The organism is Mesorhizobium sp. CA15 (assembly GCF_020165215.1).
Classification (GTDB): domain Bacteria; phylum Pseudomonadota; class Alphaproteobacteria; order Rhizobiales; family Rhizobiaceae; genus Mesorhizobium.
Window position 1 is genome coordinate 1 of the sequence record NZ_JAIUHQ010000027.1, and the last position, 50,382, is coordinate 50,382.

Consider the following 50,382-nt stretch of genomic DNA (forward strand, 5'->3'; position numbering starts at 1 on the left):
TGACTGGAGGTCAGAAAATGAACATCAAGAGCCTTCTTCTCGGCTCAGCTGCGGCCCTGATCGCAGTTTCGGGCGCCCGCGCCGCCGACGCGGTGACCGTCGCCGAGCCGGAACCGGCTGAATACGTCAAGATCTGCGACGTCTACGGCTCGGGCTACTTCTACATCCCCGGCACCGAAACCTGCCTGCGCATCGGCGGCTACGTCCGCTACGACATCGGCGTCGGCGACGTCGGCTCGTTCGACGGCGCGCGGTCTTTCGACCATGAGGATGGCGACGACCAAGCCACATTCTACAAGAACGCCCGCTTCACGCTGAAGACCTGGACCGGCCAGGAGACCGAGCTCGGCACTTTGAAGACCTACACCGAGACCCGCTTCAACTTCGGCAACCGTAACAACTACGGCCAGGTCAGTGTTACTGGTCCTACCACTGCCCCCGTTACGACCCTGCTCGGCAACCCCGCCGCCAACAAGGCCGTCTCGCTGAACTTCGCCTGGATCCAGCTCGGTGGCCTCCGCGTCGGTAAGGACGAATCGGCCTTCAACACGTTCATCGGCTACGCCGGCAACGTCATCCAGGATACGCTCGTCCCGTACGGCGACTTCGACACCAACGTCGTCCAGTACTACTTCGACGCCGGCAACGGCTTCTCCGCCGTCCTCTCGCTTGAAGAAGGTTCGGGCGTTGTCGGCACCATCGACAGCTATGTTCCGCATGTTGTCGGCGGTCTGAAGTGGACGCAGGGCTGGGGCGCCATCAGCGGCGTCGTCGCCTATGACAGCAACTACGAAGAAGTGGCTGGCAAGGTTCGCTTGGACGTGAATGCGACCGACGCCCTGTCGCTGTTCATCATGGCTGGCTACGGCACCGACGACAATCTCACGGACGGGACCTGGGCAATTCCGGCCGGTGGCCGCGGCTTCTACAAGCAGTGGAGCGGCAACTGGGCAGTGTGGGGCGGCGGCACCTACAAGTTCAACGAGAAGACCTCGTTCAACCTCCAGGTGTCTGCTGACGATGGCAAGAACGTCGGCGTCGCTGCGAACGTCGCCTACGACATCGTTCCCGGCTTCACGGTCACCGCCGAAGTTGACTACCTCCACCTTGGCGACGACTCCGTCTCCAACTGGACCAACGCCAACAAGGAAAACAGCGTCGGCGGCATGCTCCGCTTCCAGCGCTCCTTCTAAGGGCCGGACTGCAACAACTGAAATCCGGCCCGGGCGTCAAATGCCCGGGCCGTTTTGTTTTCGCGATTGGTCGAAGCAAACGAAAGGATGGGGGTGAAACGGTAAGCTGATCGGGTCTGTGGAGCGACTTTGTGGGATCCGCCACTGGCGGATGGGGTCGGCTGCAAGATTCGAAAACTCTTGAAAGGACATCTCCGAACGGTTAGGGCTGAAAGCTTAACCACAGGGGGTGTGGCTAAAATGTCGAACGAAGCGATTCAAGAGGGGGAACCCTCTGGTCATTTTGCGGTATTTTCTTCTCAGAATTCGAAGTTTAGGTATACCTACAACAAGATCCGGGAAGTAAAATCGCACAGGATCGGGGAACTCTTTGCAGCATACCGGGATATACTCTGGGATGATGGGCGGCATAAATACAATGTCAGCTCGTTCATCGGTGAAATAGACGAGATCCTTCTCGGAGAACGTTTCAGCACCTTCGACCAGAACACCTTGGACAATCTTATCGGTACCTTGCGCCAGCGCGGGAACAGCAACGCAACCATCAATCGCAAGATGGCTGCACTCAGCAAGCTGCTGCGCAAGGCTCATAAGATGGGAGATATCCACAGCCTGCCCGAGTTCCGCCGCCAGAAGGAGCGGGCGGGACGGATTCGTTTCCTCGAAAGGGACGAAGAGACAAGGCTGTTCGCTGCCATCAAGAGCCGCAGCGAGGATGCTTACAGACTTTCCGTTTTCCTGGTCGACACCGGCTGCCGTCTAGGCGAGGCGCTCGGCCTGATCTGGAACGACATCCAGGAGCACCGCGTCTCATTTTGGATCACGAAATCCGGCCGCAGCCGCACCATCCCGATGACCGAACGGGTCAAGGAGGTGATCAAGCTGCCGCCGACCACCGAGGGTCGCCGGCCGAAGGGTCCGTTCACCAAGCTCAGCCAGGCGCAGTACCGCGCCATCTGGAACGAAGCGAAAGCGGAAGTCGGTCTTGGCGCCGATGAACAGGTGGTACCGCATATCCTGCGCCACACCTGCGCTTCGCGCCTTGTCCAGGGCGGTATCGACATAAGGCGCGTGCAGATGTGGCTCGGCCACCAGACGCTGTCGATGACCATGCGTTACGCGCACCTCGCCACCAACGATCTCGATGGCTGCGTCGTCGTTCTCGAGAAGCCACGCGGCGACCAGGCGCCGAGCGCCGCGGAGAACTCCGTCTTTGCCTCCCCCTTGACCGCGCCATCACCTGGCAAAGCCGCTCGCAAGGAGAGCGGACTGGAGCCGGCAAAGGCGCGGCGCAAGAGCTCCAAAGGCAAGTAGGCGCGCGCCGCGTGCCGGAGAATCTATATTTTATCGACAAGCCCGAGATTGAGTTAGTCTCGGGCTTTTACTTTATTTTGATTTGCGCTCTGCCCGATCGAGGAAATCCGCAATCTCCCGCGGCAGAGTGCCGGTTTCCAGAAAGGGCGCGTGTCCCTGACCTTCGACGGTGATCGTCTCCATGCCGGGATGACGCCTTCCCATCTCCTCGACGGTCGCAGCGGATAATAGCTTTGAATTGCCGCCGCGAATGACAAGCAGCGGCACAGCGGCGAGCGTGTCGAATTGCGGCCACAGATCCGGTAGCGGCTTGCTGAAGTCGGCGCCGGCCAGGGTGTCGACCAGGGCCGGATCGAAATCCGCCACCCAGCCGGTCGCCGTCTCGCGGCAGATTGCCCGGACCATCCGCGCCCAGTCGGCGTCGGTCAGCCCCGGGAAATCGGCGCCATGCACGCTGCGCTGAGCATCCACCGCCTCGGCGAATGTCTTCGGTCTCGGCGCCGGGTCGAGATAGGAGCGGATATGGGCGAGGCCCGCTGCCTCGATTACCGGGCCGATGTCGTTGAGCACGATGGCTTTCAGCACGGCGGGCTTCAATGCGCCGAGCACATGGATGATCAGGCCGCCCCGCGACGTGCCGACGAAGGCGGCCTGCTCGATGCCGAGCGCCGACAATCCGGCAAGGACATCGCCGGCTTCGACGCCGACATTATAATGGCTGATATCGGGGTCGTGGTCGGATTGGCCGCGACCGCGATAGTCAAAGGCGAGGACTTTTCGCGGCCTTTCCGCCTTGCTTGAGAGGTGGAGTGCCAGTTCGTGGAAATCGCGGGCGTTACGGGTGAGTCCGGGCAGGCAGACGACCGGCCAGCTGCCGGCATTCGCTTCGCCATAAGTCTGGGCGTGGAGTTTCAGGCCGTCTGGCGCGGCGTAGAAGAAGTCGGAGAAACCTTCGTCGCTCGCCATCGCAATGCCGCTCCTCGCTAGGGGTGATCGACAGCTACAGGCGAGGGCAGGGATCGTCAAATGGGAGTTCTTCCTTCTCCCCTTGTGGGAGAAGGTGTCGCCGAAGGCGACGGATGAGGGGTGTTCCAGCGGAGTGAGACGCCGGCGATTGCGCCTTTAGACGAGCGCGTTGGCCAAGCTGGAGCACCCCTCATCCGTCTCGGCGCTACCGCGCCGATCCACCTTCTCCCACAAGGGGAGAAGGAAGAGACGCCCCCTCAGCTTCGTCCGTTCACGAGATCCCCCACGATGTCGTATTTCCCCGAAATACGCATCTTGTAGACCTCGTAATTCTCCATCACACGCTGCACGTAACTCCTTGTTTCCGTGAAGGGAATCCGCTCGATCCAGTCGACGACGGCGTCCACGTCCTTGCCGCGCGGGTCGCCGTATTTCGCCACCCATTGGGCGGCGCGGTTCGGGCCGGCATTGTAGCCGGCGAAGGTCAGCACATAGGAGCCGCCGAAACGGTCGAGCTGCTCGCCGAGGAAGGCCGAGCCCAGCGTCGCGTTATAGCCGGCATCCGTCGTCAGCCGCGCCTGCGAGAAATTCATGCCGGCCTTTTTTGCCAACTGCTTGGCGGTGCCCGGCATCAACTGCAGCAGGCCGCGCGCGCCGGCGCTGGAAACGGCGCCGATATTGAACTCGCTTTCCTGGCGGGCAATGGCGTAGGCAAGTGCCTTGCCGGATCCCGAAACATTGGCCGAATCGGGAATGACACCCAGCGGATGCGACAGCGCGCCGACATCGATGCCGCGCTGGGCGGCGATCTTGCCGACCTTCAGCGCCATGAAATGGTTGCCCTGCTTTTCGGCCAGCACCGCAAGCAGCGCCAGCTCGCCCGGGCTGGTCAGCTGCCCGGCAAGATCGCGGTAGAGCGTTTCGGCGTAGCGGTCATAGCCTGCCTCCTGCAGCCGCTTGATCGCGCTCACCGCCTCGCGGCCGTCAAAGCTCTGGCGGTCGGCGGCGCTCGGTTTCGGATAGGAGATGTTGAGGGTCCTGAGGCCCACACGCTCGCCCGCGAGCTGGCCGTAGAAGGTCGTGCCGTAGCTGGCCGCGCGCGTGAAATAATCCTTGGCGTTGCCCGGGCCGCCGACTTCCGCCGCGCGGCCGAGCCAGTAATAGGCGCGCGACAGGGACACCGGTCCCTGGGCGAGCTCGGTGATGCGCTTGAAGTGAGTGGCCGCGGTCGCCGGATCGTTGAGGCCGCGCAGCGCGTACCAGCCGGCGTGGAATTCGGCCTCGGCGGCATTTGCCGGGCTTTCGGCCGCATGCATGGAGACAATCTTGTAGGCGGTCTTCATGTCGCCCCGGTCGACCAGCTCGCGCGAGAGCACGCGTCGTTCGACCCACCAGGCATCGGGGTCGACCAGCGAATCGCGGTTTGTCGGCGCTTTCATCACGGCAGCAGCGGCTTCGGCGAATTTCTGCTGCTTGCGCAGATACTCCGCCTCGGCGAAGAAATAGCCGGCGGAGCGCGGCACTGCGGGCACTGCCTTCAACAGCTTGGCGGCGTTCTTGTCGCCCTTGTCGGCCGCCGCCCAGGCATCCGCCAGCGGCTGTGCGCCAGCGAGGCCGGCGACCCGCAGCGCCGACGACGGCCGGTCGGCATAAAACATGCGCTCCATGCGGTAGCGATGGTCGGCCGCCGGGATCAGCGTGCCGAACTCCTTGATGACAGCCCCCTCATCCTTCGCTTCCAGTTTTTCTGTGCGCCAAAAGGGTACCAGCACAGACCGCGCCGCGGCCTGGTTGCCAAGCGCCACTTGCGAGCGGGCGAGGATGATGACGCCCTCAGGCGTCAGCGGCTGGCTGCGGCCGAAGGCCTGCACCACCACTTGCGGCGGCGGATTCTCGCGATAGAGCGCGCGCTCGCTGTTCTTGCGCAGCGCGATCGTGCCCGGCCATCCAGGCAGCATCTTGGCCGCGTCGGCAATCTCGCCGCTCGGCACCTGGTCGCCGCCGTAAAGCGCGATCGCCCAGGCGAGGATGTGCCGGTCGAGCGAGGTGGCGGGCAGCGTGTCGCGCGCATTGCGCGCGCCGACGATGTTGTTGGCGGCAAGCGCATCGAGCCCGCTCTTCAGTTGCGCTATGTCGAGGGCGGTCGGCGTCTGGCCCGGCGCCTGTGGCGCATCTGGCGCCGGAATCGAGGCCGTCGCGCGCGCGTCGACGCTGCCACCGATCGCCATGGTAGGCGTCAGCGCGACGATCGCGCCCAACAGCGCGAAAAGATGGGGCCGCCTCGTCGGCATTTTATGATCCTAGCACATCGCCAGCAGGCGCGGGCATTGAGAACCCGATGCGAAGCCTAGACTTAGGTCGTGAAGGGCTCGTAAACAAAAGGTTATCGAGGCCGTTCGAATGGCGCTTGCTGGTATCCCGATTCTGAAATTCGCATGACCTTGATATCGGGCGCGGCGCGAATTTCAGAATCGCAGGACACCAGCCAACTGTCGAATCTAGTGTCGTTTTGGTTTTCGATGTTCGCCCCGAGCCTGATATCAACGTCTGGCAAACATCGAAAACCACGACACTGGCATTACGCCGATGCTTGCCGCTGAACCATGTCGAGACTATGGTGCGCGGCTTCGCTTTCGGGTAGAAGGCGCGCAACTGACCGATCTGATGAAACACCGATGCATGTCGCCCACAAGCGGAAACCGGTTTTGGGACGACGACATGCATAAACCGACGAAGTTCCAAGGAGTTTGGACGACATGCTGAGAGGCTCGCTGACTGCGCTCGTGACACCGTTCGAAAAGAGCGGGCGCTTCGACGAGAAAGCCTTTCGCTCGTTTGTCGAATGGCAGATCGCCGAGGGCACCAAGGGCCTCGTTCCCGTCGGCACCACCGGCGAATCGCCGACGCTGTCGCATGAGGAGCACCGCCATGTCGTCAAGGTCGCCATCGAGGTAGCCAAGGGCAGGGTGCCGGTGGTGGCCGGCGCGGGCTCCAACAACACCGAGGAAGCGGTCGGCCTGGTGAAGTATGCCGAACAGGCCGGCGCCGATGCCGCCCTTGTGGTCACGCCTTACTACAACAAGCCGACGCAGCGCGGCCTCTATGAGCATTTCGCGGCCGTCGCCAGGGCGACCAAGCTGCCGATCATCATCTACAACATCCCGCCGCGTTCGGTGATCGACATGACGCCGGAGACGATGGGCAGGCTGCGCCACGACTTCAAGAACATTGCTGGCGTCAAGGACGCGACCGGCAAGGTCGAGCGCGTCTCCGAGCAGCGCATGACCTGCGGCAAGGATTTCATCCAGCTTTCCGGCGAGGATGCCTCCGCGCTCGGCTTTAACGCTCATGGCGGCGTCGGCTGTATTTCGGTCACCTCGAATGTCGCGCCGCGCCTTTGCTCCGAGTTCCAGGAAGCGACGCTTTCCGGCGACAGCGCCAAGGCACTCGAGCTGCAGGATCGGCTTCTGCCGTTGCACAAGGCGATCTTCATCGAGCCTGGCGTATCCGGCGCCAAATACGCGCTTTCGAAGCTGGGCAAGGTCGAGAACGTGGTCCGTTCGCCGCTGGTGACGGTCGAGTCCTCGACCGCCGAGAAGCTCGACGCGGCGCTCAAGCACGCCGGCTTGATTAATTAGCGAGCCCGTTTGGAAACTCTACTCCTGCGGCCATCTGAAGGCGCCACCTGCGCTTCCGGTGCTCACGTACTATATGTACGCTCCGCTCCGGTTCCGCGCATGGCCCCGAAAGCATCCGCTTTCGGAAAGGACCATGCGCAAAGTCGGGCTGCAGAGCGTCCTTTGCGCGTTTAGAAAACGCGCGGCGCTCTGTTGACACCTTCACCTGACTCGCAGGAGCGAGTTTCGAAACGGACTCTGGACGTCATGAATCAAGTCAAGAAAGCCGATCCCAACAACAAGACCGTTGCGGAAAACCGCAAGGCGCGCTTTTCCTACGAGGTGCTCGACACGATCGAGACCGGCTTGGTGCTGACCGGCACCGAGGTCAAGTCGCTGCGCCAGGGCCAGGCCAACATCCAGGAAAGCTACGCCTCGGCCGAGGGCGGCGAGATCTGGCTGATCAATTCCTATCTGCCGGAATATCTGCAGGCCAACCGCTTCAACCACGAGCCGCGCCGGCGCCGCAAATTGCTGGTCTCCAAGCGCGAGATGGCGAAACTCTCGCAAAGCGTCGAGCGCGAAGGCATGACGCTGGTGCCGCTGAAAATCTATTTCAACGACCGCGGCCGCGCCAAGCTGCTTCTCGCCGTTGCGCGAGGCAAGAAGCTGCATGACAAGCGCGAGACCGAGAAACAGCGCGACTGGTCGCGCGAGAAGGGCCGGCTGCTGAAGGAGCGCGGCTGAGCCTCCAGGGCTGGCAGCGCCGGCCGCCTGAAAAAAGCCACCGGCCGGTTCTCCGGTCAGGCGCGCACGAGCCTTTGCGGCAGGGGATGGTCTTGGGGAAGCGGATTGTTTTCTGGGGCCTTGCCGTCGCGGTTGTCGCCAGTGCCGTCGTGGCGGGCGCCTTCTTCTGGTTCCGCGGCTTTTCCCCGGATCGCGAGGAATTCCCGATCCGGGGCATCGACGTCTCGCATCATCAGGGAAAGATCGACTGGCCCCGCGTCGCCGCCGACGATGTCGCCTTCGCCATCATCAAGGCGACCGAAGGCGGCACCCATGTCGATACCCTGTTCGCGACCAATCTGCGCGAGGCCCGCGCGGCCGGCCTGGCGGTCGGCGCCTATCACTTCTTCACCTTCTGCCGGCCAGGCGCCGACCAGGCGAAGAACTTCATCTCGGTGGTGCCGCGCAGCGAGCCGCTTTTGCCGCCGGTGGTCGACATCGAGTTTGGCGGCAATTGCCCGCAGCGCCCGTCGCCCGAGCAGTTGAACGCCGAGCTTGCCGCTTTCCTCGGCCCGGTCGAGACGGCATTCGGCAAGCAGGCGATTTTCTATCTGACCGACGAGGCGGCAGACGCCTATTCCGGCAGCATTCTTAGCCGCCGGCGCTGGTTGCGTTCTCTGGCGACGAGACCGCGCGAGAACGACTGGATCTACTGGCAGTATCACAATATGGGCCGCGTCGACGGCATCGAAGGCGATGTCGATCTCAACGTCCTGAAGGGCGGCCGCGAGACGCTGGCGAAGTTGTTTGCGCCGACGCCTTGAATTGCCGGCCCTTGAATCGCTTGCCGTACCGCTGAAGGCTTACGATCCTCCCGGCGCCGGTGCATTAAGGCGTCTATTGGCAATCCGCCCTCCGATCGCTGACAAGCCCATCCCGGCGGCCATGGTGGCAATGGCTGCGAACTGGATCGTCATCGGCGTTTCGCCGAGTACCGCCATGCCGACAGCCACGGTGGCGATGGGTATGCCGGGCAGAAACAGCGATGCCGTCTGCGGCCCCAACTGCCCGACGACATAGGTATAGAGGAACATGGCTGCCGCGCCGGCCAGAATCCCCTGGATCACGATCTGGCTGATGACTTCCGTGGCGGCCGCGGCATGGATATGGCTTGGTGCGACGAAGTAGAGAATCGGCAGCGGCAGGCAGGACAGGAGCACTACCGCGGCCGTGGCCGTAACGGGATCGGCACGCCAGCGCCTGACAAGAACGGCATAGGCCGAAAACATCAGGCCCGATCCGATGAAAAGCATATCGCCGAAGAGAACGCCGCCGGTGCCGCCGCGCGCCGGCGCGATGAACAGCGACAGGCCGGCGACAATCGCGAGGACACCGATGGTCCGTTGCCGCGAAGCGCCGTCATTGAAGACGATGCGTGACAGCAGGAACGAAAAGAAGACGATCGACGCTGGACAAAGCGCGGCCGCATGGGCGGCAGGGGCATAGGTCAGGCTCCAATTGATAATCAGCGGATAAGGCAATCCGGCCAGCGCCGCCAATGCCAGGGCCCGTCGCCAACCGAGCGCCCTCATGCTTACAAAGCCGCCGCGCCAGACGATCGGCAGAAAGACCGCCCCCGCGCCGCCAAAGCGCAAGGCGGCCAGATCCGTCGCCGTCAGATGCTCCCTGAGGCTGAAGCGGGCGGCGACGAATTGGATGGCGTAGATGCCGATCATAATGAGGCCCGCGATGATCGCCAGCCTGGGGTTTCCTGAGTCTCGCGCGTCCGCCATGTTCCGCCGCCGTCGTGACATCGCCATCGAAGATCATCTCCGCACAAAGCGATGAAAGCGCAGGCTATTGCCGAAAAGCCCGTGGCAAAATACGCTCTTTTCTCGAAATTTGAGTGAAACTCGCAGATTAGAGGCAGGTCTAGCGTGAATGCTGAAGCAAGCGACCTCGACGGCGTCGACCGCAATCTCCTGCGATTGCTGCAAGAAGATGGGCGTCGCACCACACTTGATCTGGCGTCGCGTGTCGGCCTCTCGCCGACCGGCACCAGCCTACGGGTGAAGCGGCTGTTTCGGGAAGGCTACATCACCGCGGTCAGGGCCGTGCTCAATCCGGCAAAGATCGGACGCGGTACGCTCGTCTTCATCGAGGTGCGTCTCGATCACACGGCGCCGCATATTTTCGAGCGCTTCGCCGAGGCGGTGACCAAGGCGCCCGAGGTTCTCGAGTGCCACATGGTGGTCGGCGGCTTCGACTATTTGGTAAAGGCACGCATCTCGGAAATGGCCGCCTATCAGGATTTCCTGACGCGGGTCATTCTCGCGCTGCCGGGAGTGAAGGAAACGCACACTTATACCTCCATCGGCGACGTGAAGCCGGATGCGCTGCTGCCGGTATGAGTGGGCGTCAGACCGACAGGAAGCCGCGTGAATCTAGCTCTTCAGGAACGCCGCAATCTCCTTAAACACGCTGACGAACATCTCCTGCGTCAGCACGCCCGTATTGGTGTTGTAGCGTGAGCAGTGGTAGCTGGAAAACAGCGCGATGCGGCCGGCTTGCTGCCTCCCGCCATGGCGGAACGGAAAGGCCGCGACGCGCTCGCCCAGCGCCCGCACCGTCGACTGATGCGCGATCGAACCCAGCGTCAGGATGGCGCGCAGGTTGGGAAAGCGCGCGATGGTCGGCTTGAGAAAAGTCCGGCAGGTGGCGATCTCGGCGCCCACCGGCTTGTTCTCCGGCGGCACGCAGCGCACCGCATTGGTGATGGCCGTGCCGACGAGTTGCAAGCCGTCATCCGGCCTTGCCTTGAACTCGCCACGCGCAAAACCGTGCGCGATCAATGTGCCATAGAGCAGGTCGCCGGCATAGTCGCCGGTGAAGGGGCGCCCCGTGCGGTTGGCTCCGCGCAGGCCGGGCGCCAGCCCGACGATCAGGAGGCGGACTGAATCTTCACCCTCCGGCGGCAGGAAGGTCGGCACTGGCGCGTTGAACCAGCCGGGCTCACGCTCGCGCCAGGCGGCGATGAACTCATGCAGCCGCGGGCAAAGCGGGCAGTCACGGCTGGGTTCGGGGGAGAGCACGGCGGTCAAGGCCGCCGCCGTCAATAATCTTCCTCGTCGACTTCGGCGGGTTCCGGCCGGCGCGCCGGCCGCTCGGACGGATCGCGGCCGACTTCGCTCTTCAGCGTCATCAGGTCGATGAAATGATCGGCCTGACGGCGCAGATCGTCGGAGATCATCGGCGGCTGCGAGGCCATGGTCGAGATGATCGACACCTTGCGCCCGCGCCGCTGCAGCGCTTCGACCAGCGTGCGGAAGTCGCCGTCGCCGGAGAAGATGACATAGTGGTCGACGACATCGGCGAGCTCCAGCGCATCGACGGTCAGCTCGATGTCCATGTTGCCCTTGATCTTGCGGCGGCCGGTCGAGTCGGTGAATTCCTTGGCGGGCTTCGTCACCACCTTGAAGCCGTTATAGTCGAGCCAGTCGATCAGCGGCCGGATCGATGAATATTCCTGATCCTCGACCAGGGCGGTGTAATAGTAGGCGCGCAGCAGGTAGCCGCGCTTCTGGAAGCTCGACAGGAGCTTGCGGTAGTCGATGTCGAAGCCCAGCGCGCGGGAGGTGGCATAGAGATTGGCGCCGTCGATGAAAAGAGCGATCTTTTCACGGGGATCGAACATTGAAAAACATTCCTTTCGAAAATTTTTGTCGTCTAAAAGCGTTTGACGAATAGGTCCGGCAAATGGACCTTTGTACCGTCACCTCCGAGATAACGCGCAATTTGTGGATATCCAAGGGCATGGCCCTATGTTGCAAGCAATTGTGATCGCCACTATGTGGGTAGCTTCACGGCGTGGCGATGATGAGCCGAGCAACGGCCCGTCAAGCCGACGCTGGCGCCATAAAGCTTGTATTTCGGCCGCGCCCGCGTTATGGAGCGCGCCAGCTTTCCATCAAATCCATCGCATGAAAGGGGCAGTCCATGGCCCGCGTAACCGTTGAAGATTGCATCGACAAGGTCGACAACCGTTTTGAACTCGTGCTGCTCGCCGGCCATCGCGCCCGCCAGATCAGCCAGGGCGCGCAGATCACCGTTCCGCGCGACAATGACAAGAACCCGGTCATCGCGCTGCGCGAGATCGCCGACGAGACGCTGTCTCCCGACGACCTCAAGGAAGACCTGATCCACTCGCTGCAGAAGCATGTCGAGGTCGACGAGCCGGAAGCCGAGGGCGAGGCGATCGCCGACCAGACCGGTGCGACAGCCGTTGCCGCCGACGCCGACGACGCCGAGGAGAACGTCACTTTCGACCGCATGAGCGAGGAAGACCTGCTCGCCGGCATCGAAGGTCTGGTGCCGCCGGAAAAGAGCGACGACTACTAAGTGCTTTTGTCCGGGTTGGATCAACCATCCAGGACTTCCGTATCTTAGGTTTCGTGGCTATCTATGAGATGCGTCGCACGTCGGTGCGGCGCATCAATCATTTCAGCACCGCGAGATCCCGCCCATGATGCGTCAGTATGAGCTTGTCGAGCGCGTCCAGCGCTACAAGCCTGACGTCAACGAGGCGCTGCTCAACAAGGCCTACGTCTATGCTATGCAGAAGCATGGCCACCAGAAGCGCGCCTCGGGCGATCCCTATTTCTCGCATCCGCTCGAAGTCGCGGCCATCCTCACCGACATGCATATGGACGAGGCGACCATCGCCGTTGCCCTGCTGCATGACACGATCGAGGATACGACCGCGACCCGCGCCGAGATCGACGAGCTCTTCGGCCCCGAGATGGGCAAGCTGGTCGAGGGGCTCACCAAGCTGAAGAAGCTCGATCTGGTCTCGAAAAAGGCCGAGCAGGCGGAGAACCTGCGCAAGCTCCTGCTCGCGATCTCCGAGGACGTCCGCGTTCTGCTCGTCAAGCTCGCCGACCGCCTGCACAACATGCGCACCCTCGACCATATGCCGGAAGCCAAACGCCTGCGCATCGCCGAGGAGACGATGGAGATCTATGCGCCGCTGGCGGGGCGCATGGGCATGCAGGGCATGCGCGAGGAGCTGGAGGAAATAGCCTTCCGCTACATCAATCCGGAGGCTTACCGCGCTGTTACCGCAAGGCTTGCCGAGATTTTCGAGCGCAACAGGGGCGTCCTGCAGGAGATCGAGACGGCGCTGTCGGGCCTGTTCGAAAAACACGACATCAAGGCGAGCGTGAAGAGCCGGCAGAAGAAGCCGTGGTCGGTGTTCCGCAAGATGGAGGCCAAGGCGCTCTCCTTCGAGCAGCTCTCCGACATCTTCGGTTTTCGCGTCGTGGTCGATTCGGTCGACGACTGCTACCGCGCGCTTGGCGCCATCCACACCACCTGGTCGATGGTGCCAGGCCGTTTCAAGGATTACATCTCGACGCCCAAGCAGAACGACTACCGTTCGATCCACACCACCATCGTCGGCCCGTCGCGCCAGCGCGTCGAATTGCAGATCCGCACCAGGGAGATGAACAAGATCGCCGAATATGGCGTCGCCGCGCATTCGATCTACAAGGATACCGGCGGCAAGATGAACGGCGCGGGCCATGCGATCTCCAGGGAGACCAACGCCTATGCCTGGCTGCGGCGCACCATCGAGCAACTGGCCGAAGGCGACAATCCGGAGGATTTCCTCGAGAACACCAAGCTGGAGCTGTTCCAGGACCAGGTGTTCTGCTTCACGCCCAAGGGCATGCTGATCGCGCTGCCGCGCGGGGCTACTCCCATCGACTTCGCCTATGCCGTCCACACCGATGTCGGCGACACCTGCGTCGGCGCCAAGGTCAACGGCCGCATCATGCCGTTGATGACCGAGCTCAAGAACGGCGACGAGGTCGAGATCATCCGCTCCAAGGCGCAGGTGCCGCCCGCCGCCTGGGAATCGGTCGTGGTCACCGGCAAGGCGCGCGCCGCCATCCGCCGCGCCACCAAGAATGCGATCCGCAAGCAATATTCCGGCCTCGGAGCCCGCATCCTGGAACGAGCCTTCGAGCGCGCCGGCAAGACATTCACCAAGGAGAGCCTGAAGCCGGTGCTGCACCGGCTGGCGCGCAAGGACATCGAGGACGTGCTGGCCTCGGTCGGCCGCGGCGAGCTGAGCTCCACCGATGTCATGAAAGCGGTCTTCCCCGACTATAAGGACGAGCGTGTCACCGTCGCGGCGCCCAAGCAGCGCGAGGAGGGCTGGTCGAAGATCCGCAACGCCGCCGGCATGCTCTTCCAGATGCCCGGCACCCGCGCCGCCAAGAAGGACAAGGACCAGCAGCGCGACGGCGCGGTGCCGATCCGCGGTGTGCGCGGCGACCTGCCGGTGCGTTTCGCGCCGGAGGGCGCTGTACCCGGCGATCGCATCGTCGGCATCATCCAGCCCGGCACCGGCATCACCATCTATCCGATCCAGTCGCCGGCTTTGCAGGCCTTCGACGACCAGCCCGAGCGTTGGATCGACGTGCGCTGGGACATCGACGAGCGCACCAAGGAACGTTTTCCGGCGCGCATCTCGGTCACCGCCATCAATGCGCCCGGTTCGTTGGCCGACATCGCCCAGGTCGTCGCATCCAACGATGCCAACATCCACACGCTGTCGATGATACGCACCGCACCCGATTTCACCGAGATGCTGATCGATCTCGAAGTCTGGGATCTCAAGCACCTCAACCGGCTGCTGTCGCAGCTCAAGGACAATTCGAGCGTCAGCGATGCGCGGCGTGTGAATGGGTGAATAGTGAATAGTGAATAGTGAACTAGAAGGTGCTCTTACTGCCATTCACCATTCACCATTCGCCAAGGGGACCGAACAATGAACACCGACGAAGTGCTGGGCATTTTCCGCGAGGCCGGCGCCGTCCTCGAAGGGCATTTCATCCTGACGTCCGGTCTGCGCAGTCCGGTCTTCCTGCAGAAGGCCCGCGTGTTCATGCATGCCGACAAGACCGAGCGCCTGTGCAAGGCGCTGGCCGAGAAGATCCGCAAGGCGGTGCCGGGCGGGATAGACTACGTCGTTGGCCCGGCCATCGGCGGCCTGATCCCGGCCTATGAGACCTCGCGCCATCTCGGCGTCCCGGCGATCTGGGTCGAGCGGGAAGGGGGCGAATTCAGGTTGCGCCGCTTCGAGATTGCCAAGGGCTCGCGCGTCGTCATCGTCGAAGACATCGTCACCACCGGCCTGTCGATCCGCGAGACCATCGACTGCCTGCGCGAGCTCGGCGCCGACGTCGCGGCGGCTGCCTGCATCATCGACCGTTCGGCCGGCAAGACCGATGTCGGCGTGCCGCTGATCGCGCTTGCCGAATATGAAGTGCCGGCCTATCCCGCCGACCGCCTGCCGCCGGAACTTGCCGCGATTCCAGCCGTTAAGCCGGGAAGCCGCAACATCTGACATCGCAATGTATGAAAACAGGCACTTGAGCGCGTCGCTTGAATCTCTTTGCCGGAGACGCGCGCCGAGGCGACAATGATCGCCGGGATCGACCATTTCGTGCTGACGGTCCGCTCGCTGGAAGCGACCTGCGATTTCTACCGGCGGGTGCTCGGCATGCGGCGGCTCGACGAACCGAACCGGCCGACCGCGCTTCTGTTCGGCTCGCAGAAGATCAACCTGCACGAAGTCGGTCGCACCTTCGAGCCGAAGGCGAAGGCGCCGACGCCGGGTTCCGGCGATTTCTGCCTCGTGGCGGCAGTGCCGCTTGCCGAGGTCCAGGCCAGCCTCGAGGCCAATGGCGTGGCGATCGAAGTCGGTCCGGTCGAACGCACCGGCGCGCGCGGCAAGATGATGTCGGTCTATTTCCGCGATCCGGACGGCAATCTGGTCGAGGTCAGCGAGTATCAACCCGGCTGAGATCGAGCCGCATGGCGCAGCGCTGGCCCGTAGGCATGCCGTGCCTGGCCTCGTCGTCGAGCAGGCTTGCCAGCCGTTCGTCAATCTCGGCGTCTTCCCGGATGCGAAATCCGGCCTTGCGATAGAAGGGCGCGTTCCAGGCGACGGCGCGAAACGTGGTCAGCGTCACCGCGGCCAGTCCGCGCCGCCCGGCGTCCGCGACCACCTGTTCGAGCAGCGCGCGGCCGATGCCTTGGCCCTGCCGGTCGAGGCGCACGTCCAACTCCCATATATGTAGCGCATCGCCTTCGATCCCGGCGCTCAGGAAGCCGACCGGCCGGTCCTTCTCGTCTGCGGCAATCCAGCATGCGCCGGCGGCGATCAGCGCGCGATGCCGCTCGACGCTGATATTGTCGCCGTCGGCGAGCCACGCCAGTTCCGCAATGGCGCGGAACGCCAGCCCGGCGGACTGTTCGATCCGCGGCAGCGCCCCGGCGTCCTCGGCCCGCGCCGGTCTAATGGTGATCATCGGCTCCGCATCCGGGTTGTTTTCCTCAGTTTCGCCAGAATGACGCTGTTGTTACAGCCTGCGGCAGACCATCGCGGCGGCGTTCGTTGTTGCGCGGCCTGGTCGTCGCTATATCAAAGCTTGTTGCCTTTCTGCGCCCTCGAAGCGCAAGATGTGTTTGCGCGACCCGGCGGGTAGGGGCAGCGCGTATTGGACCGGGAACTGGAACAGAGTGCTTTTTCGACGCCGAGAGCCTGATGGCTTCCTGGAACAGGTGCGTACTTATCTTTGGCCGCGCCGCTCGTTCTCGCGTTCCGTGCAGTATTTCTCCAAACGCATCCTGCGGCTGAAGGCGACGCCGCATTCCGTCGCCGCCGGTGTCGCCGCGGGCGTTTTCGCCTCCTTCTTCCCGCTTGGCTTCCACTTCATCGTCGCCGCCGTGCTGTGCTGGATCATCGCCGGCAATCTGGTCGCGGCAGCGCTCGGCGCGGTGTTCTTCGGCAATCCGCTGACCTTCCCGCTTTTGTGGGGCGCGTCCTGGGAGATCGGCAAGCTGCTCCTGCATGAGCATCTGCCGAAGCACGGCCCGCCCGAGCATCTGGGCGAAATGATGCACAAGCTTTCCTTCGCCAAGCTCTGGCACCCCATTCTGGAGCCGATGCTGATCGGCGCGGTGCCGCTCGGCCTGGTCTTCGGGCTCCTGTTCTACGCCATCACCCGCTGGGGCATGACGGTGTTTCGCGAGCAGCGCCGGAAGCGCATGGTCGAGCGTGCCGAGAAGAAAGCGCGGCAGGGCCGACCGGAAGTGCCAGCGGAATGATCATCGGCATCGGCAGCGACCTGATCGACATCAGACGTATCGAGAAATCGCTGGAGCGGCACGGCCAGCGCTTCGTCCAGCGCATCTATACCGAGGTCGAGCAGGCCAAGTCGGAGGCGCGTGCCGCCCGCGCAGCTTCCTATGCCAAGCGCTTCGCCGCCAAGGAGGCCTGCGCCAAGGCGTTGGGTACCGGCATGGCCGAGGGCGTGTTCTGGCGCGACATGGGCGTGGTCAACCTGCCGAGCGGCGCGCCGACCATGGCGCTGACCGGCGGCGCCGCGGCCAGGCTGGAGAAAATCCTCCCGAAAGGCCACCGCGCCCTCATCCATCTCACCATCACCGACGATTTCCCGCTTGCTCAAGCCTTTGTGATCATCGAGGCAGTGCCCGCCGAACAAGCGCCACATTGATTCCATCTGACCACGAGCGGCATGACGTTGCCCAGCGCCCGCCGAGACTCTATACCAACATCGCACAATCGAGGACGACATGAGCGTGGCTGAAAAATCGCAGAAGAAATCCGGCGGGCTTGGTGAGACCTTTTCCGTCATCATCCAGGCTCTGCTGCTCGCGCTCGTCATCCGCACGCTGCTCTTCCAGCCTTTCTCCATTCCGTCCGGCTCGATGCGGCCGACGCTGCTCGAAGGCGACTATCTCTTCGTCACCAAATGGGCCTATGGCTATTCGCGTTACTCGTTGCCCTTCGGTCCCGATCTCTTCTCGGGCCGCATCTGGGGTTCCGAGCCCAAGCGCGGCGACGTGGTGGTGTTCAAGTTCCCGCCGGATCCGTCGGTCGATTACATCAAGCGCGTCGTCGGCCTGCCCGGCGACAAGATTCAGGTGAAGGACGGCCAGCTTTTCATCAATGACGTCGGCGTGCCGCGCGTGAAGACCGGCCAGATCGACAATCCCGATGTCACCGAAGAAAACCGGCCGATCGATGTCTACCGCGAAACGCTGCCGAACGGCGTCAGTTACGACACGCTCGACATCAATTCCGATTCGATCGGCGACAACACGCGCGAATTCGTCGTGCCGCCCGGGCACTATTTCATGATGGGCGACAATCGCGACAATTCCTCCGACAGCCGCTTCGCCGTCGGCTTTGTGCCGGCCGAGAACCTTGTCGGTCGCGCCAACCTCATCTTCTTCTCGATCGCCGGCAAGGCGAGCCCGCTCGAGATATGGAAGTGGCCGTCGTTGATGCGCGCCGGGCGCCTGTTCCATTTCGTCCACTAGAGCGATGGCGGCCAGAAAGCGTTTGACCGCCGATGCCCTTGCCGAAGCGCTTGTCGAGCGCACCGGCCATGTCTTCGCCGACCGCCAGCGCCTGCAGCGGGCGCTGACGCATGCCAGCGCCCGTTCGACCCATGCCGGCGTCGACTATGAGCGGTTCGAATTCCTGGGTGACCGTGTTCTCGGCCTCGTCGTGGCCGACATGCTGCTCGCCTCCTTTCCCGATGCCGCCGAAGGCGAGCTTTCGCTGCGCCTCAACGCGCTGGTCAATGCCGAGGCGCTGTCGGAAATCTCCGAACAGATCGGGCTGCCGGAACTGGTGCGCGCCGGTTCCGATGTGCGCAATCTCGAGGGCCGCAAGCGCACCAATCTGCGCGCCGATGCGCTGGAATCGCTGATCGCCGTGCTCTATCTCGACGGCGGGATGGACGCGGCGCGCGCGTTCATCCACCGCTACTGGCAGCCGCGCTCGCAGGCGATGGGCGCTGCCCGCCGCGATGCCAAGACCGAATTGCAGGAATGGGCGCATCAGGCCGCCGCCGGCGCCGTGCCCGCCTACCATATCGACGGCCGTGACGGACCGGACCACGACCCGGTGTTCACGGTCAGCGTAAAAGTCGGCTCTTTCGCGCCCGCCGTCGGCAGCGGCCGCTCCAAGCGCGAGGCCGAGCAGGCCGCGGCGGCTACTCTTTTGCTGCGCGAAGGCGTATGGAGCGCGGCATGACAGAAACGGAAACCACTCAAGTCCCCGCGACGCGCTCCGGTTTCGTAGCGCTGATCGGCGCGCCAAATGCCGGCAAGTCGACGCTGGTCAACCAGCTCGTCGGCGCCAAGGTGTCGATCGTCACCCACAAGGTGCAGACCACCCGCGCCATCGTGCGCGGCATTGCCACGCATGACAACGCGCAGATCGTCTTCGTCGACACGCCGGGCATCTTCAAGCCGAAGCGGCGGCTGGACACGGCGATGGTGACCACCGCCTGGGGCGGCGCCAAGGATGCCGATGTCGTCGTGCTGCTGATTGACGCCGAGCGCGGCATCAAGGGCGATGCCGATGCCATCCTCGACCGGCTGAAGGACGTCAGGCAGCCGATGCTTCTGGTTCTCAACAAGGTCGACCGCGTCAAGCCGGAAACGCTTCTCGCCCTGGCCGCGACCGCGAACGAACGCGTGCCGTTCAAGCGCACTTTCATGATCTCCGCGCTGACCGGCTCCGGCTGCAAGGACCTGCTCGATTATCTCGCCGAGACGCTTCCGGCCGGTCCCTGGTACTATCCGGAGGACCAGATCTCCGACCTGCCGATGCGCCAGCTCGCGGCCGAGATCACGCGCGAAAAACTTTATCTGAGACTGCATCAGGAACTTCCCTATTCCTCGCATATCGAGACCGAGAAATGGGAAGAGAAGAAGGACGGCTCGGTGCGCATCGAGCAGGTCATCTATGTCGAGCGCGACAGCCAGAAGAAGATCGTGCTTGGCCACAAGGGCGAGACGATCCGCGCCATCGGGCAAGCCGCGCGGATGGAGATCGCTGGCATTCTGGAGCAGAAGGTGCACCTCTTCCTGTTCGTGAAGGTGCGCGAGAATTGGGGCGACGACCCCGAGCGCTACCGCGAGATGGGGCTGGAGTTTCCCCATTGATGCTTGCCGCGTAGAAGGACCCGGCAACGGGCCAGCGACATTGCATAATCCAAAGATAACCATCGATACCGATCTCGTCCGCCGGCTGGTCGATGCACAGTTTCCGCAATGGCGGCATCTCCTAGTCAGCCCGGTCGCGTTCGGCGGCTGGGACAATCGCACCTTCCACCTCGGCGACGAGATGACGGTCAGGCTGCCGAGCGCGGCCGCCTATTCGCTGCAGGTCGAGAAGGAGCATCGCTGGCTGCCGAAACTCGCCCCACATCTGCCGCTACCCATTCCAATGCCTCTCGCCATGGGCGAGCCGGCCCAAGGCTACCCCTGGCATTGGTCGGTCTATCGCTGGATCGACGGCGAGACGGCACGGAGCGCACGCATTGCCGATCTCCCCGCGTTTGCCGTGGCGCTCGCCGATTTCCTTGTCGCTTTGAGGAGCATCGACCCGACGGACGGGCCCGCGCCCGGCCAGCACAATTTCCACCGTGGCGGGCCGCTCACGGTCTATGACGGCGAGGCAAGGCAGGCCATTGCCGCGCTTGAAGGCCGGATCGACACCCAACCCGCAACCGCCGTGTGGGAGGCAGCGCTCGCCGCCACCTGGCATGGCTCGCCGGTCTGGTTCCACGGCGATGTCGCCTCGGGCAATCTTCTGGTCGAGGACGGCAGCTTGAGCGCCGTCATCGATTTCGGCACCTCCGGCGTCGGCGACCCGTCCTGCGATCTTGCTATAAGCTGGACATTCTTCGAAGGCGAAAGCCGCGAGGCGTTTCGCACCCGCATCGACGTCGACGACGCCACCTGGGCGCGCGCCCGCGGCTGGGCGCTATGGAAGGCGCTGATCACCGTCGCCGGGCACGACGCCAACCAGGCCGAGGCCGAAAGGCAGCGCAACGTGATCGACGAGGTGCTTGCCGATTACGAACGCTGCTGAAGTGTCCACAACTCTTCGGGTCATGCTCAAGGATTCTCGCCACCCAGGGCGGCCTTGCCGCGGCGCTCCATTTCGGCCGGCGATAGGTCTTCCTTCCATGTCAGCAGCACCCAGACATGGCCGAACGGGTCGCGCACGCTGGCTGAGTTCGCGCCGTAAAACATGTCCGTTGGAGGCTGGACTTGCTCGCAACCTGCAGCCATCGCGCGAGCCAGAACCGCTGCATTGTCATCCACCATCAGATGCAGGCCCGCCGTGCATGCTCCGAGATGCCGTGGCTCATCATAGATCCGGCTGGTGGGATCGCCGAGCATCACCGTTGCATTGCAGATGGTGAGCTCGCTATGGACGATCCGCCCATCCGGTGCCGTGATGCGCAACACTTCTTCGGCACCGAACGCCTTGGCATAGAAGGCCACGGCCTTGGCCGCGCCTTGGACATAGATGTGCGGAACGACTGCGTTCAAGTAACGAAGAGGCCTTATCGTCATCGCTGGGCTCGTTGGTGCTCTCTGCCGCAACTGTTCGTACGGTTGGCGTTTTGCGCGACAGCGGCGCCATCATCATAAACACAGGCCGTCCTCTCCGGTTCCGGACATAGCGGTAGGACAAGAATGCTCGGTGGTCCGAAACGGCGGCCTGCCCTGTTGCGGGCGCCGCAATCCGTTGGCGCCTATGCTGTTGTGGCAACCACAAGCCGTGCCGCCGGCCGGCGCACGAAGCTCTCCGTGCCGTAATACGCAACAATCGCGACCGTGATCATCGCCCAGATCGCTACAGCGATCCATTGCTGCTGCACATAGTCGCCTTCGACGAACACCTTGCCGAGGAAGCGCACGCTGTTCTGGTGCGTGACATGCATCAGGATGGCAAGCAGCACACTGCCGGTGTTCTGATAGAGCCAGGTGAATACGATAGCGGCCAGCACGACATTGATCGTGCCGTAGAGGCTGAGGTCGCCGACTAGGCCGAGCGGGAAATGCCAGACGGCCCATATCACGCCAAGGATCAGGCTGCTGGCGAGCGCCGAGCGGCAGGCAAGCAGGCGCGGTGCCGCAAAGCCGCGCCAGCCGGGTTCCTCGCCCAGTGGACCGCTGAAAACGGCGTAGAGCGCGATCATCGGCAGCATTTCGGAGACGGCGGGGATATTGCCCCAGGCGGGCTGCACCGAGCCGAACAGCGGATTGATCAGGATCGAGGCAAGCTGCGCCCCGAACGGCAGGCCGAACGCCGCCAGATACCAGATCGGGCGGACGCGCCATTTCACCATCGAGGTCAGGATCGCCTTGACCGCGCTCCAGCCACCGACAAGTGCCGCCACGATGAAGCCGGAAACGGCCGGTCCGAAAGTAAACCAGGGAATGCTCTCGCCATGCGACAGATAGAAGGGGATGAACGCCAGCCACGTCAAGCCTAGCGCCAGCGCAAAGAAGAAGGTCAACCGGTGTCTCCACACCAGGTTCAGGAAGGAGCTCATGTCGGATCTCGCATCGGGCAATGGTTGCGAAAGTCGCCTGCCCGCGAGGTCGACATTTCGGGAAAAGGCCGGCCGTTACGTTCGGCGGTCTGCGCTGGCCACCCGGTCAACGCGTCTGCATTTGACATTCGCGCGGCCCGAGAATCCCGAATGCTTTCTGAGAAAATTCCGATATTTGGAGCTGGCAGCATCCTCGCCGCTTTAGCCGTGTCAACCTTGATTTCGCCACCCAACAGGTGAAAAGCTCCCGCCATGGAATGGCGCGACGAGGGAATCGTTCTCGGTACTCGCAAGCATGGCGAAACCAGCGCCATCCTCGAGGTGATGACGCGTGCCCATGGCCGCCATCTCGGCCTAGTGCGGGGAGGGCGCTCGCGCAAGCAGCAGCCGGTGCTGCAGCCCGGCAACCGCGTCGATCTTCTGTGGCGGGCGCGGCTCGACGAGCATCTCGGCATCTTCCAGGCCGAAGCGATCGAGATGAACGCCGCGCGGCTGATGGACAGCGCCGTCGCCGTCTACGGCCTGCAGACCATGGCCGCGCATCTGAGGCTCCTGCCCGAGCGCGACGCCCATGGCGGCCTTTATGAGGCGCTCGCCGTGATGATTTCGCACCTGGACGATGCCGACGCGGCGGGAGAGCTGGTGGCGCGGTTCGAGCTGCTTATCCTCGATGAACTGGGCTTCGGCCTCGATCTCAGCCAATGCGCGGCGACCGGCACCAGGCAGGATCTCGCCTATGTCTCGCCGAAATCCGGACGCGCCGTGTCGCGCGAAGCCGGCGCGCCTTGGCACGACAAGATGCTGGCGCTGCCCGCCTTCCTGCAGCGCGGCTCCGGCCTGCGCGCCGATGCGGCAGCCCTGGAGGACGCGTTCCGGCTGAGCGGCTTCTTCTTCACCCGTCACGTCTACGAGCCGCGCGGCCTCGAGCCGCCCGACGCCCGCGCCGGCTTCCTCGCGGCGCTGCGCCGGCATCATGCCGCGGTGAGGGCGATTGCGGGCGAGGCAGGATAGCGAGGCAGCCGCCTATTCGGCGCTGCGTCGTTCCAGGAAATCGTCGAGCATGGGGCGCTGGCCCTTGAGAATCTTGACGCCGGCTTCGGGCAGCGAAAACCAGCCGGCCTTGTCGACTTCAGGAAACGCTTTCATGGTCCCCGATTTTGGCGGCCACTCCATCGTGAACATATTGCTCCTGACGGCATCCGCATCGATGTCCGCCTCGACGCTCCATGCGATGATGATCTTCCCGCCCGGCTGCTTGTAGCTGCCGAGCGGCCGGAAATCGCCGTCGACGGTGACGCCGAGCTCTTCTTCGGCTTCCCGCTTGGCGGCCTCGAGCTCATCCTCGTTATCGCCGATCAGTCCTTTCGGGATGGTCCACGCGCCTTCATCTTTTCTTGCCCAGAACGGCCCGCCCGGGTGGACGAGCAGGAATTCGAACACACCGGCGGTGCGCCTGTGGATCAGCAGGCCAGCGCTTTTTTGCGGCATCCATCACCTCGCGGCATTTTCTTCGCCCGCGCGAGAATAGCATGAGTATTCCGCGGCAGAGGTCACGTAATCTCGCCGGCAATGCCGACGCCTCGGCAGCCCGACATTGGATAAACCGGCAAGTTGCTGGCAATCGGCGACGAAACATGCTCGATCTTGCCAGTGCATGCCGCGCAAAAATGCGCAGTGGTTTTGGGAGAACGACATGCACCAAAACAGCGCATATGGCCTGAAGGTGCGCAGCGGTTTTGGGAGAACGACATGCACCAAAACAATGACTAAAGGCGCGTCGCCTGACTCCGTTTCGGCGCGAGGCGCCTTTAGCCGGCAAGACGCTGATTTGCACCAGCCGTCTCATTGCCGCATTCTTTGGCCACGACCGGTCTGGTTTTGAGGGAAACCGCCATGTTTTTCAGCCTGATCGCCATTGCCGCTGTCATAGCTCTTTTCGTCATCGTGTCACGACAGCAGAACCGCATTGCGCTGGTCGAGCGCGAGCTCGGTATCCTGCGCGGCCTTGTGCAGCCTGGAGCTTCGCTGTCGGCGCCTAACGCGGCGGACGCCGCGCAGGACGGTCTTGCCGAGAAGGCCAAGGCAGCCGCGGCGCCTGCCGCGCCGTTGGCGGAGGGCGCGACCGTGGCCGAGGAGGTCGTCGCGACGCCCGAGACCGCCGAAGGCGAGGCCGTGGCCGGACCCTGGACGAAGGGCAAGGCGGCCCTGGTGCAATCCGCCGCACCGGCGCAACCCGCCACCGTAGCCGAGACGCCCGCGGCCGGATCTCCCGAGGCCCCCAAGGCGGCGCGCCAAACCGATGTCGAAACAGCGCTGGGCACTCGCTGGGCAGTCTGGGTCGGCGGCATCGCGCTGGCGCTGGGCGGCCTGTTCCTGATCCGCTACACCATCGAGGCCGGCATTTTCGGCCCTGGCGTGCGCCTCGCCGCGGCCGGCATCCTCGGCCTGGTGCTGATTGCCGGCGCCGAATTCATCCGTCGCACCGGCTTCAGGGTGCCGGTGCAGGGCGCCGCCGGCGCCTACATCCCCGCGATTCTGACCGGGGCGGGCGCCTTCATCCTGTTCGGCACGGTCTACGCGGCGCACGCCATCTATGGCTTCATCGGTCCGGCGACGGCTTTCGCGCTGCTTGGTGTCATCGGCGTCGCGACCATTGGCGCTTCGCTCCTGCATGGCCTGGCGTTGGCCGGCATCGGCCTCGTCGGCGCCATGGTCACGCCGGCGCTGGTCGCCTCGGAAGCACCCAATCCCTGGGCCTTGTTCGTCTATCTCGCGATCGTGCTTGCCGCCACGGCGGCAATCGCCCGCATCCGCGACTGGAGGGCGCTGGTGGCCGCGGCCTTTGCCGGCGCCGGCGTCTGGACCATTCTCTATATGGTCGACGCGCCGGAGGTGAACCTCGCCGCCGTCCTGTTCATCAGCCTGGCGACGCTCGCCGTGCTGGCTTTCGTCTGGCTCGGCCTTTTTTTGGTTACTGGCCGCGACGATACGGCGCGCGGCTTCGACTGGCCTTCGATCGTGCCCGGCTTCTTCATCGCCTTGAGCGCGCTCGGCCTGTCCGTCGATCCGGCCTTTGCCAGCGCCGGCGATGCCTTGCACGGGGCGATCCTGCTGGCCGCACTGGTCGCGGTGGCGCTCTACCGGCCGCGCGCGCTTCCGCTCGTCTTTGCCGCCGGCATCGCGACCGTGATGATCTATCTGGGTATCATCCCGCCCGCCACGATCGGCGCGAATGCGCTCGACGTCGGGCTCGACGCTCAGCTTTTGGCGTCGTCCGACGTGCTGACTTTCCGCATCGGCGTCGCGCTCGGCATGATCTTCCTCGCCGCCGGTTTCTGGGCGGCACGCCGCTTCGCCGCCGCCGCTCCATTGCGCGCAGCCTGCTGGGCGGCCTGGGGCGTCATTGCGCCGCTGGTGGTGCTTCTGGCGCTGTGGCTGACCTTCGGCGATATCGACCGCGATCTCGGCTATGCTCTGCCGGCCCTGTTGCTGGCGCTCGCCTTCGCCGCCGGCGGCGAATGGATCGCGCGCGCCGAGGAGCCGCCGCTGGCCGGCGGCCCGGCCGTGTCATTCGCGCTCGGCGGCGCCGGCGTCGCAGGCCTGCTGATGCTGCACATGGCCTTCGGCTCCGGCTGGACGACCCTGCTGCTCGGCGCCGCCGCTGTCGTCCCGGCGCTGGCAACGCGCTGGCGCACCTACCCCGTGCTGGGCTGGATCGCAGTGGGCGCGGCGGTCGCCGTGCTCGGCCGCGTCGCCTTCGATCCGACCATCGTCGGCGCGGCGTCTCTCGCCAGGACGCCGGTCTTGAACTGGCTGCTGCCGGGCTATGGCGTGCCGGCGCTCGCCTTCGGTTTCGCCGCCTGGCAGCTCGCCCGCACTACCAATGGCCGGCCGCGCCTTGCCATGGAGGCGGCGTCGGCCCTGTTCGCGCTGCTTACCATTGCCATGCTGGTGCGCCATGCCATGCATGGCGGCGTCATCGACACCGGCACCGTCACTCTTGCCGAACAGGCGATCTACACGCTGATCGCGCTCGGCGCCGGCGCCATACTGGTCGCCATCGACATGCGTTCGCCGAGCTCGGTCCTGCGTTATGGCTCGATGGCCGCCGGCGTGGTTTCGGCCGGCCTGATCGCCGTCCAGCATTTCGTCGTGCTGAACCCGCTGCTGACGGACGAGTCGACCGGCACGGTTCCCGTCTTCAACCTTTTGTTTCTCGCCTATCTGCTGCCGGCGGTCGCCGCCGGGGCGCTGGCACTCTATGTCCGCGACAAGCGCCCGCGATGGTATGCGGCAATGCTCGCGCTGATCGCCGCGCTGCTTGCCTTCGCCTATGCCACGCTCTCGGTGCGCCGCCTGTTCAAGGGCGAGTTCATCGCCCTGTGGAGCGGGCTCGGCCAGCTCGAGACCTATACCTACTCCGCGCTCTGGCTGGTCATCGGCGTGGCGCTGCTTGCCGCCGGCGTCCGGCTGAAATCGCAGGTATTGCGCATCGCGTCGGCGGCGCTGATCGCGGTCGCGGTGCTGAAAGTCTTCCTCTTCGACATGTCGGAACTCGAAGGCGTGCTGCGCGCGCTGTCCTTCATCGGTCTGGGTGCCGTGCTGATCGGGATAGGGCTGTTCTATCAGCGGTTGCTGACAAGGGCGGCGAGGGAAGCGTAGTGATTGGACTTGTTTGGATATTCAAAATGGAATATATAAATATCCAATAGGAGATATTCATGCCGCTCTACATTCGCGACGACGAGGTCGATGCGCTGGCCGCAAAGTTGCAGCGCGAGACCAATGCGACCAGCAAGACCGAGGCCGTGCGGACCGCGCTTTTGCACGAACTGGAACGCCATCGCGCCAAGGTGCCGCTGCGCGACCGGATCGTCAGGCTTCAGGCGGAGGCGAAGAAGATCGGTCTGCCCAATCCCGATTTCGACATGAAGAAATTCACCGATGAGATGTGGGAAGATTGATGTTTGTCGACGCTTCGGTGCTTGTCGCCATTCTCAACCAGGAACCAGGCTGGGAAGAATTGTTCAAACAACTCTCCGGAACTGTCGACTTCTACGTCTCCGCGATGGTCCGCTTTGAGGCGACACAGGCACTGGCGCGAGCCGGCGCGGGTTCCCGCAAGCCGACCGCTGAAGCGCTCCTGAAGGCTCGCGATCTGGTAGACCAGCTGATTTTGGAAATTGGTGGAGAAAATGTGCCGATCGGCGACGAAATCGGCTCGCGCGCTATCGATGCAAGCGCGCGCTATGGCAAGGCCGTTGGTCATCAAGCCGATCTGAACCTGGGTGATTGTTTTGCCTATGCCTGCGCCAAGGTGCTCGATATTCCGCTGCTCTACAAAGGCAATGATTTCCTGCTGACGGATTTGAAATAACTGGCTTTCTCTCCAATTGGCGGGAATAAACCGCCCTCTGCCGGCGTTATTCATGTGCTTGGGTAACCGCAGCGGTTGGGCCGCTTCGCGCTGACTGCTTGCACCGCGCCGCAAAGGCGCGTTCTATCCGGATGGAAAGCGACCTCGAAACAAGCGGTCATGGACGACAAGAAGGCAGCGATCCTGAGCGAGATACCGCGGCTGCGGCGCTATGCGCGCTCGCTGCTGCGCGAGCGCGATTCCGCCGACGACCTGGTCCAGGATTGCCTGGAGCGGGCGCTCGTGCGGCTCGACAACTGGCAGACTGGAGAGAGCCCCCGGAGGTGGCTGTTTACGATCATGCATCACTTGTTCATCGACCAGATGCGCAAGGTCAACCGGCGCGGCGAGGCGGCGATGCTGCCTCTCGAAGCCGGTGAGGCCCAAGCCGCGCCCGCCGATCAGGTCGAGACCATCGCCTCGCGCGAGATCATGGATGCCTTGCAGGCGATCAGCCCCGATCGCCGCGCGGCATTGGTGATGGTCGCCATCGAGGGCTTTTCCTATGCCGAGGCCGCCAACATCCTTGGCGTGCCGGCCGGCACGCTGATGTCGCGCATCGCGCGCGGCCGCGAGGAATTGCGAGGATTGCTCGACGACACATCGCGCCGCCGCTCGATAAGGATCGTCGAGAAATGACCCGCAGCGATTTTTCCGAACGCGATATCCATATGGCCCTCGATGGCGAGCTGCCGGGCGAGGAGCGCATGGCCTACGACTCCTGGCTCGAGGCCAATCCCGAGATGAAGGCAAAGTCCGCGCGCTACATCGCCGACCGCGCCGCCATGCGCGCCGCCCTGGCCGGCGTGATGGACGAGCCGGTGCCAGCGAGGCTGCGGCAGGTCGTGCTTGGCGAGGCGCCTGCAAAAGCATCGCCCTGGCGCTCGCGCTGGTGGCTCTCGGCCGCAGCCGCCGTTGTGCTCGCTGTGGGCGGCCTCGGCGGCTATGTCGCCGGCATTGACAGCGTCAGCCGCGGCGACGACGGCGACGACCAGCTCGCCGAGCAGGCGATCGCCGCTCATGTCCTGTACGCCGCCGAGAAGCGCCATGCCGTCGAGGTCCCGGCAAGCGACAAGGACCATCTCCAGACCTGGCTGTCGAACCGAGTCGGGCTGAAGCTGGTTGCGCCCGACCTGGCGGCCGAGGGCTTCCAACTGGTCGGTGGGCGGCTGCTGCCGGCTGGCGGCCAGGGCAAGGCGGCGATGCTGCTCTACGAGGACGCCAAGGGCGAACGAATCTCGCTCTTTGTCACCGCCGAATCGTCGGCGACGTCCAAGGGCACCTATACTGCCGAGGGGGGTGGACCGGAGGCGGTCTACTGGCTGGATAAAGGCTATGCTTGCGCCGTCGTCGGCTCGTTGCCGCCGGAGCGCCTGTCGGACGTTGCAAAGAGCGCCTACGGCCAGCTGCTGGCCGGCATATCGAGCTGAATCGGCTGCGTTTTTTCGTCGGCCGGCAGTTCCTTTGAACGGCAATTCTGTTCAAACGCTTGGCCCTTTGCCGCCGCCGCGGAAACTGTCACAATTCAGCCCTAATCAAGGAGCGATAGCGCTTGATGAATACTGGCGCTTCGGCCAGTATTCGCGACGCATCCACCGGGGCCGTTTCTTAAACAATCGAGGTTTTCCTTAGCCCGCATGCCTGCCGAGATCCGCAAGGCCCGCGCGTCAGACGTCGATGACCTCGCCGCCATCGAGAAGGCTGTTTTTCCGGGCGACAGGCTCTCGCGCCGCTCCTTCCGCCAGTTCATCGAACGCGACACCGCCGAGATGCTGGTGGCCGAGAACGAGGGCCGCGTCGCCGGCTATGCGGTGGTGCTGTTTCGCAAGGGCAGCGGCGTCGCGCGGCTTTATTCCATCGCCGTCGGACCCTTCTTTGGCCGCCTCGGCATCGGCCGACTTCTGCTGGCGGCCGCCGAGGAAGCGGCCTTCGAGCATGACCGGCTGTTGCTGCGCCTCGAAGTGCGCGAGGACAATCAGCGCGCCATCCGTATCTACGAAGAGGCCGGCTATCGGAAATTGGGCCGCGAGCCCGACTATTACGAGGATGGCGCGACCGCGCTGCGCTATGAAAAGACGCTGCGCGGCGACACGCCGACCGCGACTAAGGTGCCGTTCTACCAGCAGACCTGCGAGTTCACCTGCGGCCCTTGCTGCCTGATGATGGCGATGGCCAATTTCGATCCTGGCTTCGTGCCAGACCCGGTCATGGAGATTCGCCTGTGGCGCGAGGCCACCACAGTCTTCATGATGTCCGGCCCTGGCGGCTGCGAGCCTTTCGGCCTGGCGGTCGCCGGCTATGAGAGCGGACTTGCGGCCGAGATATTCGTCTCCTTTTATGGCGCGTTGTTCCTCCAGTCGGTGAGGAGCGAGGACAAGCGCCGGGTGATGGAGCTTGCCCAGGTCGATTTCCGCCGTCGCGCCGAACTCTACGGCATCCCTGTCAATTACCGTCCGTTCGGCATCGGCGACATCCGTGACGCCCTTGCCGAGGGCAAGCTGGTTGTGGTCCTGATCAGCGGCTTCCTGATGTTCGGCAAGAAGGTGCCGCATTGGGTGCTGGCCATCGGCGACGATGGCGACCATATCCTGATCCACGATCCTTGGGTCGAGGATGAAAGGCAGGAAACGATCCTCGATGCCGCGAACATTCCGGTGCCCTACGACATCTTCATGAATATGGCGCAGTTTGGCCGCGACGGTTTGCGCGCCGCCATCACTCTGGGAAAACGCTGAGACAATGACCTGGGTTATCCTGACAGGCAGGCAGAACGATCTCGATCAGGTGGCCACACCCCACAAGATCATCACCAACCGCGACTATCTCGCGCATCCGGCGCTGTTCCGCGGCCAGCGGCCGAAGGTGATCAACCTGTCGAACAATTACGGCTACCAGAGCCGCGGCTACTACGCCTCGCTTCTCGCGGGCTCGCGCGGCCACAGGGTGATCCCGACCGTCGAGACCATGATCGACCTTTCGGAGCGCAAGCTCTACGAGCACGCGCTGCCGGAGCTCGAGCTCGCCCTGAACAAATGCCGCAAGGATCTCGGCGGGATTTTTCCGGCCAAGGTAGCGATCTTCTTCGGCATCGGTCCGTCGAAAGTATGGGATCGTTTCGCCAAGCTGTTGTTCGACTGGTTCCGCGCGCCGGCGCTCGAGGTCCACATCAAGGACAGCGCCGAATGGGCCTCGATCCGCAAGATCGGCTTCCTGCCGCTTGCCCGCATGTCCGAGGATGAGGAAGAGTTCTTCCTGCAGTGCCTGGACACCTACACCAACCGCGAATGGCGCGACACCAAGGGCCGCACGCCGGCGCGCTACACGTTCGCGACGCTGGTCGATCCGCATGAGGAACTGCCGCCGTCGGAGATTTCCTCGCTGCGCTATTGGGCGAGAATCGCCGAGAAGATGGGCGTCGAGGTCGAGCCGATCACCAGGAAGGACCTCGCCAAACTCGCCAATTACGACGCGCTGTTTATCCGCGAGACCACGGCGATCTCCAACCACACCTACCGCTTCGCGCGCCGCGCCCAGCAGGAAGGCATGCCGGTGATCGACGATCCGCTGTCGATGATCCGCTGCACCAACAAGGTCTATCTCAACGAGCTGATGACCTACAACAAGGTGCCGGTGCCGCCGACGGTGATGATTGCCGGCACGTCCGACTTCGAGGTGGCGGCGCAGACGCTCGGCTTCCCCCTGGTGCTGAAGATCCCGGATTCGTCTTTCTCGCGCGGCGTCAAAAAATGCGAGAACATGGCCGAGCTGACCAAGCTCGCGACCGAATGGCTGGACGATTCCGATCTCTTGATCGCGCAGAAATTCATCCCGACCGAATATGACTGGCGCGTCGGCGTGCTCGGCGGCCAGCCGCTGTTTGCCGTGCATTATCTGATGGCGAAAAAGCACTGGCAGATCGTCAACCACAAAGCCAGCGGCAAGCCCGACCAGGGCGGCATCAAGACGTTCACGCTGAAGCAGACGCCGCCGCATGTCGTCGAGACGGCGGTGCGGGCGGCAAAATGCATCGGCGACGGGCTCTACGGCGTCGACCTCAAGGAGACCAAGGACGGCGTCTTCGTCATCGAGGTCAACGACAATCCCAACCTCGACCATGGCTGGGAGGATTCGGGCGAGAAGGACGAGCTCTGGGTGCGGCTGACGCAGTGGTTCCTGGAGCGCCTGGAAAGGCCGGAGAAGTAGCGGCGGGAGAAGAGGAACTGAAGAACTGAAGAACTGAAGAACTGAAGAATGGAGTGTCTGGCGGAACCATCTGTCCTTGCGTCATCAGCCCATCATTTCTTAATCTCCTCAGTTCCTCAGTTCAATCAAACCGAGGGAAACAAATGCTATTCCTAGTGATCGAGGACTTTCATGGCGCGGACCGCAAGGAGATCTATCGCCGCTTTCGCGACAAGGGCCGGCTGAAGCCTGACGAGCTCGTTGTCCACCACTCCTGGATCGCGGCCGATATGAGCCGCTGCTTCCTGCTGGTGGAGGCCGACGACGTCACGATCCTGCAGCGCTGGGCCATCGAGTGGAACGACCTCGTCGAGTTCGAGATCATTCCAGTGGCGACGAGCAAGGACATGGTTGCGGCGCTGGCCGGGCATCTCTAAGCGAATATCCTGGCCCGCCGTTTCTTCAATTTGCACAGAACTGCCTAACTGCGTCTTAAGCCCGGCTTGCTATTCCGCCTATATTGTGGATTGCCCAGAGGCTCTAAAAAGATGATCAGGCTGTTTCAATCGGGCAATTGCGGCCAAATTCTTTACCTCGTTCTTTTGGTCTTCTTGATCGGGTTTGATTTTGCCAAGGACCCTATCCAGCATTTTCTGGTCGGGACCAAAGAGAACATTCAAAGGCAGATCTATGCGGCTGACGGCAACAGTATGGCCCTGAGCCAAAAGTCCTTTGTCGAGGAACTGAGGACGCCGGACTATGGGATGCACGATAAGCCGAAATCCGCCGAGCAACTTGCTTCCGGCATGGTCGCCAGAGGGCTCGCTATGGAGGCAAAGAGCTCCGCCATCGGCACGGTCTATATCTCCATCCTTGTGGCGATGGGCTTTGCCACCATCGTCGCGATCATTTGGATGGTATTCGCCCGCGTGCGCGACATTGGTTGGCCGGCCGCGGTAGGGTTCGGCGTTCTTGCGCCGAAGCTTGCAATTTCAGTTCTTCCCGGCAGTCTTCCGCCGCCGGCCTTTGACATCCTACAATACAGCTTCATTGCCGCGATAATAGTGCTTGGGTTCGTGCCGGGTGGATTTGCCCACGGACCGCGTGCCGAACCGGCTCGGCAGGCAATCATACCCGAGCCGGCGCGTCGTGCCCCTGGCCAATTCGGTCAAAGACGGCGCTGAGCTGTGGCGCCAAGCGCCGGCGATCCGACCGCGCGCACGCATTCCCCAATCAGCCATTCGCGGAACGCCGCCACGATATCGCGTCTGGCGCCGCGTTCCGGGATCGTCGGGCAGTAGGGCTGGCGCAACTCCAGCGATCTGGCAACGGGCCGGACCAGCCGGCCGGCTTCCAGCGCCTGGGCGCAGTAGACGCCTTGCGCCAGCGCCATGCCCAGCCCTGAAATGGCGAGATCGAGCACTGCCCGCGACGAATTCGCGGAGAGACCGCTCTGCATTGCGTGGTCCGCTTCGCTTCCCGTCGCCTCGAACCAGTTGCGCCAGGATGGGAAAGATGCGCCGGTCGGTTCCCCAGTCGGTCCGCGCAAGGAGGGAAGGGCGGCCATAACAATCCGAAAGATAAGATTACCTTACCTATTTCGCAGAAATCCTCGTTTTTCGAGAGGTTTGTTTCTGGGTATCGTGATCTCATGAACGCAATCGACCACGACGCAGCCATCGACCATCGCTCCGTGATAGCCTCGCTGACGAATGAGGAGCGCAGCCGGCTGACCGGCAAATCGGATGGGCCGGCCCTTGTTCAGTTCGCGCTCCATCTCGGCGCGATCATCCTCCTTGGCGCGCTGATCGCGGCCAAGGTGCGTTTCTGGCCGGTCCTGATGCTGCCGCAGGGCATCCTGATCGTCTTCCTGTTCACGCTGTTGCATGAAACGGTGCACAGGACGGCGTTCGAAACGCAGTGGTTGAACGATACCGTCGCGCGCTTTTGCAGTCTGGCGCTCGCGCTGCCGGCCGACTGGTTCCGCTACTTCCATTTCGCCCATCACCGCTTCACCCAGGATCCCGAAAACGATCCGGAGCTCGCTTTCCCGAAGCCCGAGACGATGCGGCAATACATCGTCCACGTCTCCGGCCTGCCGGTGTGGTGGGGGCATTTCAAGACGCTCTACACCAATGCGATGGGGCGCTGCCGCGACACCTACGTGCCGCCAAAGGGCTTGCCAAAAGTGAAGGCCGAGGCGCGGACGATGACCGCCTTCTATGTCGTCCTGCTGGCGCTTGCGGTCTGGTTCAGTGCCTCGGTGCTGCTCTATGTCTGGATCGTGCCGGCGCTGCTCGGCCAGCCGTTCCTCAGGCTCTATCTGCTGGCCGAGCACGGCCGCTGTCCCTTTGTCGCCAACATGCTGGAAAACACCCGCACGACGCTGACCAACTGGTTCGTGCGCAAGCTCGCCTGGAACATGCCTTATCATGCCGAGCACCACGCCTATCCCGGCGTGCCGTTCCACCAGCTGCCGGAATTTCACCGTCTGATCGAGCGGCACCTCAAGGTGGTCGAGCCAGGCTATGTCTCTTTCCACGAGAAATACATAGAGGCACTGCGCTAGCGCGTGTCGATATTCAGGTGGTGCCGGCCTGCAAATGCCAGCTTCCTGCGCTTCCGGTGCTCACGTCCTTCAGTGCGCTCCGCTCCGGTTCTCGGAATCCGTCATTCTCGGCACGGCCTGACCTGAATCTCAACACGTGCAAGTAGGAGAAGTCAGCCTGATTGGCGCAGCTGCGCCTGCGAGCGCAGCAGCCTGCCAATGTCGGACGCCTTGGCCGGCACGCCGATCAGAAAGCCTTGCGCCTCGCCGCAACCGGCTTTGCGAAGCATATCGAGCTGCGCTTCGGTCTCGACCCCTTCGGCGGTGACGGTGATGCCGAGCTCGGCGCCGAGCCTGATCACCGTGCGCACGATCGCCGCCGTGTCGCGCTTGTCGAGATCGCGGATGAAGGAGCGGTCGATCTTGATCTTGTCGACGGGGAAGCGCCGAAGGTAGCCAAGCGAGGAATAGCCGGTGCCGAAATCGTCGAGCGCGATGCGCACGCCGAGACCGCGCAACTGGCTCAGCGTCTTCAGCACCGCGTCGCTTTCGTCCATCATCACCGTCTCGGTGATTTCGAGCTCCAGGCGGTTGGCCGGCAGGCCGGAAAAGGCAAGCGCCGAGATCACGCTGCGAGCGAACCCGCCGCTCTTGATCTGCGCGGCCGAGACATTGACGGCCATGCGCATGTCCGGCGGCCAGTTCGCCGCCACGTTGCAAGCCTTGCGCAACGCCCAATCGCCGAGCTGCACGATCAGTCCGGTTTCCTCGGCGGCGGCGATGAAGTTTTCCGGCGATACCAGGCCGCGCGACCGCGAGCGCCAGCGCATCAGGGCTTCCGCGCCGACAATTTTGCCGGAGCCGATGTCGAGGATTGGCTGGAAGTCGAGTTCGAATTCGCGCCTGGACAGCGCTGCCTCGAGATCGGCCTCGAGCGCCCGGCGCTCCCGCATCAGCGCATCCATGCCCTGCTCGAAGAAGCGGTAGACGTTGCGCCCTTCGCTCTTGCCCCGGTAGAGTGCCATGTCGGCGTTGGTGAGCAGCGTGTCGGCGTCGTGTCCGTCGCCGGGATAGAGCGCGATGCCGAGGCTCACGCCAACATGCATCTCTCGCCCCTTGTCGCGATAAGGCTTGCCGACGATCTCGACAATGCGCTTGGCGAGCTTTTCGGCGTCGGCGACGCTCTTGATGCCCGACTGGATGATGGCGAATTCGTCGCCGCCGAAGCGCGCCACCACGTCCTTGCTGCTGCGCACGGCCTGCTGTAGCCGCTTGGCGACGCATTTCAGCAGCCAGTCGCCGGCCGGGTGGCCGAACGTGTCGTTAACGGCCTTGAAGCGGTCGAGGTCGAGCGACAGGATTGCCAGCGGCTTTGCCTCGCCAAGCGCCTGGTCCAGCTTTTCGCGAAACATCGACCGGTTGGGCAGGTTGGTCAGCGTGTCGTGATGCGCAAGATGCGTCATACGCTCTTCGGTGCGCCGGCGCTCGGTGACGTCGTCGAAGGTCACCACCCAGCCGCCGCCGCTCATCGGCTGACGGACAACCAGAAATGTCCTGCCGTCGGCAAGATACCGGTAAGTCGAATGCATCTGCCCCGCCCGCAGGCAAGCTTCGGTCTTGGCGACTTCGCTGTCGACATCGATCTTTGTGTAGATGCCGAGCTCCAGCAGTCGTTTGAGCGCGTCCCGGTGCGTCGTGCCGAACGGGAAATCTGCCGCGGCTACGTTGTAGAGCTCCAGAAAACGCTGATTGCGCACGATCATCTTGCCGCCGGCGTCATACATCAGCAGGCCTTGCGACATGTTGGCTAAGGCAGCGTCGAAGCGGCGGTGCTGCTCCTTCAGCTCCTTTTCGGCGCGCCGTTGCACGGTCACGTCCTCGTAGATCGAGACCCAGCCGCCGGAAGCCAGCGGCCGGTGCGAGATGACGATGATGCGCCCATCCGCCAGAGCCTCCTCATAGGTCGAGGGCTTCGCGCCGTCGATATAGGGCTTGCGGACGGCATAGAGCTCCTCGGCGCTTTGCGAGGCGATGCCGATGTCGACGCTGTGCTGGAGGATGTCGAAGAAGCGGATGCCGGGCTTCATCACCTTGGCGTCGAGGCGGAAAAGGTCGATGTAGTTGCGGTTGCAGATAATCATCCGCTCATCGGCGTCGAACATGCACAGGCCATGCGACATATTCTCGACAGCCGCCGCGAAGCGCTCGTTCTGCGCGCGAAGTTCTTCGGCTATTCGTCGCACCGGGCCAACACCGGCCGCTCTTCGCTTGCCGGCGAACGAACCAGTCTTGACATGTGCGCCGGGCATGAGCACGCCTTCGGATCGTGACCGAACGCAAATACTGTCCTGCTCGCCGGTTAATTTAGCGTTCTATTAAGGGGTGGAATTGACCGCGCGCGAAGACTGGCGCCTGGTTTCCAGCGTCTTGAAACGCCTGAGAAAAGCTGTTTGCGCCCAGGTCACGGATTTTGGTGTGAAGTCGAAGCTATCGGCGGAGAAGCCGCGCGGCCGGCCGAAATACTCGGTCGCCTCAGCGGTCGAAAAGCCGGCCAGTAGCGTCGCCTCGTAATAGGCGGCGATCTGGTCGGCGCGCTTGATGTCGTTGCGCAAGGAGGCGGCGAGTTCCGCCGGCAGCGAGAAACGCAGATGGATCGCGCGCTGCAGGCGCAGCTCGCAATCCTTGTAGGAACCGCCCATCACCGATTTGAACGGCGAGATCATGTCGCCGATGACATATTCCGGCGCATCATGCAGCAGCGCTGCGAGCCGCGCCTCGGCCGGGGCTGCAGGCGCCAGTTCACCGTAGAGAGCTTCGACCAGCAGCGAATGCTGCGCCACCGAGAAGGCGTGGTCGCCTCTGGTCTGGCCGTTCCAGCGCGCGACGCGGGCGAGCCCGTGCGCGATATCGGCGATCTCGATGTCCAGCGGCGAGGGATCGAGCAGGTCGAGCCGCCGGCCGGACAGCATGCGTTGCCAGGCGCGCGGCGGCGCGCCGGCCCGGTCGGCCGCCATCAGGCCCCCTCCGCGCTGACCGCACCTTCAGGGAAGGTGTACTTCACCCAGGCGGGAATGGCGAGCCTTACCGGAATCTCGCCCGCCGTGATCGCCTCGCCGGCATCCAGCGCCGCCTTGACGCGGTCGATGCGGGCAATGGCGAGACCAGTCCGGTGGCCGACAGACCCGAGCGTGCCCACCAGTCGGCCGGCCACGGTGAGCTCGGTCCCGGCGGCGGGCAGGGGGCTATCGGCCGAAGCGATCAGCACACGGCGCCGCGCGGTGCCGCGATGCTGCATGCGCGAGACCACTTCCTGGCCGATATAGCAGCCCTTCTTGAAACCGACGCCGCCCGTCTCGTCGAGCAGCACGTCATGCGGGAAGGCATCGCCAAGCTGGTAGTCGCTGCCGCTTTCGGCAATGCCGTTGCCGATGCGCATGTTCAGCCAGCCATTCGGGTCGCCGCCGTCCCGTGCCTCGCCGCCATAAGTGCGGGTAACCGTGATATCTTGAAACCGCGTGTCGGAGAGCGCTGTTGAATCAGAACGTGAGGCGGTTGAATCATCACCCCATGCGACTGTGACAAGCACCTGATCCTGCTTGGCGATCTCGGCCTTTGCCCTTAGCCGGTAAAGCATCAGCCTGCGCACGAAGTCGTCGGCGATGTCGGCCCGGCATTCCAGTTGGAAGCCATCGTCGCCGGCGCGCGAGACCAGGAAATCGAACAGAATCTTGCCCTGCGGCGAAAGCAGCGCGCCAGGTTTTGCCTGGCCCCGGCCGAGGGCGTCGAGATCGGTGGTGAGGATGTTCTGCAAAAAATGCTCGGCATCGGGGCCTGACACGGAAATGAGCGCGCGGTCTTTGATTTGGGCAAAGGGCATGAGCGTGAAATCGGCCTGATCTTGCAAAACGTCCGGTCATTACGTAAGCCGGCCACACTCCCCCCGCAAGAGATTGGACCTGCCCATGGCAACCACCTTCGACCTCATCCTGACAGGCGGCACGGTGGTCAACCATGACGGCGAGGGACGGCGCGACATCGGCGTGAAGGCCGGACGCATCGCGCGGATCGCCGATCTCGGCCAGGCTTCGGCCGGCGAAACCATTGACTGCACGGGCCTGCACATCCTGCCGGGCGTCGTTGACAGCCAGGTGCATTTTCGCGAACCGGGGCTGGAGCACAAGGAGGATCTGGAAACCGGCTCCCGCGCCGCGGTGCTGGGCGGCGTCACCGCCGTCTTCGAAATGCCCAACACCAATCCGCTGACCACCAGCGAGGCAGCACTTGCCGACAAGGTGCGCCGCGCTACCGACCGCATGCATTGCGACTTCGCCTTCTGGGTCGGCGGGACGCGCGACAATGCTCGTGATGTCGGCGAACTGGAACGGCTGCCGGGCGCGGCCGGCATAAAAGTGTTCATGGGCTCGTCCACCGGCGACCTTCTGGTCGAGGACGACGAAGGCGTCGCCTCGATCCTGCGCAACACCCGCCGCCGCTCCGCCTTCCACTCGGAGGACGAGTTCCGCCTGCGCGAACGGCTCGGCGAGCGCGTCGAGGGCGATCCGTCTTCACATCCAGTCTGGCGCGACGAGATCGCGGCGCTGCGTTGCACGGAGCGGCTGGTGCGCATCGCCAGGCAGACACGCGCGCGCATCCATGTGCTGCACATATCGACGGCGGAGGAGATCGTCTTCCTCGAGCAGCACAAGGATGTCGCGACCTGCGAGGCCACGCCGCATCATCTGACGCTGAGCGCCGACGACTATGCGGGGCTTGGCACGCTCATCCAGATGAACCCGCCGGTGCGGGCGCCACGCCATCGTGAAGGCGTCTGGCACGGCATTTCGCAGGGCATCGTCGATGTCCTTGGCTCCGACCACGCGCCGCACACGCTGGCCGAGAAGGCGAAGCCCTATCCGGCCTCGCCGTCCGGCATGACCGGCGTGCAGACGCTGGTGCCGATCATGCTCGACCACGTCAATGCCGGCCGGCTCAGCCTGCAGCGCTTCGTCGACCTTTCCAGCCATGGTCCGCAGCGCATTTTCGGCATGGCCAGGAAAGGCCGCATCGCCGCCGGCTACGATGCCGATTTCACGATCGTCGACATGAAGCGGCGCGAGACCATCACCAACGCGCAGGCCGGCTCCAGGGCCGGATGGACGCCCTATGACGGCAAAGAGGTCACCGGCTGGCCGGTCGGCACCATCGTGCGCGGCACGCGCGTCATGTGGGAAGGCGAGATCGCGACACCCGGCCAGGGCAGGGCGGTGGAGTTCTCCGAGGCGCTGCCGGCCTGATCCCGCCGACATTCGATTTGTTAAGCGCTCTGCATTATCTTGAGTGGGCTATGACCGCGAATATTGCGCCGATCATTCCTGCGGAGTTTCCTGAGCTCCAGGCGCTCGCCTGGAACCGCGATGTCGCGCGTCCTATTCCCGCGAAAGAGGCCTTTGCGCTTTACGAACGCAACTGGCGCTTTGTCGACCAAAAGCGCCTTACGGCGCGTGAGAAGCTGCTTATCATGAAATTGGCCGACGAATTCGGTCACGGCATCCTTCTGACCACTGCCTGAGCCATCGCAACAATCCTCGGCAATAGGACGATCCGCTATGGTCGTGTTTCTTCGCGCCCCCCTCTGTCCTGCCGGACATCCCCCCACGAGGGGGGAGATTGGCAGCTTCGGCGCCTCGCTCGCCCCACAGCGTTGGTGATTGGCGAAAGCCGGCGTGACATCTGATCTCCCCCCAAGTGGGGGAGATGTCCGGCAGGACAGAGGGGGGCGCTGTCCCGCCAGCCTTACCGAGTAAGGGCGAAATTCAATCCCCGGCGACGAAGAACAGCCACTGTCCCGTCGGCGTGATGCCGACGCGGTAGAAGATGTAGGCGCCGAACTGCTTCATGTCGTCATAGTCGCTGGCCGTGACCAGCTTGAACAATTCGACGCGCTGCCTGGCATCGAGCTTGTCGAGCGGCAGCGCGAAGAAATACGGCCAGACATAGAGTTCCTGCGGCGTGCCGGTGTCGACATGCACATAGCCGGCCGAAAGCACCTCTTCCAGGATGGCGAGGATTTCCTGGCCGTCGCCGTCGCCCGAAAGGCTCTTGAGGAAGGTGACCGGGTCCCCATCGATATCGCCCAGCGACAGTTGCGTCATGGAATCGCCTTTGCCGATCAGCGGCCTCAGCTTCTCGATGTCGCCGGTCCGGCAGGCCTCGATGAGCAGCCCGTGCATGCGCTTGACTGGTTCGGGAAGCGTGTTGAGGTCGTAGACGACCGCGGGCGGCGGCGCGTCAGGGTCTGCGCGTGGGCTGGTGATGCCGCCATTGGCGGGCGGCGTCTCCGGCTCCGACTTGTCGGTGTCGTCGGCCGGCTGGCCGTCCGCGGGCTTGGTGCCGGGCGGCTCCGGCATCGGCACGGCAGCGCCGGGCGCGACGCTGTCGCTATTGGCGGGCGGGGTGACCGGCGAAGGCACGTCCTCGCGCTGAATCTCGCTCAGCGCGTAGGAAGGCGTGCTGGTAAGGCACAGAGGCAGCGCCAGGCAGGAGGCGGCGATCAGGATGCTGAGGGCCAGCCCGCGCGGCCGACCTGACATCGAAAATCTCACCGCTTGCCTCTCCATGGTTCCCGGGCTCGGCCCGGCCGGCACATTGAATGTCCGAGCGCATGGACATGATGCCCAAACGGCGCGTCAAAAGTCACTATCAAAAAGTCGCTGTCAAAACGGGTGGCTAGTGCTTCAGCCGTTCCGGCTCGAACGCGCCGGCGATCACTTTTTCCCGCATGCGGTCGAGCAGGGCAAGCGCCGAGGTCTCGCCATTGGCGCGCAACATCTCGCCGAAAGCGGTCTCCAGCGCCGCTTCGGCGATGATTTCCGGTTCGATGCCGGCCGACAGGCCCTCGGCCCACGCTTCGCTGTGGCTCTCCACGGCAGTCAGCCGCTTTTCTTCCCTGACCAAAGCGTCGATGTCGCTGACACCATGTTCCATTGCGATATCCACTTTCTACAAGCGTCGATCCGACGAGGGATCCGGCTTGGTCTGTCAGTTCGTCCGCAGTCGCAATTAAGTCTTTGTAAATACGACATTTTTACGGTCGAAATCCACATTCCGGGCGAGACTGCCCTCAATTGATGCCAAGCTTAGCCGATTAGACCGGCTTGGGGCATCGAAACCTTCAGTTTGAGTTAATTCCACAACTGCGCGCTAACGTTTCATTAATCCTGTTGCGCAAGTGCAACACATGATTGCACCAGAGCGGGACAGGACACAATAAGGCACGTCACATTGGTGCCGATTGCCCGCAACAAATCTGCGCAAAACGTGCAGCGGCCGAGCCGGGCTCAATTGCCGTAGCGGGAGGCGATATCGCGCGACAGTGTCTCGCCTTCCTTCATGTAGCGCGCGATGGCCTCGGTCGCCGAAGGCGTGCATCGCGTGTAGGTGCCGCTGAAGGAGCGGTAGCCGCGGTTGAACGAGGCGATGAAACGGGCGCGCCGGTCAGGATCGGGATTTTCCGATTCGAGCAGCTTTTCCATCTCGCCCCGCCACTTGTCGCCCTTCTCGCCACACAGGTTGCGCAGGAAGTGCAGCGATCCCAGCACTTCCGCCAGCCGCATCAGCCCGGGCTCGAAAGGCGCCTCGGCGGCGGGCGCCGAGGACGCTGCGACGGTCATGCTGACGGCGAGGCAGGCGGCGAGAAAAGCGGAAGCGCGGGTCATCAAAGCCTTGCGATGAAAGAGTAGGGTTTTGTGGCGAAACATTTCGTCGCCTGCAAGGCCATTCTGGACGCTCACCGCCCGGCGCCTTGCGCTGACCCAAGCAATTCCTCGGCGACCGAGAACACGTCGCCGGCAAGCGGCATTCCTGCCATTTCCGCCAGCGTGTAGAACGCAGCGGTCTCGGCATCGTCGCTGGCGACGGGTTCGCCGCCGGCATAGGCAGCGCCGAACACGGTCAGCAGGTAGTCGACCGCGTGGTTTTCAGCATGGCCGTTGATAAGGATGTCGCGTAGCGGCCGGTAGCCTGTTGCCTCGAGCCCGGTCTCTTCCTGCAACTCGCGCGCCGCGGCTTGCGCAAGCGTTTCGCCCGGCTCGACCTTGCCGCCGGGATAGGCATAGAGCCCTTGCGACGGCGCCCGCCCGCGCTTGACCAGAAGCACGGTGCCGCCGCGCACGACGGCGACGGAAACGGCCGGTATGATCTTGCGCTGTTCCATGCGTGCCGATCTTTCTGCAGCCTTTTGTGGATCGATTGGGCGAATCCAGCTTTAGCCGTTGCAGCCTGGCGGTTCCATCGCCACTTTCGTGGCACGTCAATCGAAGAACCCAGATCCATGTGCGGACGCTTTGCCCTGACCGCTACGCCGGACCAGACCGCCGCCTTCCTTGGCCTGACCGAGCTGGAGGAATTTCCGGCGCGCTACAACATCGCGCCGACGCAGCCGGTGCTTATGGCGCTTGCCGGGCCGCAACGGGAGCCGGGCTCGAACCTGCCGGACCGCCAGGCGATTCTGGTGCGCTGGGGCCTGATTCCTACCTGGGTCGAGGACACAAAGGCGTTTCCGCTGCTCATCAACGCCCGCTCCGAAGGCGTGCTGCAAAAGGCTTCGTTCAAGACTGCCATGCGCCACCGCCGCGCTCTGGTGCCGGCCTCCGGCTTTTACGAATGGCAGCAGTCGGGCGGCAAGAAGGGCCAGCCTTACTGGATCCGGCCGAAGCGAGGTGGGGTGATTGCCTTCGCGGGCCTGATCGAGACTTACTCCGAACCTGGCGGTTCCGAGATGGATACCGGTGCGATCATCACGACCGAAGCCAATGCCGGCATCGGCCATATCCACGACCGCATGCCCGTGGTGATCGAGGAGTGCGACTTCGCCCGCTGGCTCGATTGTCGCACGCAGGAGCCGCGCGACGTGCTCGATCTGCTGAAGCCCGCCGAGCCCGATTTCTTCGAGGCGATTCCGGTTTCAGACCTGGTCAACAAGGTCGCCAACACCGGGCCGGAGATCCAGGAGCGCGGCATCATTTCGCCACAGGCCGAAAAGCCCAGGCGCCAGAAGCCCGGCGCGGACGAAAACCAGATGACGCTCTTTTAGCAAAGGCTGCTCGCCTTGATAGGCTGCTTTGGGGCCTTCATCTCCAGGGCGCTTGTTTGCGCCCTCATCGCCGGCGTCCCCATGGTTGGGAACCGTGCCGGTCGTTCTTGTCAGGCGGCGCGCGGCGAGACGATCTTCTGCGTCGGCTTCTTCTTCTTCGCGGTGTGAAGAAGCGCTGCGACGATGGCCGCCGGGCCGATCGCGCGGTAGTGGCTGGCGAGAGCCGACTGCGTTTGTCGGTCCTGTTCCTGCTTGGTGCGAGCCATGATTCTCTCCCTGGTAACGGTTTCGTGTTCAGCGTTTGTCGGCTGATTCCGACCAAATCGTGACTTCTGGCGGTCTAGTCGGCGAATGTTTCATCACTGTGCCGACATGTTTAATAAAATGTTTCGGCCTGTCTTTACCTGTGACCCAACGACATGTTTCCTGAGCGGAGCGACTTGACGGCAACACCCGCCGGCGCGATAAAGCCGCCCATGAAAACGTCTTTCGCCATTTGTGGCATTTGCATTATTGGCTAGCCTCGCGCTGGTCCGGACGTTTTCGCCTCATCTTTCCCCAGATCGGAAAAAACGCCCCGGCCAGCAGGCTGGAGCCTGATTTGCGCCAACGGCGCAGAGCTGGTTCCAGGGAACCCAAATTAAGGACCGGGACCGCATGTCGGACGCATCGAAGGGCCTCAGCCTCTACAACACGCTGACGCGGGCGAAGGAACTTTTCGTTCCGATCGATCCGCACAACGTGCGCATGTATGTCTGCGGCCCGACCGTCTACGACTTTGCCCATATCGGCAATGCGCGTCCGGCGATCGTCTTCGACGTGCTCTTCCGTCTGTTGCGCCATCTCTACGGCGAAAGCCATGTCACGTATGTGCGCAACATCACGGATGTCGACGACAAGATAAATGCCAGGGCGCTGCGCGACTTCGGCGGCGACATCGCGGCCGGAAAGCTGTCGCTCAACCACGCGATCCGCAAGGTCACCGAAAAGACCGCCGATCAGTACCACAAGGATGTCGCCGCACTCGGTTGCCTTGAGCCCACCTACGAGCCGCGTGCGACCGAGTTCGTCGCGCCGCGCGCCGACGGCAAGGCCGACATGCTGTCGCTGATCCGGCAGCTGATCGAGCGCGGCCACGCCTATGTCGCCGGCGGCGAGGTGCTGTTCGACACCGCCTCGATGCCGGACTATGGCGAGCTCTCGAAGCGCAATCTCGACGAGCAGCAGGCCGGCGCGCGCATCGCTGTCGACGCGCACAAGAAGAACCCCGGCGATTTCGTGCTGTGGAAACTGTCGAGCCCGGAAGAGCCCGGCTGGGAGAGCCCGTGGGGCAGGGGACGGCCCGGCTGGCACATCGAATGCTCGGCCATGTCGGCCGCCTATCTTGGCGAGGTCTTCGACATCCATGGCGGCGGGCTGGACCTGATCTTCCCGCACCACGAGAACGAGATTGCCCAGTCGCGCTGCGCCCACGGCACCAAGGTCATGGCCAATGTCTGGATGCACAATGGCTTCCTGCAGGTCGAAGGCCAGAAGATGTCGAAGAGCCTCGGCAATTTCTTCTCGATCCATGAGCTGCTGGAGACCGACACTTTCGGCAGCCGCGCCTGGCCGGGCGAGGTGCTCAGGCTGGCGATGCTGATGACGCATTACCGCGAGCCGATCGACTTCTCCGTGCGCAAGCTGGAGGAAGCCGAAAACACGCTGCGCAAATGGAAGCGCGCCGCCGACCTCGCGCCTGTGGCGGCAAAAGAATTGCCGGCCGAGGTGGTGGAAGCGCTGTCGGACGACCTCGCCACCTACACCGCCTTCCAGCGGCTGACGCAGCTCGCCGGCGAGGCAGTCGATGCCGGCGGCGACGTCGGGGGTGGCGCAGCCGCTTCGCTAAAGGCAGCGCTGGCCTTCCTCGGTTTCGATACGGGCGCGGCCAAGGTGGACGAGGCGGCGGTGGCAAAAGCGATCGCGGATCGTCTGGAGTTTATCGCTGCCAAGAACTGGGCCGAGGGCGATCGAATCCGCGAAGAGCTGTTGGCACAGGGGGTGCAGCTGAAAGACGGCAAGGATCCTGCCACCGGCGAGCGCGTGACGACGTGGGAGATCAAGCGGTGAGGACGGATGTTCCTTTAGTGGAGAGGTTGGCGCGAGGCGCCCCCCTCTGCCCTGCCGGGCATCTCCCCCTCAAGGGGGGAGATCAGCAGCTTCGGCGACAGCGTCCCATCTCCAACGTTGGCGATTGGCGAAAGGCTAGGCGACATCCAATCTCCCCCCTTGAGGGGGAGATGTCCGGCAGGACAGAGAGGGGGGCCTCGCGATGACCCATCATCGGGTATCTCCCGCCAATCGCGGCAATGCGCGCAAGATGCGCAAGCAAATGACAGATGCGGAACTGAAGCTCTGGAACGAGATCAGGGCACATAGGCTCATGGGCCTGTCATTCCGACGCCAAATGCCTATCGCAGGATACATCGTCGACTTTGCTTGCCCCGACAAAAAGCTGATCGTCGAGATCGATGGCTCTCAGCACACTCTTGCTGAAGTGTCGGCGTCCGATACTGCACGAACCGCGAAGCTCGAAGCTTTAGGCTGGACCATCCCGCGCTTCTGGAACGACGACGTGATCCGCGATATCGACAATGCCTGCAAGCACATCGTCATCGTGGCCGGCCTAGCCGATGCGCCCGCGCCACAAACGGAGGAGCTCGTCCCGTGATCGATCATCTCGGCGTCAATGTATCCGACTTCGAAAAGTCCAAGTCCTTCTACGACAAGGCGATGGCGCCACTGGGGGCTTCGCTGCTTTACATGGTGCCGGAAGAATATACCGGCGGCGCCAAGGTTGGCGGCTACGGCCGCGACCGGCCGGTGTTCTGGCTGAGCGATAGCACGGACAAGCCCAAATCCACCCAGCATGTCGCCTTCACCGCCCGCAGCCGCGCCGAGGTCGACGCTTTCCATGCGGCAGCGCTTGCCGCAGGCGGCAAGGACAATGGTGGGCCGGGCCTGAGGCCGCACTACCACCTCAACTATTACGGCGCCTTCGTCTTCGATCCCGACGGCAACAATGTCGAGGCGGTCTGCCATGATGCGGAGTAAGCCGATGATCAGGAGTGAGCGATGAGCCTCGACAACCGGCCGGTCTATACAGGCGGCTGCCAGTGCGGCGCCGTGCGCTTCCGCGTCGAGGGCGCGCTGGGTGACGCTTCGGTCTGCCATTGCCGCATGTGCCAGAAGGCGAGCGGCAATTTCTACCTGCCGCTGGTCTCGGTGCGCGGCGCCACGCTCGACTGGACGCGCGGCGAGCCGAAGCGCTTCCGCTCGTCCAACGCCGTCTGGCGCGGCTTCTGCGCCGAATGCGGAACGCCGCTGACTTTCGAGGCACCGGACGGCACAGCACTGGCGATCGCCGCCTTCGATGATCCGACCGGCATCGCGCCCACCATCCAGTGGGGCATCGAAGCAAAGCTTCCCTATGTCGACGCCATCCCCAAACTGCCGTCCGAGGACACGATGGCCGATATCGCGTCTGCGCCTTACCTAGCCGAGCTCGTCTCCTATCAGCATCCCGATCACGACACCGACCAATGGCCGCCGGAGGAAAGACCATGACCGATCAAGTTCGAACAGGCGGCTGCCAGTGCGGCGCCGTACGTTTCCGCGTCCACGGCAAGCTCGGGCGCCCGTCCATCTGCCATTGCCGCATGTGCCAGAAACAGTTCGGCAATTTCTTCGGCGCGCTGGTGACGGTGCCGAAGGACGGCGTCGAGTGGACCCATGAGGAGCCGAGCTACTTTCAGTCCTCGGTCAACATCGACCGCGGCTTCTGCGCCCGCTGCGGCACGCCGCTGACCTATCGCCAGCCCGGCTCGCTGGAGATCGCCATCGGCGCTTTCGACGACCGCTCCGACCTCGCGCCGCAGATCCAGGTGAATTACGCGGTTCGCCTGCCCTGGGTGGAAAAGATCTTCGAGGCGCCGATCCTTGACGACCCCGACTTCTATCGGCGGCAGGAGCAGATCATCTCCTTCCAGCATCCCGACCACGAGACGGCCAACTGGCCGCAGCAGGGCTTGAAACTATGACGATCCACAGCGGTTCCTTGCGTACGCTCTACCCCGAGATCGAGCCGTTCGATTCCGGCATGCTCGACGTCGGCGACGGCCACACCGTCTATTGGGAGCGCTGCGGCACCAAGGGCGCCAAACCCGCCGTGTTCCTGCATGGCGGCCCGGGCGGCACCATCTCGCCGAAACACCGGCGCCTGTTCGACCCGAAACTCTATGACGTCATCCTGTTCGACCAGCGCGGTTGCGGCAGGTCGACACCCAACGCCTCGCTGGAGGCGAACACCACCTGGCACCTCGTCGCCGATATCGAGCGCCTGCGCGAGATGGCCGGCTTCGACAAATGGTTGGTGTTCGGCGGCTCCTGGGGTTCGACGCTGGCGCTCGGCTATGCCGAGACGCATCCCGAGCGTGTCAGCGAGCTCGTCGTGCGCGGCATCTACACGCTGACCCGCGCCGAGCTCGAATGGTATTATCAGTTCGGCGTTTCCGAGATGTTCCCTGACAAATGGGAGCGCTTCCTGGCGCCGATCCCCGAGGCCGAGCGCGGCGACATGATGGCCGCCTATCGCAGGCGGCTGGTCGGCTCCGACCGCAAGGCTCAAGTTGAGGCCGCCCGTGCCTGGAGCATCTGGGAAGGCGAGACGATCACGCTGCTTCCCGAGCCCGAGACCAGCGACCCGTTCGCCCGGGACGACTACGCGATCGCCTTCGCCCGTATCGAGAACCATTATTTCGTCCATGCCGGCTGGTTGGAGGAGGGGCAGCTGCTGCGCGACGCCTGGAAGCTGAAGGACATCCCCGGCACCATCGTCCACGGCCGCTACGACATGCCGTGCCCGGCGAAATATGCCTGGGCGCTGCACAAGGCCTGGCCGAAGGCGGATTTCCACCTCATCGAGGGGGCAGGCCACGCCTATTCGGAGCCCGGGATACTGGACCGGCTGATCCGGGCGACCGATCGGTTCGCGGGGAAATAGTGATGCACGTCGCTCTCCACGGCGAAGGATCGCAGCCTTTCGAGCTACAGCCATGACCAAGCAACGCCTTTACCTCTTCGACACGACTCTTCGCGACGGCCAGCAGACGCCAGGCATCGACTTTTCCGTCGAGGACAAGATCGCGATCGCCAAGCTGCTCGACGACTTCGGCATCGACTATGTCGAGGGCGGCTATCCGGGCGCCAACCCGACCGACACGACGTTTTTCCAGAAGAAACGCACTGAGAGCGCGAAATTCGTCGCCTTCGGCATGACGAAGCGGCCGGGGGTCTCGGCTTCCAACGACCCGGGGCTGGCCGCGCTGGTGCAGTCGAAGTCGGATGCCATCTGCTTCGTTGCCAAGAGCTGGGACTATCATGTGCGCGTCGCGCTCGGCTGCACCAATGAAGAGAATCTGGAATCGATCAAGACCTCGGTCGAGGCGGCGGTCGCTTCGGCCAAGGAGGCCATGGTCGACTGCGAGCATTTCTTCGACGGCTTCAAGGCCAATCCGGGTTACGCGCTGGCCTGCGCCAAAACCGCCTATGATGCCGGCGCGCGGTGGGTGGTGCTGTGCGACACCAATGGCGGCACGCAGCCTTCGGAAGTGCGCGAAATCGTCGGCAAGGTGATCGCGCACGGCATCTCGGGCGATTATCTCGGCATCCATGCCCATGACGATACCGGCCAGGCGGTGGCGAATTCACTCGCCGCCGTCGAAGCCGGCGTGCGCCAGATCCAGGGCACGCTGAACGGCATCGGCGAGCGCTGCGGCAACGCCAATCTCATCTCCATCATCCCGACGCTTTCGCTGAAGCCCGCCTTCGCCGATCGTTTCGAAACCGGCATTTCGGCCGAGGCGTTGACCGGAATCTCCAGGCTCTCCCGCGCCTTCGACGAATTGCTCAACCGCGCGCCGGAAGCCCAGGCGCCCTATGTCGGCTCCTCCGCCTTCGCCACCAAGGCCGGCATCCACGCCTCGGCCCTGGCCAAGGAGCCGGCGACCTATGAGCATGTGCCGCCGGAAGCCGTCGGCAACCGCCGTCGCGTCATGGTCTCGGACCAGGGCGGCAAGGCCAATTTCCTCGCCGAGCTGAAGCGGCGCGGCATCGACGTGCCGAAGGACGATCACCGGCTCGACGCGCTGATTGCAGTGGTCAAGGAGCGCGAGGCTGAGGGCTATGCCTATGAGGGCGCCGACGCCTCGTTCGAGCTGCTTGCCCGCAAGATGCTGCACGGCCTGCCGGAGTTCTTCAACGTCACCTCCTTCCGCTGCATGGTCGAGCGCCGCTTCGACGCCAACGGCAATCTGAAGACCGTCTCCGAGGCGATCGTGAAGGTCGAGGTCGACGGCGAGGAGAAGATGTCGGTGGCCGAAGGCCACGGCCCGGTCAACGCGCTCGACATCGCGCTGCGCAAGGATCTCGGCAAATACCAGAACGAGATCGCCGATCTCGAGCTCGCCGACTTCAAGGTGCGCATCCTTAACGGCGGCACCGAGGCCATCACCCGCGTTCTCGTCGAATCGCACGATTCCACTGGAGCCCGCTGGTGGACGGTCGGCGTGTCGGAAAACATCATCGACGCCTCCTTCCAGGCGCTGATGGATTCGATCGTCTACAAGCTGATGAAGAACCGCGAGATGGCGGGACTGGTGGCGGCGGAGTAGGGCTCTTTTTCCTCGCCCCCGCGAAGGCGGGCTACGCTATGCACAAATCTTGTGTGACTGGCATGACTGATCGACCTGAAGCTTGATTGCCACGTGGTTCCCCCAATCCGTCGCTGCTTCGCAGCGCCACCTTTCCCCCCTCCGGAGGGAAAGGAAG

The 50,382-nt window shown here is 63.6% G+C and carries 55 protein-coding genes; 37 read left to right on the forward strand and 18 right to left on the reverse strand.

Annotated elements, in window-relative coordinates; all coding sequences use genetic code 11:
- Positions 1-17 precede the first annotated feature (17 nt).
- On the forward strand, positions 18-1,193 hold the full coding sequence (locus LB515_RS26600; RefSeq protein WP_224544146.1) for a porin: 1,176 nt from the start codon (positions 18-20) through the stop codon (positions 1,191-1,193).
- Between the two features lie 240 nt (positions 1,194-1,433).
- Positions 1,434-2,507, forward strand: a complete 1,074-nt coding sequence (locus LB515_RS26605) for a tyrosine-type recombinase/integrase (RefSeq protein WP_224709476.1) — start codon at positions 1,434-1,436, stop codon at positions 2,505-2,507.
- 72 nt (positions 2,508-2,579) lie between these two features.
- Here LB515_RS26605 and LB515_RS26610 read toward each other — a convergent pair whose 3' ends face one another.
- Positions 2,580-3,473 (reverse strand): alpha/beta fold hydrolase, encoded by an 894-nt coding sequence (locus tag LB515_RS26610; protein WP_224709477.1) that lies wholly within the window; start codon positions 3,471-3,473, stop codon positions 2,580-2,582.
- 257 nt (positions 3,474-3,730) lie between these two features.
- Positions 3,731-5,764, reverse strand: a complete 2,034-nt coding sequence (locus tag LB515_RS26615; protein WP_224709478.1) for a lytic transglycosylase domain-containing protein — start codon at positions 5,762-5,764, stop codon at positions 3,731-3,733.
- 465 nt (positions 5,765-6,229) lie between these two features.
- Between LB515_RS26615 and dapA the strand changes: the two genes are divergently transcribed.
- From dapA to LB515_RS26630, 3 genes are all read left to right on the forward strand, one after another.
- Positions 6,230-7,111 (forward strand): 4-hydroxy-tetrahydrodipicolinate synthase, encoded by an 882-nt coding sequence (gene dapA, locus LB515_RS26620; protein ID WP_224605217.1) that lies wholly within the window; start codon positions 6,230-6,232, stop codon positions 7,109-7,111.
- Positions 7,112-7,357: 246 nt separating this feature from the next.
- Positions 7,358-7,837, forward strand: coding sequence for an SsrA-binding protein SmpB (gene smpB / locus LB515_RS26625; protein ID WP_112095724.1), 480 nt, complete (start codon positions 7,358-7,360; stop codon positions 7,835-7,837).
- A gap of 86 nt (positions 7,838-7,923) precedes the next feature.
- On the forward strand, positions 7,924-8,640 hold the full coding sequence (locus LB515_RS26630) for a GH25 family lysozyme (protein ID WP_411969170.1): 717 nt from the start codon (positions 7,924-7,926) through the stop codon (positions 8,638-8,640).
- 39 nt (positions 8,641-8,679) lie between these two features.
- Here LB515_RS26630 and LB515_RS26635 read toward each other — a convergent pair whose 3' ends face one another.
- Positions 8,680-9,609, reverse strand: coding sequence for a DMT family transporter (locus tag LB515_RS26635; protein ID WP_224709480.1), 930 nt, complete (start codon positions 9,607-9,609; stop codon positions 8,680-8,682).
- Positions 9,610-9,753: 144 nt separating this feature from the next.
- On the opposite strand from LB515_RS26635, the gene LB515_RS26640 reads away from it, so the two are divergent.
- Positions 9,754-10,227 (forward strand): Lrp/AsnC ligand binding domain-containing protein, encoded by a 474-nt coding sequence (locus LB515_RS26640; RefSeq protein ID WP_140842520.1) that lies wholly within the window; start codon positions 9,754-9,756, stop codon positions 10,225-10,227.
- A gap of 33 nt (positions 10,228-10,260) precedes the next feature.
- On the opposite strand, the gene LB515_RS26645 is transcribed toward LB515_RS26640, so the two are convergent.
- Positions 10,261-10,932, reverse strand: coding sequence for a uracil-DNA glycosylase (locus LB515_RS26645; RefSeq protein WP_224709481.1), 672 nt, complete (start codon positions 10,930-10,932; stop codon positions 10,261-10,263).
- The gene (locus tag LB515_RS26650; protein WP_095766928.1) at positions 10,929-11,510 is read right to left on the reverse strand and encodes an NYN domain-containing protein; all 582 of its coding nucleotides are present in this window, start codon (positions 11,508-11,510) and stop codon (positions 10,929-10,931) included. Before LB515_RS26650 ends, LB515_RS26645 begins: the two co-directional genes overlap by 4 nt.
- Before the next feature lie 302 nt (positions 11,511-11,812).
- Here LB515_RS26650 and rpoZ point away from each other — a divergent pair, with 302 nt between their 5' ends.
- The 4 genes from rpoZ to LB515_RS26670 all read left to right on the forward strand — a co-directional run bounded on the left by rpoZ (position 11,813) and on the right by LB515_RS26670 (position 15,686).
- Positions 11,813-12,214: a DNA-directed RNA polymerase subunit omega gene (gene rpoZ, locus LB515_RS26655; RefSeq protein WP_095766929.1), complete on the forward strand. Its 402-nt coding sequence runs from the start codon at positions 11,813-11,815 to the stop codon at positions 12,212-12,214.
- Between the two features lie 124 nt (positions 12,215-12,338).
- Positions 12,339-14,570, forward strand: a complete 2,232-nt coding sequence (locus LB515_RS26660) for a RelA/SpoT family protein (protein ID WP_095766930.1) — start codon at positions 12,339-12,341, stop codon at positions 14,568-14,570.
- A gap of 78 nt (positions 14,571-14,648) precedes the next feature.
- Complete coding sequence (gene pyrE / locus LB515_RS26665) at positions 14,649-15,227, forward strand: orotate phosphoribosyltransferase (RefSeq protein ID WP_224605237.1); 579 nt, start codon at positions 14,649-14,651, stop codon at positions 15,225-15,227.
- A gap of 75 nt (positions 15,228-15,302) precedes the next feature.
- Positions 15,303-15,686 carry a VOC family protein gene (locus LB515_RS26670; protein ID WP_140842512.1) on the forward strand — a complete coding sequence of 128 codons (384 nt, stop codon included), beginning with the start codon at positions 15,303-15,305 and terminating at the stop codon, positions 15,684-15,686.
- Here LB515_RS26670 and LB515_RS26675 read toward each other — a convergent pair.
- Complete coding sequence (locus LB515_RS26675) at positions 15,664-16,194, reverse strand: GNAT family N-acetyltransferase (protein ID WP_224709482.1); 531 nt, start codon at positions 16,192-16,194, stop codon at positions 15,664-15,666. The two genes, LB515_RS26670 and LB515_RS26675, sit on opposite strands and share 23 nt — an antisense overlap.
- Positions 16,195-16,405: 211 nt before the next feature.
- Between LB515_RS26675 and LB515_RS26680 the strand changes: the two genes are divergently transcribed.
- The 6 genes from LB515_RS26680 (at position 16,406) to LB515_RS26705 (ending at position 20,801) form a co-directional block, all read left to right on the forward strand.
- Positions 16,406-16,993, forward strand: a complete 588-nt coding sequence (locus LB515_RS26680) for a DUF2062 domain-containing protein (RefSeq protein WP_224709483.1) — start codon at positions 16,406-16,408, stop codon at positions 16,991-16,993.
- Entirely contained in the window at positions 16,990-17,403 is a 414-nt protein-coding gene (gene acpS / locus LB515_RS26685; protein ID WP_140699845.1) for a holo-ACP synthase, read from the forward strand. Before LB515_RS26680 ends, acpS begins: the two co-directional genes overlap by 4 nt.
- Positions 17,404-17,482: 79 nt before the next feature.
- Positions 17,483-18,232 carry a signal peptidase I gene (gene lepB, locus LB515_RS26690; protein ID WP_224605243.1) on the forward strand — a complete coding sequence of 250 codons (750 nt, stop codon included), beginning with the start codon at positions 17,483-17,485 and terminating at the stop codon, positions 18,230-18,232.
- Positions 18,233-18,236: 4 nt separating this feature from the next.
- Positions 18,237-18,953 carry a ribonuclease III gene (rnc, locus tag LB515_RS26695; RefSeq protein WP_224605284.1) on the forward strand — a complete coding sequence of 239 codons (717 nt, stop codon included), beginning with the start codon at positions 18,237-18,239 and terminating at the stop codon, positions 18,951-18,953.
- Entirely contained in the window at positions 18,938-19,870 is a 933-nt protein-coding gene (gene era, locus LB515_RS26700) for a GTPase Era (RefSeq protein WP_224709484.1), read from the forward strand. Before rnc ends, era begins: the two co-directional genes overlap by 16 nt.
- 40 nt (positions 19,871-19,910) lie before the next feature.
- Positions 19,911-20,801 (forward strand): aminoglycoside phosphotransferase family protein, encoded by an 891-nt coding sequence (locus LB515_RS26705; RefSeq protein ID WP_224709485.1) that lies wholly within the window; start codon positions 19,911-19,913, stop codon positions 20,799-20,801.
- 26 nt (positions 20,802-20,827) lie between these two features.
- Here the strand turns inward: LB515_RS26705 and LB515_RS26710 are convergent, their stop codons facing one another.
- Both LB515_RS26710 and LB515_RS26715 read right to left on the reverse strand, forming a co-directional pair.
- On the reverse strand, positions 20,828-21,268 hold the full coding sequence (locus LB515_RS26710; protein WP_224709486.1) for a VOC family protein: 441 nt from the start codon (positions 21,266-21,268) through the stop codon (positions 20,828-20,830).
- Positions 21,269-21,474: 206 nt separating this feature from the next.
- Positions 21,475-22,278, reverse strand: a complete 804-nt coding sequence (locus LB515_RS26715) for a CPBP family intramembrane glutamic endopeptidase (RefSeq protein WP_224709487.1) — start codon at positions 22,276-22,278, stop codon at positions 21,475-21,477.
- A gap of 252 nt (positions 22,279-22,530) precedes the next feature.
- Here LB515_RS26715 and recO point away from each other — a divergent pair, with 252 nt between their 5' ends.
- Positions 22,531-23,289: a DNA repair protein RecO gene (gene recO, locus LB515_RS26720; protein ID WP_140545278.1), complete on the forward strand. Its 759-nt coding sequence runs from the start codon at positions 22,531-22,533 to the stop codon at positions 23,287-23,289.
- A gap of 12 nt (positions 23,290-23,301) precedes the next feature.
- On the opposite strand, the gene LB515_RS26725 is transcribed toward recO, so the two are convergent.
- A complete protein-coding gene (locus LB515_RS26725) occupies positions 23,302-23,766 on the reverse strand; it encodes an NUDIX domain-containing protein (RefSeq protein WP_224709488.1) in 465 nt (154 codons plus the stop codon).
- Positions 23,767-24,171: 405 nt separating this feature from the next.
- Between LB515_RS26725 and LB515_RS26730 the strand changes: the two genes are divergently transcribed.
- The 9 genes from LB515_RS26730 to LB515_RS26770 all read left to right on the forward strand — a co-directional run bounded on the left by LB515_RS26730 (position 24,172) and on the right by LB515_RS26770 (position 33,060).
- Complete coding sequence (locus LB515_RS26730) at positions 24,172-26,940, forward strand: DUF2339 domain-containing protein (protein ID WP_224709489.1); 2,769 nt, start codon at positions 24,172-24,174, stop codon at positions 26,938-26,940.
- Positions 26,941-26,999: 59 nt separating this feature from the next.
- Entirely contained in the window at positions 27,000-27,242 is a 243-nt protein-coding gene (locus tag LB515_RS26735) for a type II toxin-antitoxin system VapB family antitoxin (protein ID WP_140545284.1), read from the forward strand.
- A complete protein-coding gene (locus LB515_RS26740; protein ID WP_224709490.1) occupies positions 27,242-27,655 on the forward strand; it encodes a type II toxin-antitoxin system VapC family toxin in 414 nt (137 codons plus the stop codon). Before LB515_RS26735 ends, LB515_RS26740 begins: the two co-directional genes overlap by 1 nt.
- A gap of 159 nt (positions 27,656-27,814) precedes the next feature.
- A complete protein-coding gene (locus LB515_RS26745) occupies positions 27,815-28,333 on the forward strand; it encodes an RNA polymerase sigma factor (protein WP_040984221.1) in 519 nt (172 codons plus the stop codon).
- The gene (locus tag LB515_RS26750) at positions 28,330-29,124 is read left to right on the forward strand and encodes an anti-sigma factor family protein (protein WP_224709491.1); all 795 of its coding nucleotides are present in this window, start codon (positions 28,330-28,332) and stop codon (positions 29,122-29,124) included. The genes LB515_RS26745 and LB515_RS26750 overlap by 4 nt, the downstream gene beginning before the upstream one ends.
- A gap of 207 nt (positions 29,125-29,331) precedes the next feature.
- Positions 29,332-30,429 carry a GNAT family N-acetyltransferase/peptidase C39 family protein gene (locus tag LB515_RS26755; RefSeq protein ID WP_224605325.1) on the forward strand — a complete coding sequence of 366 codons (1,098 nt, stop codon included), beginning with the start codon at positions 29,332-29,334 and terminating at the stop codon, positions 30,427-30,429.
- 4 nt (positions 30,430-30,433) lie between these two features.
- Complete coding sequence (locus LB515_RS26760; RefSeq protein ID WP_224605327.1) at positions 30,434-31,897, forward strand: RimK family protein; 1,464 nt, start codon at positions 30,434-30,436, stop codon at positions 31,895-31,897.
- 143 nt (positions 31,898-32,040) lie between these two features.
- On the forward strand, positions 32,041-32,313 hold the full coding sequence (locus tag LB515_RS26765) for a DUF3303 domain-containing protein (protein WP_040984213.1): 273 nt from the start codon (positions 32,041-32,043) through the stop codon (positions 32,311-32,313).
- Positions 32,314-32,424: 111 nt separating this feature from the next.
- Positions 32,425-33,060, forward strand: a complete 636-nt coding sequence (locus LB515_RS26770; protein ID WP_140842485.1) for a hypothetical protein — start codon at positions 32,425-32,427, stop codon at positions 33,058-33,060.
- Here the strand turns inward: LB515_RS26770 and LB515_RS26775 are convergent.
- Positions 33,045-33,335, reverse strand: a complete 291-nt coding sequence (locus LB515_RS26775; RefSeq protein ID WP_318011976.1) for a LysR substrate-binding domain-containing protein — start codon at positions 33,333-33,335, stop codon at positions 33,045-33,047. The two genes, LB515_RS26770 and LB515_RS26775, sit on opposite strands and share 16 nt — an antisense overlap.
- Positions 33,336-33,554: 219 nt before the next feature.
- Here LB515_RS26775 and LB515_RS26780 point away from each other — a divergent pair, with 219 nt between their 5' ends.
- Positions 33,555-34,445: a fatty acid desaturase family protein gene (locus tag LB515_RS26780; protein ID WP_318011979.1), complete on the forward strand. Its 891-nt coding sequence runs from the start codon at positions 33,555-33,557 to the stop codon at positions 34,443-34,445.
- Positions 34,446-34,597: 152 nt separating this feature from the next.
- On the opposite strand, the gene LB515_RS26785 is transcribed toward LB515_RS26780, so the two are convergent.
- From LB515_RS26785 to LB515_RS26795, 3 genes are all read right to left on the reverse strand, one after another.
- Positions 34,598-36,733, reverse strand: coding sequence for a putative bifunctional diguanylate cyclase/phosphodiesterase (locus LB515_RS26785; protein ID WP_224709492.1), 2,136 nt, complete (start codon positions 36,731-36,733; stop codon positions 34,598-34,600).
- Between the two features lie 66 nt (positions 36,734-36,799).
- Positions 36,800-37,438 carry a YfbR-like 5'-deoxynucleotidase gene (locus LB515_RS26790; protein WP_140842479.1) on the reverse strand — a complete coding sequence of 213 codons (639 nt, stop codon included), beginning with the start codon at positions 37,436-37,438 and terminating at the stop codon, positions 36,800-36,802.
- The gene (locus LB515_RS26795; RefSeq protein ID WP_224709493.1) at positions 37,438-38,301 is read right to left on the reverse strand and encodes a YgfZ/GcvT domain-containing protein; all 864 of its coding nucleotides are present in this window, start codon (positions 38,299-38,301) and stop codon (positions 37,438-37,440) included. Before LB515_RS26795 ends, LB515_RS26790 begins: the two co-directional genes overlap by 1 nt.
- An 85-nt stretch (positions 38,302-38,386) precedes the next feature.
- On the opposite strand from LB515_RS26795, the gene LB515_RS26800 reads away from it, so the two are divergent.
- Together LB515_RS26800 and LB515_RS26805 are read left to right on the forward strand one after the other, a co-directional pair.
- A complete protein-coding gene (locus LB515_RS26800) occupies positions 38,387-39,718 on the forward strand; it encodes a dihydroorotase (protein WP_224709494.1) in 1,332 nt (443 codons plus the stop codon).
- A 50-nt stretch (positions 39,719-39,768) separates the two neighbouring features.
- On the forward strand, positions 39,769-39,993 hold the full coding sequence (locus tag LB515_RS26805; RefSeq protein WP_095766953.1) for a hypothetical protein: 225 nt from the start codon (positions 39,769-39,771) through the stop codon (positions 39,991-39,993).
- Positions 39,994-40,237: 244 nt separating this feature from the next.
- Here the strand turns inward: LB515_RS26805 and LB515_RS26810 are convergent, their stop codons facing one another.
- From LB515_RS26810 to LB515_RS26825, 4 genes are all read right to left on the reverse strand, one after another.
- Positions 40,238-41,026 carry a hypothetical protein gene (locus LB515_RS26810; protein WP_224709495.1) on the reverse strand — a complete coding sequence of 263 codons (789 nt, stop codon included), beginning with the start codon at positions 41,024-41,026 and terminating at the stop codon, positions 40,238-40,240.
- 124 nt (positions 41,027-41,150) lie between these two features.
- On the reverse strand, positions 41,151-41,408 hold the full coding sequence (locus LB515_RS26815) for a hypothetical protein (protein ID WP_040984202.1): 258 nt from the start codon (positions 41,406-41,408) through the stop codon (positions 41,151-41,153).
- Positions 41,409-41,761: 353 nt separating this feature from the next.
- Positions 41,762-42,139 carry a TIGR02301 family protein gene (locus LB515_RS26820; RefSeq protein ID WP_224709496.1) on the reverse strand — a complete coding sequence of 126 codons (378 nt, stop codon included), beginning with the start codon at positions 42,137-42,139 and terminating at the stop codon, positions 41,762-41,764.
- Between the two features lie 71 nt (positions 42,140-42,210).
- Entirely contained in the window at positions 42,211-42,636 is a 426-nt protein-coding gene (locus tag LB515_RS26825; protein WP_224709497.1) for an NUDIX hydrolase, read from the reverse strand.
- Positions 42,637-42,753: 117 nt separating this feature from the next.
- Here LB515_RS26825 and LB515_RS26830 point away from each other — a divergent pair, with 117 nt between their 5' ends.
- Complete coding sequence (locus tag LB515_RS26830) at positions 42,754-43,515, forward strand: SOS response-associated peptidase (protein ID WP_224709498.1); 762 nt, start codon at positions 42,754-42,756, stop codon at positions 43,513-43,515.
- A 110-nt stretch (positions 43,516-43,625) separates the two neighbouring features.
- On the opposite strand, the gene LB515_RS26835 is transcribed toward LB515_RS26830, so the two are convergent.
- Complete coding sequence (locus tag LB515_RS26835) at positions 43,626-43,781, reverse strand: hypothetical protein (RefSeq protein WP_224709499.1); 156 nt, start codon at positions 43,779-43,781, stop codon at positions 43,626-43,628.
- A 391-nt stretch (positions 43,782-44,172) separates the two neighbouring features.
- On the opposite strand from LB515_RS26835, the gene cysS reads away from it, so the two are divergent.
- The 7 genes from cysS to cimA all read left to right on the forward strand — a co-directional run bounded on the left by cysS (position 44,173) and on the right by cimA (position 50,225).
- A complete protein-coding gene (cysS, locus tag LB515_RS26840; protein WP_224709500.1) occupies positions 44,173-45,624 on the forward strand; it encodes a cysteine--tRNA ligase in 1,452 nt (483 codons plus the stop codon).
- Between the two features lie 202 nt (positions 45,625-45,826).
- On the forward strand, positions 45,827-46,225 hold the full coding sequence (locus tag LB515_RS26845) for an endonuclease domain-containing protein (protein WP_224709501.1): 399 nt from the start codon (positions 45,827-45,829) through the stop codon (positions 46,223-46,225).
- The gene (locus LB515_RS26850) at positions 46,222-46,608 is read left to right on the forward strand and encodes a VOC family protein (RefSeq protein WP_224709502.1); all 387 of its coding nucleotides are present in this window, start codon (positions 46,222-46,224) and stop codon (positions 46,606-46,608) included. The genes LB515_RS26845 and LB515_RS26850 overlap by 4 nt, the downstream gene beginning before the upstream one ends.
- Positions 46,609-46,629: 21 nt before the next feature.
- On the forward strand, positions 46,630-47,121 hold the full coding sequence (locus LB515_RS26855) for a GFA family protein (protein WP_095766961.1): 492 nt from the start codon (positions 46,630-46,632) through the stop codon (positions 47,119-47,121).
- Complete coding sequence (locus LB515_RS26860; RefSeq protein ID WP_095767181.1) at positions 47,118-47,594, forward strand: GFA family protein; 477 nt, start codon at positions 47,118-47,120, stop codon at positions 47,592-47,594. The genes LB515_RS26855 and LB515_RS26860 overlap by 4 nt, the downstream gene beginning before the upstream one ends.
- The gene (pip, locus tag LB515_RS26865) at positions 47,591-48,556 is read left to right on the forward strand and encodes a prolyl aminopeptidase (protein ID WP_224709503.1); all 966 of its coding nucleotides are present in this window, start codon (positions 47,591-47,593) and stop codon (positions 48,554-48,556) included. The genes LB515_RS26860 and pip overlap by 4 nt, the downstream gene beginning before the upstream one ends.
- A 52-nt stretch (positions 48,557-48,608) precedes the next feature.
- Positions 48,609-50,225 carry a citramalate synthase gene (gene cimA, locus LB515_RS26870; protein WP_224709504.1) on the forward strand — a complete coding sequence of 539 codons (1,617 nt, stop codon included), beginning with the start codon at positions 48,609-48,611 and terminating at the stop codon, positions 50,223-50,225.
- Positions 50,226-50,382 lie beyond the last annotated feature (157 nt).

Bases quoted from the DNA above. Each gene is read 5' to 3' on its own strand.
- LB515_RS26765 (WP_040984213.1), top strand. From the start codon at position 32,041: ATGCTATTCCTAGTGATCGAGGACTTTCATGGCGCGGACCGCAAGGAG.
- LB515_RS26825 (WP_224709497.1), bottom strand. From the start codon at position 42,636: ATGGAACAGCGCAAGATCATACCGGCCGTTTCCGTCGCCGTCGTGCGC.
- LB515_RS26755 (WP_224605325.1), top strand. From the start codon at position 29,332: ATGCCTGCCGAGATCCGCAAGGCCCGCGCGTCAGACGTCGATGACCTC.
- rpoZ (WP_095766929.1), top strand. From the start codon at position 11,813: ATGGCCCGCGTAACCGTTGAAGATTGCATCGACAAGGTCGACAACCGT.
- LB515_RS26800 (WP_224709494.1), top strand. From the start codon at position 38,387: ATGGCAACCACCTTCGACCTCATCCTGACAGGCGGCACGGTGGTCAAC.
- LB515_RS26715 (WP_224709487.1), bottom strand. From the start codon at position 22,278: ATGAGCTCCTTCCTGAACCTGGTGTGGAGACACCGGTTGACCTTCTTC.
- LB515_RS26775 (WP_318011976.1), bottom strand. From the start codon at position 33,335: ATGCAGAGCGGTCTCTCCGCGAATTCGTCGCGGGCAGTGCTCGATCTC.
- recO (WP_140545278.1), top strand. From the start codon at position 22,531: ATGGAATGGCGCGACGAGGGAATCGTTCTCGGTACTCGCAAGCATGGC.
- LB515_RS26650 (WP_095766928.1), bottom strand. From the start codon at position 11,510: ATGTTCGATCCCCGTGAAAAGATCGCTCTTTTCATCGACGGCGCCAAT.
- LB515_RS26820 (WP_224709496.1), bottom strand. From the start codon at position 42,139: ATGACCCGCGCTTCCGCTTTTCTCGCCGCCTGCCTCGCCGTCAGCATG.
- LB515_RS26855 (WP_095766961.1), top strand. From the start codon at position 46,630: ATGAGCCTCGACAACCGGCCGGTCTATACAGGCGGCTGCCAGTGCGGC.
- LB515_RS26805 (WP_095766953.1), top strand. From the start codon at position 39,769: ATGACCGCGAATATTGCGCCGATCATTCCTGCGGAGTTTCCTGAGCTC.
- LB515_RS26730 (WP_224709489.1), top strand. From the start codon at position 24,172: ATGTTTTTCAGCCTGATCGCCATTGCCGCTGTCATAGCTCTTTTCGTC.
- LB515_RS26750 (WP_224709491.1), top strand. From the start codon at position 28,330: ATGACCCGCAGCGATTTTTCCGAACGCGATATCCATATGGCCCTCGAT.
- LB515_RS26830 (WP_224709498.1), top strand. From the start codon at position 42,754: ATGTGCGGACGCTTTGCCCTGACCGCTACGCCGGACCAGACCGCCGCC.
- dapA (WP_224605217.1), top strand. From the start codon at position 6,230: ATGCTGAGAGGCTCGCTGACTGCGCTCGTGACACCGTTCGAAAAGAGC.
- era (WP_224709484.1), top strand. From the start codon at position 18,938: ATGGAGCGCGGCATGACAGAAACGGAAACCACTCAAGTCCCCGCGACG.
- pyrE (WP_224605237.1), top strand. From the start codon at position 14,649: ATGAACACCGACGAAGTGCTGGGCATTTTCCGCGAGGCCGGCGCCGTC.
- LB515_RS26660 (WP_095766930.1), top strand. From the start codon at position 12,339: ATGATGCGTCAGTATGAGCTTGTCGAGCGCGTCCAGCGCTACAAGCCT.
- cysS (WP_224709500.1), top strand. From the start codon at position 44,173: ATGTCGGACGCATCGAAGGGCCTCAGCCTCTACAACACGCTGACGCGG.
- LB515_RS26600 (WP_224544146.1), top strand. From the start codon at position 18: ATGAACATCAAGAGCCTTCTTCTCGGCTCAGCTGCGGCCCTGATCGCA.
- LB515_RS26635 (WP_224709480.1), bottom strand. From the start codon at position 9,609: ATGGCGGACGCGCGAGACTCAGGAAACCCCAGGCTGGCGATCATCGCG.
- LB515_RS26605 (WP_224709476.1), top strand. From the start codon at position 1,434: ATGTCGAACGAAGCGATTCAAGAGGGGGAACCCTCTGGTCATTTTGCG.
- LB515_RS26835 (WP_224709499.1), bottom strand. From the start codon at position 43,781: ATGGCTCGCACCAAGCAGGAACAGGACCGACAAACGCAGTCGGCTCTC.
- LB515_RS26845 (WP_224709501.1), top strand. From the start codon at position 45,827: ATGACCCATCATCGGGTATCTCCCGCCAATCGCGGCAATGCGCGCAAG.
- LB515_RS26675 (WP_224709482.1), bottom strand. From the start codon at position 16,194: ATGATCACCATTAGACCGGCGCGGGCCGAGGACGCCGGGGCGCTGCCG.
- smpB (WP_112095724.1), top strand. From the start codon at position 7,358: ATGAATCAAGTCAAGAAAGCCGATCCCAACAACAAGACCGTTGCGGAA.
- LB515_RS26860 (WP_095767181.1), top strand. From the start codon at position 47,118: ATGACCGATCAAGTTCGAACAGGCGGCTGCCAGTGCGGCGCCGTACGT.
- LB515_RS26745 (WP_040984221.1), top strand. From the start codon at position 27,815: ATGGACGACAAGAAGGCAGCGATCCTGAGCGAGATACCGCGGCTGCGG.
- LB515_RS26795 (WP_224709493.1), bottom strand. From the start codon at position 38,301: ATGCCCTTTGCCCAAATCAAAGACCGCGCGCTCATTTCCGTGTCAGGC.
- LB515_RS26785 (WP_224709492.1), bottom strand. From the start codon at position 36,733: ATGCCCGGCGCACATGTCAAGACTGGTTCGTTCGCCGGCAAGCGAAGA.
- LB515_RS26615 (WP_224709478.1), bottom strand. From the start codon at position 5,764: ATGCCGACGAGGCGGCCCCATCTTTTCGCGCTGTTGGGCGCGATCGTC.
- rnc (WP_224605284.1), top strand. From the start codon at position 18,237: ATGGCGGCCAGAAAGCGTTTGACCGCCGATGCCCTTGCCGAAGCGCTT.
- LB515_RS26760 (WP_224605327.1), top strand. From the start codon at position 30,434: ATGACCTGGGTTATCCTGACAGGCAGGCAGAACGATCTCGATCAGGTG.
- pip (WP_224709503.1), top strand. From the start codon at position 47,591: ATGACGATCCACAGCGGTTCCTTGCGTACGCTCTACCCCGAGATCGAG.
- lepB (WP_224605243.1), top strand. From the start codon at position 17,483: ATGAGCGTGGCTGAAAAATCGCAGAAGAAATCCGGCGGGCTTGGTGAG.
- LB515_RS26630 (WP_411969170.1), top strand. From the start codon at position 7,924: ATGGTCTTGGGGAAGCGGATTGTTTTCTGGGGCCTTGCCGTCGCGGTT.
- LB515_RS26725 (WP_224709488.1), bottom strand. From the start codon at position 23,766: ATGCCGCAAAAAAGCGCTGGCCTGCTGATCCACAGGCGCACCGCCGGT.
- LB515_RS26740 (WP_224709490.1), top strand. From the start codon at position 27,242: ATGTTTGTCGACGCTTCGGTGCTTGTCGCCATTCTCAACCAGGAACCA.
- LB515_RS26790 (WP_140842479.1), bottom strand. From the start codon at position 37,438: ATGGCGGCCGACCGGGCCGGCGCGCCGCCGCGCGCCTGGCAACGCATG.
- LB515_RS26670 (WP_140842512.1), top strand. From the start codon at position 15,303: ATGATCGCCGGGATCGACCATTTCGTGCTGACGGTCCGCTCGCTGGAA.
- LB515_RS26770 (WP_140842485.1), top strand. From the start codon at position 32,425: ATGATCAGGCTGTTTCAATCGGGCAATTGCGGCCAAATTCTTTACCTC.
- LB515_RS26735 (WP_140545284.1), top strand. From the start codon at position 27,000: ATGCCGCTCTACATTCGCGACGACGAGGTCGATGCGCTGGCCGCAAAG.
- LB515_RS26815 (WP_040984202.1), bottom strand. From the start codon at position 41,408: ATGGAACATGGTGTCAGCGACATCGACGCTTTGGTCAGGGAAGAAAAG.
- cimA (WP_224709504.1), top strand. From the start codon at position 48,609: ATGACCAAGCAACGCCTTTACCTCTTCGACACGACTCTTCGCGACGGC.
- LB515_RS26610 (WP_224709477.1), bottom strand. From the start codon at position 3,473: ATGGCGAGCGACGAAGGTTTCTCCGACTTCTTCTACGCCGCGCCAGAC.
- acpS (WP_140699845.1), top strand. From the start codon at position 16,990: ATGATCATCGGCATCGGCAGCGACCTGATCGACATCAGACGTATCGAG.